This window comes from Marinomonas sp. GJ51-14, from assembly GCF_055808695.1.
Genome location: NZ_CM147879.1, coordinates 1,705,343 through 1,763,013, shown reverse-complemented (window position 1 = coordinate 1,763,013; position 57,671 = coordinate 1,705,343). Strand labels below are relative to the sequence as shown.

The 57,671-nt window shown below is 41.5% G+C and carries 48 protein-coding genes, 1 tRNA gene and 2 pseudogenes (1 of these 51 cut by a window edge); 21 read left to right on the top strand and 30 right to left on the bottom strand.

All coding sequences use genetic code 11. The features are described from left to right. Positions 1-384 precede the first annotated feature (384 nt). The 7 genes and pseudogenes from rpsU to AC0L3Y_RS08440 all read left to right on the top strand — a co-directional run bounded on the left by rpsU (position 385) and on the right by AC0L3Y_RS08440 (position 6,881). Entirely contained in the window at positions 385-600 is a 216-nt protein-coding gene (gene rpsU, locus AC0L3Y_RS08470; RefSeq protein ID WP_009835737.1) for a 30S ribosomal protein S21, read from the top strand. Between the two features lie 143 nt (positions 601-743). Continuing rightward, positions 744-1,190 (top strand): GatB/YqeY domain-containing protein, encoded by a 447-nt coding sequence (locus AC0L3Y_RS08465; RefSeq protein ID WP_473470448.1) that lies wholly within the window; start codon positions 744-746, stop codon positions 1,188-1,190. Positions 1,191-1,194: 4 nt separating this feature from the next. Then, the gene (locus tag AC0L3Y_RS08460; protein ID WP_473470446.1) at positions 1,195-1,350 is read left to right on the top strand and encodes a hypothetical protein; all 156 of its coding nucleotides are present in this window, start codon (positions 1,195-1,197) and stop codon (positions 1,348-1,350) included. Further along, positions 1,338-2,789 (top strand): annotated as a pseudogene (gene dnaG, locus AC0L3Y_RS08455) (DNA primase); the annotation flags it as partial. The gene AC0L3Y_RS08460 and the pseudogene dnaG, both read left to right, overlap by 13 nt. Continuing rightward, complete coding sequence (locus AC0L3Y_RS08450) at positions 2,747-3,190, top strand: hypothetical protein (RefSeq protein ID WP_473470603.1); 444 nt, start codon at positions 2,747-2,749, stop codon at positions 3,188-3,190. The pseudogene dnaG and the gene AC0L3Y_RS08450, both read left to right, overlap by 43 nt. A gap of 83 nt (positions 3,191-3,273) precedes the next feature. After that, a complete protein-coding gene (gene rpoD, locus AC0L3Y_RS08445; RefSeq protein WP_473470444.1) occupies positions 3,274-5,109 on the top strand; it encodes an RNA polymerase sigma factor RpoD in 1,836 nt (611 codons plus the stop codon). A gap of 356 nt (positions 5,110-5,465) precedes the next feature. After that, positions 5,466-6,881 (top strand): PhoH family protein, encoded by a 1,416-nt coding sequence (locus tag AC0L3Y_RS08440; protein ID WP_473470443.1) that lies wholly within the window; start codon positions 5,466-5,468, stop codon positions 6,879-6,881. Between the two features lie 88 nt (positions 6,882-6,969). Here the strand turns inward: AC0L3Y_RS08440 and AC0L3Y_RS08435 are convergent, their stop codons facing one another. The 4 genes from AC0L3Y_RS08435 to AC0L3Y_RS08420 form a co-directional block, all read right to left on the bottom strand. Continuing rightward, a complete protein-coding gene (locus tag AC0L3Y_RS08435; protein WP_473470442.1) occupies positions 6,970-7,596 on the bottom strand; it encodes a bifunctional 4-hydroxy-2-oxoglutarate aldolase/2-dehydro-3-deoxy-phosphogluconate aldolase in 627 nt (208 codons plus the stop codon). Between the two features lie 24 nt (positions 7,597-7,620). Next, positions 7,621-9,096 (bottom strand): glucose-6-phosphate dehydrogenase, encoded by a 1,476-nt coding sequence (zwf, locus tag AC0L3Y_RS08430; protein WP_473470441.1) that lies wholly within the window; start codon positions 9,094-9,096, stop codon positions 7,621-7,623. 19 nt (positions 9,097-9,115) lie between these two features. Beyond that, positions 9,116-10,090, bottom strand: coding sequence for a glucokinase (gene glk / locus AC0L3Y_RS08425; RefSeq protein ID WP_473470440.1), 975 nt, complete (start codon positions 10,088-10,090; stop codon positions 9,116-9,118). Positions 10,091-10,194: 104 nt separating this feature from the next. Then, positions 10,195-11,259 carry a diguanylate cyclase gene (locus tag AC0L3Y_RS08420; protein WP_473470439.1) on the bottom strand — a complete coding sequence of 355 codons (1,065 nt, stop codon included), beginning with the start codon at positions 11,257-11,259 and terminating at the stop codon, positions 10,195-10,197. A 331-nt stretch (positions 11,260-11,590) separates the two neighbouring features. Between AC0L3Y_RS08420 and AC0L3Y_RS08415 the strand changes: the two genes are divergently transcribed. After that, positions 11,591-11,914 (top strand): hypothetical protein, encoded by a 324-nt coding sequence (locus AC0L3Y_RS08415; RefSeq protein ID WP_473470437.1) that lies wholly within the window; start codon positions 11,591-11,593, stop codon positions 11,912-11,914. Between the two features lie 4 nt (positions 11,915-11,918). On the opposite strand, the gene AC0L3Y_RS08410 is transcribed toward AC0L3Y_RS08415, so the two are convergent. Beyond that, positions 11,919-12,941, bottom strand: a complete 1,023-nt coding sequence (locus tag AC0L3Y_RS08410) for a DUF3080 family protein (protein WP_473470435.1) — start codon at positions 12,939-12,941, stop codon at positions 11,919-11,921. Here AC0L3Y_RS08410 and AC0L3Y_RS08405 point away from each other — a divergent pair. Next, on the top strand, positions 12,940-13,350 hold the full coding sequence (locus AC0L3Y_RS08405) for an acyl-CoA thioesterase (protein WP_473470434.1): 411 nt from the start codon (positions 12,940-12,942) through the stop codon (positions 13,348-13,350). The genes AC0L3Y_RS08410 and AC0L3Y_RS08405 overlap by 2 nt on opposite strands. Before the next feature lie 63 nt (positions 13,351-13,413). On the opposite strand, the gene AC0L3Y_RS08400 is transcribed toward AC0L3Y_RS08405, so the two are convergent. The 15 genes and pseudogenes from AC0L3Y_RS08400 to rlmE all read right to left on the bottom strand — a co-directional run bounded on the left by AC0L3Y_RS08400 (position 13,414) and on the right by rlmE (position 29,181). Further along, entirely contained in the window at positions 13,414-14,004 is a 591-nt protein-coding gene (locus AC0L3Y_RS08400) for an LPP20 family lipoprotein (protein ID WP_473470433.1), read from the bottom strand. 146 nt (positions 14,005-14,150) lie between these two features. After that, a pseudogene (gene pnp / locus AC0L3Y_RS08395) lies at positions 14,151-16,258 on the bottom strand (polyribonucleotide nucleotidyltransferase). 180 nt (positions 16,259-16,438) lie between these two features. Continuing rightward, the gene (rpsO, locus tag AC0L3Y_RS08390; protein ID WP_012068748.1) at positions 16,439-16,708 is read right to left on the bottom strand and encodes a 30S ribosomal protein S15; all 270 of its coding nucleotides are present in this window, start codon (positions 16,706-16,708) and stop codon (positions 16,439-16,441) included. Positions 16,709-16,793: 85 nt separating this feature from the next. Further along, positions 16,794-17,723 (bottom strand): tRNA pseudouridine(55) synthase TruB, encoded by a 930-nt coding sequence (gene truB / locus AC0L3Y_RS08385; RefSeq protein WP_473470432.1) that lies wholly within the window; start codon positions 17,721-17,723, stop codon positions 16,794-16,796. A 9-nt stretch (positions 17,724-17,732) separates the two neighbouring features. Further along, positions 17,733-18,122: a 30S ribosome-binding factor RbfA gene (rbfA, locus tag AC0L3Y_RS08380; RefSeq protein ID WP_473470431.1), complete on the bottom strand. Its 390-nt coding sequence runs from the start codon at positions 18,120-18,122 to the stop codon at positions 17,733-17,735. A 12-nt stretch (positions 18,123-18,134) separates the two neighbouring features. Continuing rightward, on the bottom strand, positions 18,135-20,699 hold the full coding sequence (gene infB, locus AC0L3Y_RS08375) for a translation initiation factor IF-2 (RefSeq protein ID WP_473470430.1): 2,565 nt from the start codon (positions 20,697-20,699) through the stop codon (positions 18,135-18,137). 26 nt (positions 20,700-20,725) lie between these two features. Further along, positions 20,726-22,216, bottom strand: a complete 1,491-nt coding sequence (gene nusA, locus AC0L3Y_RS08370; RefSeq protein ID WP_473470429.1) for a transcription termination factor NusA — start codon at positions 22,214-22,216, stop codon at positions 20,726-20,728. Between the two features lie 28 nt (positions 22,217-22,244). After that, the gene (gene rimP, locus AC0L3Y_RS08365) at positions 22,245-22,706 is read right to left on the bottom strand and encodes a ribosome maturation factor RimP (protein WP_473470428.1); all 462 of its coding nucleotides are present in this window, start codon (positions 22,704-22,706) and stop codon (positions 22,245-22,247) included. 324 nt (positions 22,707-23,030) lie between these two features. Beyond that, positions 23,031-23,116, bottom strand: a tRNA-Leu gene (locus AC0L3Y_RS08360). A 28-nt stretch (positions 23,117-23,144) separates the two neighbouring features. Continuing rightward, positions 23,145-23,495: a preprotein translocase subunit SecG gene (gene secG, locus AC0L3Y_RS08355; protein ID WP_473470427.1), complete on the bottom strand. Its 351-nt coding sequence runs from the start codon at positions 23,493-23,495 to the stop codon at positions 23,145-23,147. Between the two features lie 3 nt (positions 23,496-23,498). Next, positions 23,499-24,248, bottom strand: coding sequence for a triose-phosphate isomerase (gene tpiA / locus AC0L3Y_RS08350; protein WP_473470426.1), 750 nt, complete (start codon positions 24,246-24,248; stop codon positions 23,499-23,501). Between the two features lie 90 nt (positions 24,249-24,338). Continuing rightward, positions 24,339-25,682 (bottom strand): phosphoglucosamine mutase, encoded by a 1,344-nt coding sequence (gene glmM / locus AC0L3Y_RS08345; protein ID WP_473470425.1) that lies wholly within the window; start codon positions 25,680-25,682, stop codon positions 24,339-24,341. Further along, positions 25,682-26,515, bottom strand: coding sequence for a dihydropteroate synthase (folP, locus tag AC0L3Y_RS08340; protein WP_473470423.1), 834 nt, complete (start codon positions 26,513-26,515; stop codon positions 25,682-25,684). Before folP ends, glmM begins: the two co-directional genes overlap by 1 nt. 32 nt (positions 26,516-26,547) lie before the next feature. Beyond that, entirely contained in the window at positions 26,548-28,500 is a 1,953-nt protein-coding gene (gene ftsH, locus AC0L3Y_RS08335; protein WP_473470422.1) for an ATP-dependent zinc metalloprotease FtsH, read from the bottom strand. Between the two features lie 60 nt (positions 28,501-28,560). Continuing rightward, on the bottom strand, positions 28,561-29,181 hold the full coding sequence (gene rlmE / locus AC0L3Y_RS08330) for a 23S rRNA (uridine(2552)-2'-O)-methyltransferase RlmE (protein ID WP_473470421.1): 621 nt from the start codon (positions 29,179-29,181) through the stop codon (positions 28,561-28,563). A 99-nt stretch (positions 29,182-29,280) separates the two neighbouring features. On the opposite strand from rlmE, the gene AC0L3Y_RS08325 reads away from it, so the two are divergent. Together AC0L3Y_RS08325 and AC0L3Y_RS08320 are read left to right on the top strand one after the other, a co-directional pair. Beyond that, positions 29,281-29,583 carry a YhbY family RNA-binding protein gene (locus AC0L3Y_RS08325; RefSeq protein WP_473470420.1) on the top strand — a complete coding sequence of 101 codons (303 nt, stop codon included), beginning with the start codon at positions 29,281-29,283 and terminating at the stop codon, positions 29,581-29,583. Positions 29,584-29,684: 101 nt separating this feature from the next. Next, entirely contained in the window at positions 29,685-30,524 is an 840-nt protein-coding gene (locus AC0L3Y_RS08320; RefSeq protein ID WP_473470419.1) for a hypothetical protein, read from the top strand. A 95-nt stretch (positions 30,525-30,619) separates the two neighbouring features. Here the strand turns inward: AC0L3Y_RS08320 and erpA are convergent, their stop codons facing one another. The 5 genes from erpA to arsH form a co-directional block, all read right to left on the bottom strand. Beyond that, complete coding sequence (gene erpA, locus AC0L3Y_RS08315; RefSeq protein WP_473470418.1) at positions 30,620-30,967, bottom strand: iron-sulfur cluster insertion protein ErpA; 348 nt, start codon at positions 30,965-30,967, stop codon at positions 30,620-30,622. An 81-nt stretch (positions 30,968-31,048) separates the two neighbouring features. After that, on the bottom strand, positions 31,049-32,632 hold the full coding sequence (locus tag AC0L3Y_RS08310) for a peptide chain release factor 3 (protein WP_473470417.1): 1,584 nt from the start codon (positions 32,630-32,632) through the stop codon (positions 31,049-31,051). Positions 32,633-32,797: 165 nt separating this feature from the next. Then, on the bottom strand, positions 32,798-33,217 hold the full coding sequence (gene arsC, locus AC0L3Y_RS08305; protein ID WP_473470416.1) for an arsenate reductase (glutaredoxin): 420 nt from the start codon (positions 33,215-33,217) through the stop codon (positions 32,798-32,800). Positions 33,218-33,248: 31 nt separating this feature from the next. Continuing rightward, positions 33,249-34,265, bottom strand: coding sequence for an ACR3 family arsenite efflux transporter (gene arsB, locus AC0L3Y_RS08300; protein WP_473470415.1), 1,017 nt, complete (start codon positions 34,263-34,265; stop codon positions 33,249-33,251). Between the two features lie 29 nt (positions 34,266-34,294). Next, complete coding sequence (gene arsH, locus AC0L3Y_RS08295; RefSeq protein WP_473470414.1) at positions 34,295-35,014, bottom strand: arsenical resistance protein ArsH; 720 nt, start codon at positions 35,012-35,014, stop codon at positions 34,295-34,297. Positions 35,015-35,457: 443 nt separating this feature from the next. On the opposite strand from arsH, the gene AC0L3Y_RS08290 reads away from it, so the two are divergent. The 6 genes from AC0L3Y_RS08290 to phnE (AC0L3Y_RS08265) all read left to right on the top strand — a co-directional run bounded on the left by AC0L3Y_RS08290 (position 35,458) and on the right by phnE (AC0L3Y_RS08265) (position 42,464). After that, positions 35,458-37,350 (top strand): ATP-binding protein, encoded by a 1,893-nt coding sequence (locus tag AC0L3Y_RS08290; protein WP_473470413.1) that lies wholly within the window; start codon positions 35,458-35,460, stop codon positions 37,348-37,350. After that, positions 37,351-38,718, top strand: a complete 1,368-nt coding sequence (locus AC0L3Y_RS08285) for a sigma-54-dependent transcriptional regulator (RefSeq protein WP_473470412.1) — start codon at positions 37,351-37,353, stop codon at positions 38,716-38,718. 222 nt (positions 38,719-38,940) lie between these two features. Next, positions 38,941-39,981: a phosphate/phosphite/phosphonate ABC transporter substrate-binding protein gene (gene phnD / locus AC0L3Y_RS08280; protein ID WP_473470411.1), complete on the top strand. Its 1,041-nt coding sequence runs from the start codon at positions 38,941-38,943 to the stop codon at positions 39,979-39,981. A 96-nt stretch (positions 39,982-40,077) separates the two neighbouring features. Continuing rightward, entirely contained in the window at positions 40,078-40,863 is a 786-nt protein-coding gene (phnC, locus tag AC0L3Y_RS08275; RefSeq protein ID WP_473470410.1) for a phosphonate ABC transporter ATP-binding protein, read from the top strand. Beyond that, a complete protein-coding gene (gene phnE / locus AC0L3Y_RS08270; RefSeq protein ID WP_473470409.1) occupies positions 40,851-41,645 on the top strand; it encodes a phosphonate ABC transporter, permease protein PhnE in 795 nt (264 codons plus the stop codon). Before phnC ends, phnE (AC0L3Y_RS08270) begins: the two co-directional genes overlap by 13 nt. A 21-nt stretch (positions 41,646-41,666) precedes the next feature. Next, the gene (gene phnE / locus AC0L3Y_RS08265) at positions 41,667-42,464 is read left to right on the top strand and encodes a phosphonate ABC transporter, permease protein PhnE (RefSeq protein WP_473470408.1); all 798 of its coding nucleotides are present in this window, start codon (positions 41,667-41,669) and stop codon (positions 42,462-42,464) included. A 117-nt stretch (positions 42,465-42,581) separates the two neighbouring features. On the opposite strand, the gene AC0L3Y_RS08260 is transcribed toward phnE (AC0L3Y_RS08265), so the two are convergent. The 5 genes from AC0L3Y_RS08260 to AC0L3Y_RS08240 all read right to left on the bottom strand — a co-directional run bounded on the left by AC0L3Y_RS08260 (position 42,582) and on the right by AC0L3Y_RS08240 (position 51,028). Next, positions 42,582-45,692 (bottom strand): efflux RND transporter permease subunit, encoded by a 3,111-nt coding sequence (locus tag AC0L3Y_RS08260; RefSeq protein WP_473470407.1) that lies wholly within the window; start codon positions 45,690-45,692, stop codon positions 42,582-42,584. Positions 45,693-45,703: 11 nt separating this feature from the next. Further along, entirely contained in the window at positions 45,704-46,894 is a 1,191-nt protein-coding gene (locus AC0L3Y_RS08255) for an efflux RND transporter periplasmic adaptor subunit (RefSeq protein ID WP_473470406.1), read from the bottom strand. Positions 46,895-47,186: 292 nt separating this feature from the next. Then, the gene (locus AC0L3Y_RS08250) at positions 47,187-48,032 is read right to left on the bottom strand and encodes a DMT family transporter (RefSeq protein WP_473470405.1); all 846 of its coding nucleotides are present in this window, start codon (positions 48,030-48,032) and stop codon (positions 47,187-47,189) included. Positions 48,033-48,336: 304 nt separating this feature from the next. Further along, a complete protein-coding gene (locus tag AC0L3Y_RS08245) occupies positions 48,337-49,650 on the bottom strand; it encodes a Na+/H+ antiporter NhaC family protein (RefSeq protein WP_473470403.1) in 1,314 nt (437 codons plus the stop codon). Positions 49,651-49,843: 193 nt separating this feature from the next. Further along, positions 49,844-51,028, bottom strand: coding sequence for an FAD-dependent monooxygenase (locus tag AC0L3Y_RS08240; RefSeq protein ID WP_473470401.1), 1,185 nt, complete (start codon positions 51,026-51,028; stop codon positions 49,844-49,846). 344 nt (positions 51,029-51,372) lie between these two features. On the opposite strand from AC0L3Y_RS08240, the gene AC0L3Y_RS08235 reads away from it, so the two are divergent. The 4 genes in view from AC0L3Y_RS08235 to AC0L3Y_RS08220 are tightly spaced (at most 27 nt apart) and all read left to right on the top strand, a layout consistent with a single transcriptional unit that may run on beyond the window. Further along, positions 51,373-52,827 (top strand): circularly permuted type 2 ATP-grasp protein, encoded by a 1,455-nt coding sequence (locus AC0L3Y_RS08235; RefSeq protein ID WP_473470400.1) that lies wholly within the window; start codon positions 51,373-51,375, stop codon positions 52,825-52,827. 2 nt (positions 52,828-52,829) lie between these two features. Further along, on the top strand, positions 52,830-53,774 hold the full coding sequence (locus AC0L3Y_RS08230) for an alpha-E domain-containing protein (RefSeq protein ID WP_473470399.1): 945 nt from the start codon (positions 52,830-52,832) through the stop codon (positions 53,772-53,774). After that, positions 53,771-57,145, top strand: a complete 3,375-nt coding sequence (locus AC0L3Y_RS08225; protein WP_473470398.1) for a transglutaminase family protein — start codon at positions 53,771-53,773, stop codon at positions 57,143-57,145. Before AC0L3Y_RS08230 ends, AC0L3Y_RS08225 begins: the two co-directional genes overlap by 4 nt. 27 nt (positions 57,146-57,172) lie before the next feature. Beyond that, on the top strand, positions 57,173-57,671 hold the start of the coding sequence (locus AC0L3Y_RS08220) for a circularly permuted type 2 ATP-grasp protein (protein WP_473470397.1). 2,081 nt of this gene lie beyond the right edge of the window; 499 of the gene's 2,580 nt are visible here — the first part of the coding sequence; the start codon lies at positions 57,173-57,175; its stop codon lies beyond the right edge, outside the window.

The following is a 57,671-nucleotide window of genomic DNA, read 5'->3' as shown; positions in this document are numbered from 1 at the left end:
TAGCCGCATTGTACCTTATCTGCCATCATGGTTGCAGAGTCGAAAGTAACTTAAAAACGAGTAATCGTGAATGAAGTTAGACAAGGCAGGCCAGAAGCATTATAATGCGCGCGTTTTCAATGTTTAAATTAAAAGGCAGGTGATTTTTCTCGTTTGGCACATAGCTTCCAAAGTAAGCAAATATGGTAGACCAAACACAACTCTTGAAAAAATATATACAGTTACAGACGCGACCACAGTCTGTCCAGAGTAAGAAAAATCGATCTTTTATAGATCTCACTCTGTTCAACAAAAGCGCGCTTTGAAAGCCCATTAAATACGGGTATGATTCACGCCGTTTTTGTGAATACTTAAACTTAAAAAAACATATTTGAAGGTAAAAACATGCCAGCAGTAAAAGTAAAAGATAACGAACCATTTGACATCGCTCTACGTCGCTTCAAACGCTCTTGTGAAAAAGCAGGCGTTTTGGCTGAAGTTCGTCGTCGTGAATGCTACGAAAAACCAACTACTCTTCGCAAACGTGCTGCAGCAGCTGCTGTTAAACGTCACGCTAAGAAAGTTTCTCGTGAGCAGAAAAAATTCCAACGTTTGTACTAGGTCGATCTGCCGTTTGGCAATTTGCTAAAAAACAAATGTTTGCCTAGACGCATCTTGCATTTAGGCTTATAAAAACGGCTAGTTAATTAACTAGCCGTTTTTTTTGTTTATATACTTGCCTACTAGAAAGTAAAGAGGATCCCATGTCAGAATTAAAAAAACACATTTCAGATACGCTAAAAACAGCAATGCGCGCGAAAGAAAAGCAACGTGTGACAGTAATTCGCACGATTCTATCTGAATGCAAAAAAATTGAAGTCGACGAACGCATTGAGCTAGACGATGCTCGCGTATTGGCTGTTCTAGATAAAATGAACAAACAACGTAAAGACTCTAACCAGCAATTTCTTGATGGCGGTCGTGAAGATCTAGCCAAAATCGAACAAGAAGAAATGGTCATTATTAGTGAATTCCTACCGACACCATTGACTGATGACGAAGTTGGTGAGATCGTCAAAGCGGCAATTGCAGAAACAGGTGCTAGCTCAATGCAACAAATGGGTGCAGTAATGGCCATTGTAAAACCTCAGGTACAAGGCCGTGCCGACATGGCGCAAATCAGTAAACAAGTAAAAGCACAACTAGGCTAATTCGATGGCGGGACGCATTCCTGATCAGTTTATTGACGAGCTTTTAGCTCGAACAGACTTAACCGACGTGGTTGCGTCTCGTATTAGCTTAAAAAAACTGGGCAAAATTACAGTGCCCTCTGCCCTTTTCATAATGAAAAAAGCCCTTCCTTTAGTTTAAACCCCAACAAACAATTTTATTATTGCTTTGGCTGTGGTGCTGGCGGCAATGCTATTTCATTCGTTATGGAACACGACCATCTTGATTTTGTTGATGCTATCGAAACGCTCGCCAAAGACGCTGGAATGGAAGTTCCGAGAGAGCAAGGTGCACCAGATCGTTACGAACAAAACGCTGAATTATTAAAGCGTCTATCAGAAAGCTCACAATTTTACCAAGAGCAACTCACACAACACCCAGATAAGAAAAAAGCCACAGATTATCTTTCAAAAGACCGAGGCCTATCAGGTCAAATAGCCAAAGTATTTGGCCTTGGTTATGCCCCATCTGGTTGGGACAACCTATTAAAACGTATTGGCACAAGAGCCGAAAGCCAAGAACAGCTACTTCTAGGTGGCATGCTGATCGAGAAAAAAGACCAACCTGGTCATTATTACGACCGCTTCCGTGATCGTATTATCTTCCCTATTAGAGACTCTCGTGGCCGAGTTATTGCGTTTGGTGGACGCGCTTTTGGGGATGAAAAACCTAAATACTTAAACTCCCCTGAAACGCCTGTTTTTCAAAAAAGCCAAGAACTTTACGGATTATTCGAAGCCAAACAAAATACACCAATACTTGACCAAATCATCGTTGTCGAAGGCTATATGGATGTCATTGTACTGGCACAACACGGCATCACCAATGCCGTCGCCACTCTTGGCACATCAGTTAACAGCCAACACATACGTAAACTATTTAAACTAGTCAGTAAAGTAGTCCTTTGCTTTGATGGCGACAAAGCGGGACGATCTGCAGCGATCCGTGGACTAGAAGCCGCCCTTCCTGTAATGCAAGATGAGAAACAAATCCGTTTTTTATTTTTACCGGAAGGTGAGGATCCTGACTCACTAGTAAGAAAAGAAGGCAAAGAAGCCTTTAATCATAGATTAGAAGACGCTTCTTCACTTTCTCACGTACTTTTCGACCATGCGAGAAACCAAGTTACGCTTGGTGATGAGGAAGGTGAAGCACAGTTCACACGCAACGCAATGAGTTTGATCCAACAAATACCAAAAGAACTCACATTTCGCTCAGTACTTATTCGACAATTAAGTGAACAATCTGGTATTGATAGCGAAACGCTAGGTAATACGTCGGTTCCAAAGCAAAGACCAACGATTAGCGACCAAAGCGATATCTCAACACAAAACGAACACGTCCCGCATATTGGACAAGATGAAGAACATTACGCTCCGGCTTACGATGAATACGACAACTACTCAAACAATGAATACACTGGTGCACCAAACCATTATGAAGGCAATAAAAAATCAACCTTCAAAAAAGGCAGTAAATTTAACAAATTCAAAGATAAAGAGGTTTATTTCCCCCCGCCCCAACCAGCCTTAGCCGAATTAAACAGGCCTCTCTTTGTATCTTACTGCACCCACATATAGCGAAAGAAATTGATCTGCCTGACCCCTTAATCAATCAAGCAAACGACGAACTACAAATATTTTGTAAAATATGGCGATATTTTTCAAAATATCCTAAAAAAAACACAGGCCACTTACTTGGTGAAATGACAGAAAAACCTACAATTTCAGCAATTTATGCTTTATTGAACCACCAAGATGCAACAACTAAGCTAAAAATAACCAATGCACAGCAAGAAGTGCTAGATATGATTTCAGCCATGGAAAAAAATCTTGGCTTAAATAGCAGCATCGAACGGTTGAAAAGCAAGGGGAACGAATCCATAAAGGATAATGGAAGCAAGCAAGAGCTACGTAATTTAATGGATTTAATTAGACAAAAAAATCATAATCACCGCTTAATTTTCACTCAAAATAGATAGGTTTAAGTAGATAAAAGTGATTGATTTTGTTATAATCCGCGGCTTGCTAAACTCTCAAATGAATTCTAACGATAGGTTGTCGAATGCCAGACACTCAACAGTCACGTCTCAAAGAGCTGATCGCCAAGGGTAAAGAACAAGGTTACCTAACTTTTGCTGAAGTTAATGACCACCTCCCTGATGACCTTTCAGACCCGGAGCAAGTTGAAGAAATTATTGCCATGATCAATGACATGGGCATTACTGTTTCTGAAGTTGCTCCTGATAAAGATAGCCTTCTAATGGAAGAAGGTGATTCTACGGATGAAGCCGCTGCCGAAGAAGCTGCCGCTGCATTAGCAGCTGTGGAAGGCGATATCACTAGAACAACTGATCCAGTCCGTATGTATATGCGTGAAATGGGTACGGTTGAGCTATTGACTCGTGCAGGCGAAATCGCCATTGCAAAACGAATTGAAGAAGGCACCCGTGAAGTCATGGCTGCTGTTTCTTACTTCCCTGGAGCTGTTGACGTATTGCTTGATGCTTACGCAAAAGTACTGGAAGAAGAAGGTCGTTTAAGTGATATATTCAGTGGTTTCATTGATGGCGATGGTGAAGAACCCGTTTTTGAAGAAGCCGTTGTTGAAGAGCCAGTTGTGGAAGAAACGCCAGATACTGATGACGACGATGATTCAGATGATGATGAAGAAGAAGAAACGGATAATGGTCCAGATCCTGAAGAGACTGCATTGCGTTTTAATGATATCGCTCGCATTTACAACGAATTAAAAGTGTTGCTAGAAAATAGTGACAGACAAGATCCTGCGGTCCAAAGTAAACAAGAAGAGCTAAGCATCAGCTTTGCTCCAATCAAGCTTGTTCCAAAAATATTTGATGATCTTGTTTATCGTGTTCGTTCACGTATGGAAAAAGTACGAGAGCAAGAACGCCTAATCATGCAGGTCTGTGTTCGCAAATCAGGAATGCCAAGAACTGAGTTCTTAAAACGCTTCCCAAGTAACGAAACCAACCCTGAATGGTTGAAAGAACAAATTGCTTCTGGTGCAAGCTATGCCGCAGCTCTTGAAGAAAATGAATCTGAGTTTATGCGCAGTCAGCGTAAACTCCGTGCAGTAACAAAAGATACTGGTTTAACAATTGCCGAATTGAAAGAGATCAACCGCCGCATTTCAATTGGTGAAACTCGATCTCGTCGCGCCAAGAAAGAAATGGTTGAAGCAAACTTACGATTAGTTATCTCTATCGCTAAGAAGTACACCAACCGTGGCTTACAATTCTTGGACCTTATCCAAGAAGGTAATATCGGCTTAATGAAAGCAGTTGATAAGTTCGAATATCGTCGTGGTTATAAATTCTCGACCTATGCAACTTGGTGGATTCGTCAGGCAATTACTCGCTCGATTGCCGATCAGGCTCGTACCATCCGTATTCCTGTACATATGATTGAAACGATTAACAAACTAAATCGTATCTCTCGTCAAATGCTTCAGGAAATGGGTCGCGAAGCTACACCTGAAGAATTGGCAGCTCGCATGGACATGCCTGAAGATAAGATTCGTAAAGTCTTAAAAATTGCGAAAGAACCTATCTCTATGGAAACACCTATCGGTGATGACGAAGATTCCCATTTAGGTGATTTCATTGAAGACGATGGCGCTGAATCTCCAATTGATATCGCAACGATTGAAGGTTTACGTGAATCCACAACAACTGTTCTTGCTGGTTTGACCGCTCGCGAAGCGAAAGTCTTGCGTATGCGTTTTGGGATCGATATGAATACTGACCATACACTTGAAGAAGTTGGCAAACAGTTTGATGTAACGCGTGAGCGTATTCGTCAGATCGAAGCCAAAGCATTGCGCAAACTTCGTCATCCAAGTCGATCAGAACATCTTCGAAGCTTCCTTGACGAATAAGCAGTTAGCTTATCATCAAAAATAGCTTAAAAAAGCCGCTGCATAAACAGCGGCTTTTTTATAACCAAATAAAACCCCAGCTAAAACAAGCATAAGCCACATAACTGTCATACACTTAAATTAGAGTATGGATAACTATAGTGAGGTTTAACTTGCCAAAAAACCATATTAAACAAAAAAATCACACCTCACATCCCAGCTCTATCGGGGACAATATTGTCCTAATCAATTACTTCAAACACCCGGCGTCCGCACTCTACAAATATTTATTAAAAAACATTTTCTATATACCCAGTACCATTTATTCATTTCCCTCTCAAAAGAAAACTTCATGCTCACAACAGGAGTAATGCTCTATGGAAAAAATCTACGTACTTGATACCAACGTACTACTGCACGACCCTTTAGCTATCTACGCCTTCGCTGAACATAAAGTCGTCATCCCTATGACAGTTCTCGAGGAGCTGGACATCATTAAAGACAGGCGAGACAAAGATGTAAGCCGCGAAGCCCGCCTTGCCATTAATACCATAGATAAAATAGTCGGTAATGCTACACCCAGAGAATTACAAGCTGGTGTTTCAATTCAAACAGCCAATAGTGACAATGACCAAGAGAAGGAAGATGCGAATACACACCGCATCGGCTCATTAGCTATCTTTCCAGACCAACAAATAACATTAACGGATAACATACCTTTTCTAAATGGCAACCATGATCACGCCAACGACAACCGCATTATAAATGTTGGCTTAAGCCTTCAAGCCACACACCCTAGATCTTCTGTATGCTTAGTCACAAAAGACATCAATATGCGTATCAAGGCAAAAGGCTCAGGACTAGAAAGAGTAGAAGATTACAGAAAAGATCGAGTGCTGGATGACCTTGATTTAATGAGTAAAGGTTATATTCACTTTATTGGAAGTTTCTGGTCCACACTCGACAATATAAAAACAGAGACCCATGGACGCCACACAGTTCACGTCATTAGTAAAAAAAGCCTTCCTAATATTTATTTAAATATGTTTGTCATTGATGATGAAGACTTCATAGGCTTTGTTGTGAATATCGATCAAGAACATGTGTATTTACTCGACATAAATAAGCAACACTTGATGAGCCAGAATTTTTGGGGCATTCATCCTCGCAACCTAGAGCAAGCTATGGCGTTTTATTTATTACGCCATGAGAATTCAGACCTTATGGTTATGACAGGCCCTGCTGGCTCGGGTAAAACCTTGCTTGCCCTTGCTTATGGCCTTCAAGTCACCATGGAAGAAAAGCGCTTCAATAAAATCATTGTCGCTCGATCTACACCACCTATGGCCGAAGATATTGGTTTCCTACCCGGTACAGAAGAAGAAAAAATGGCACCATGGCTAGCTGCTTTTGACGATAACTTAGAAATACTCCATGGTGCAGATGAACACTCTTTTAGTAGCATTGATTATGTGAAGCAAAAAGCCAACATTCAATTTAAATCTTTGAATTTTATGCGTGGTCGCTCTTTTAATAACGCCTTAATCATAGTAGATGAAGCTCAGGGGCTAACCCAGTTCCAACTAAAATCTATCGTGACCCGAGTTGGCAGCAATTCAAAAATTATCGTTCTGGGTAACTTGGCGCAAATTGATAATAAATACATTACTCCACTCACCTCTGGATTGACCTATCTGGTAGAAAAATCCAAATCCTTTAAATACGCCGGTGTGATGCATGTAAATGGCATAGAGCGCAGTAGGCTTGCTGAGTTTGCAGAGGAAAACTTATAACTATCAGAAAGAACCGATAAGAATTCGAAAACCACAAAAAAGGGAAGAGCACTTGCTCTTCCCTTTTACAATTCACTTAACCTAAAACTTACCGAGAAACAGATTTTGCCAATGCAGTAATTTCATCCCACTTGCCATCACGCACTAGATCCGTTGGAACAATCCAAGAACCACCAACACAAAGAACGTTTGGCAAAGCCAAATATTCACGGAAGTTATTTGCACCAATACCACCCGTTGGACAAAATTTAATTTGCGACAATGGACCTGCGAATGCTTTCAGAGCTTTCACACCACCATTCACTTCTGCTGGAAAGAATTTAAAACGATCATAGCCGTATTCCATTCCTAGCAAAATATCAGAAATAGTCGCCACTGCAGGCAAATAAGGAACATCATATTCTTTACCAACAGCCAATAAATCGGCCGTCATCCCTGGACTAATAATAAACTGCGAGCCAGCTTCAATCGCCTGAATGTATTGAGCACGTGAGCATACAGTTCCTGCACCAACAATAGCATCTGGTACTTCTTTACGAAGTGCTGTAATCGCTTCTAAAGCAACTGGTGTACGTAATGTAACTTCTAGAACAGGCACGCCGCCAGCAACAAGAGCCTTACCTAGAGCAACAGCTTGCTCTACATTATCAACAACAATAACTGGAACAACAGGCGTCGCTGTCATTACCTGCTCTGCAGTATAAGAAGTAGTCATCGTATTTTCCTTTTGTTTTTAAACTTAATAATCGTGCCAGTTACGACCATCTTTAATTGGTAACGCCATAGAAGCCGCGGGCCCCCAGGAACCAGATGCATACTCTTTAGGTCGCTCACTCGTTTGGCTCCAAGCAGACATAATACCATCCACCCATTTCCAAGCAGCTTCTACTTCGTCATAACGCATAAACAGAGTCGCATCATTACGCATTACATCTAATAACAAACGTTCATAAGCTTCTGGGCTACGCTTATCGTTAAAAGCTTCGGTTAGACTAAGGTTTAAGTCAACAGGCTGAAGGTTCATACCCTCACTTGCTCCAGGCACCTTATTCATCACAGTCAAAGAAATTTTCTCTTCTGGCTGTAGTCGAATAATCAATTGGTTACGCTGTAACTGGCGATTACTTTCATCACTAAAAATACTGTGCGGAACCGCTTTGTATTGAATAACAATTTCAGAATAACGCTGCCCTAAACGCTTACCTGTTCTTAAGTAAAATGGTACGCCAGCCCAGCGCCAATTGTCGATATCCGCACGCAAAGCAACAAAGGTTTCTGTTCGTGAATTTGGATTACTACCCTCTTCATCAAAATAGCCCTGTACGTCTTTTCCTTTGATCATGCCTTTCGCATACTGACCACGAACCGTTTTAGTATAAGCATTGGCACCAGCAATCGGTCGTAATGCTTTCAATACTTTAATTTTTTCGTCACGTACAGAGTCAGCATCCATACGCCCAGGCGGCTCCATAGCAACCAAACATAAAAGCTGAATCAAATGGTTTTGCACCATATCACGCATAGCACCAGCTTTATCGTAATACCCCCAACGACCTTCAACACCCACGGTCTCAGAAACAGTAATTTGCACATTATCAATATGCGCGCTGTCCCATAAAGGTTCAAAAAGGGTATTGCCAAAACGAATAGCCAACAAGTTTTGTACAGTTTCTTTACCTAAGTAATGATCAATACGAAACGCTTGTTGTTCGGTAAAATTTTTCATTACCTCATCATTAATAGCACGAGATGAAACAAGATCTCGGCCAAGAGGTTTTTCTAATACAACCCGCATACGCTCTGCATTCAAACCATGCGTCGCAAGAGAAGTACAAATAGAACCGAATAGATCAGGCGATGTAGCAAGGTAAAACACAACATCACGATCATCTCCACCGACTTTATGATCATTCAATCGTGAAAAGTCGGATTCTTGCTGCGCATCAACAGAAATATAACTTAAACGCTCTTTAAAGCGCGGCCAGGTTTTTTCATCACCGACACTTGAAGGTACAAACTCATCAAGAGCAATTCGAACTTTTGCTTGATACTCTTCAGTACTTACCTCTCGTCTCGAAGCACCAATAATACGAGTTGTTGGAGCAAGCAAACCATCCATATCTAAATGGTATAAAGCAGGCAGCAACTTGCGCATGGCAAGGTCACCACCGCCTCCAAAAATAACTACATCACAGGCTTTTAAACTTGCCTTCATTCTCTACTCTCCAACTAAACTAGGCTTTCGACACAAGATAAGAAGCGTAACAAGCGCAACCCATCAGCCCTGGGTATTCAGACATAATGACAAAGGTTGGGATAGGAGAAACAAATGCCTTCATACGGCCCTTGTCTTGCATCGCATCACGGAAACCACTGAGGTTAATATCTTTTACATATCGAGGAACAATACCCCCGGCAATATAAACACCACCACGAGACTCCACGGACAACACAAGGTCTCCAATCACTCGACCTAAAAATACAAAAAACTGCTCTAACGTCGCGATTGCAATAGGATCATCACCTGACTTTAACGCTTCACCAATTTCTGGTGCGGTTAAACGCTTTTCAATTCCTTCACGTAATGCCAGAGCTTCATAGATATTCTCTAACCCCATTCCAGACAGAACCCTCTCTGCTGAAACGCGCTTATGACGTGCACGAAGAAACTTTAAAATATCGTCTTCAATTTCATTGCAAGCAGACAGGTCAACATGACCACCTTCTCCGGGCAAAATAATATTTGGCCCATTATCTTGTGGAACAACACAAGAAATACCCAACCCTGTACCAGCTCCAACAACCCAACAAGCACCTTTAGGATCAACTTCTAAAGGATCACCAACAACCACTTTATCTTCTGGTGAAAGTACTTCCAAGCAATGCCCAACTGCATCAAAATCATTTAAGAAGGCGACGGCCTTGTTTTCACCGAAATAAGATTGCACTTCTTCTCGAGTAAAATGCCAAGGGTTATTAGAAAAATGTATCACAGGTTGATTAACAGGACCTGCTATAGCAAGGACAACAGCATCAATTTTATCCATACTGATACTACAATTTTCAATGTAATCAGCAGCTGCGTCAAAAAAATTCTCGTAATTTTTACAAGGCAACACTCTAACTTCTAGAGGCTCATACTGGTGAATAGGAACCAATGCAAAGCGAGCGTTAGTTCCACCAAGGTCGGCGATTAAAGCATGGGACATAAACGAACCCTAATGAATATTTTTTTGAAATTTTACAACAAAATAGACGTGAAAAATACTATAACCAAGAAAAACAAACGGAATATTGTAATAAAATTACAATATCATCTAAGTCTATTTAAGAATTTAAAGACTTTAGTTGGTACTAATCTCTTACGGTTATTTTTATAATCATAAAGTCGTTCATCGGCCAATTTCAACAAACTCTTATAATTACTCGGTGCATCAGACATAACACTAGCACCACCGTAGCTAATAGTAATAGGTACGAGATTAGATTTATACCTTAATGGGTTAGATTGAAGGTATTCTTGAATAGATTCTGCAACCAAGATAGCTTGCTCATAGCTCTTTCCTGGCATAACAAAAACAAATTCATCTCCAGCAAAGCGAAAAGCCAAACCTTGTTTATGTACATATTTCAGCAAACGTTTGGCAATATATTCTAACACTTCATCACCACAATTATGCCCTAAGGTATCATTAATTGATTTAAAAGCATCACAGTCAATAAATACTACCGTCAGGTCTCTTTCTTGACGCCTAGAACGAGAGAACTCCCTATCCAGCATCAACTCTAATTGCCGGCGATTTAACAACCCAGTCAAAGGGTCCCGTGTTGCCAGATACTCAAGCTTCTCTCTCGCAGTAACATTACTCAAACAAATGGAAATCTTGATAGCCAATTGATCTAATAAAAACGTATCTTTGGTCGTAGCATCATAACGTGAACTGTCCGCGTCTGCTTGGCAAAACAGCCCGACTAACTCACCATCAATTGTTAATGGAGAAATAGCAACCGAAGAAATAATATCGCGATAGACTGCAGGAATGATTTCACGGCAATGACTCAAATTAGTATTAACTAAAACCGTTTTATTACTCGACTTGATAATATCTATCATAGAACGACGTCGTGTGAACAATACCCGATCCCGTAAATCAGGCATTTTTTCCAGGCTTTCTGTTAAATGGGATAAAGGGGCTTCATTGATTAAATTCACCCAAACATAAGGCACATTAAACTGCTTTTGCACTTCTTTAGTTAATGTAGAGACAAACTGATCACAACGGCCAATCGACAGAATACAACGCTCAATTTCGAAAAATTTGCGTGCTATCGCTTCGTTTTGCCTAACATTGTTTATCAGTTCATTGATATCATGCATGCATTATATGCCCTACCGCACAGATGTTAAGCGGCTATACTTTCCCAATATAGATACAAACCATCAAACAGGATGGATCTGCAATACATTATAGTACGTTGCTTGAACAGTTTGAGCTATATGCTAGACGCTAATTGACTCGCACATATACAAAAAATTACATTTTGAAATCAATAACTAAGCGAAATAATGACAGGCTAGACAAACTCAATACAACACCAACCTCCTTTCCAATTCAAATAACAATAAGTTTAATTAATTCACTGTTTTCTTTAAGAAAAAACCGTCTGTGCCGATAGCGTTATTGTAAATCAACCAACTAGGCCAACAGATGAATATAAGAGAAATTGTTGAAACACAGGTCACCCAAAGTAGTAAAGCGGGCAACCCAGTGTCAGGCAATGCTCATTTTGCACTAATGATGAGCCTATTTAGCCAACCAGGGCCCTCATTGATCGCGGCGCCAGACACATTAAATGCCCACAAACCTCACGCGCTAACAAGATCAATGCAATTTTCCAACAATATTGGAGATAACCCTGTAGCTAATATCGCCCTATTAAAAGCATTGAGTTTAGAGCCATTAGCGGAAGGCCCAGCTTATCAATATGATGTTGTAGAAAGTCTAGAGAAGCAAATCAACACTAGAATTTAACCCTCTACCTAAGCGGTATGGAGCAAGAGTTAAACAATTTACTCCACTGTTTGGCATGTATTTGAGAAGCATCTTGATAATGCCTCCATTCGCTACCTTCATCATCCAATGAAAACTGATTTAAAAACCGAGCCATATCGAAAGTGAAGGATGAACTCAGTTCTGCTAATCGATTAAGCAAAGGCAGTATCTGATAAGCACTGCGATTTAGTCGCCCCATATAAGGTTGAATTTTTTTAATATAATGAATATCAAACTGCTGCTTTAAATACGCCATTGGCGCGCCACAAACCTCTTCATTTAAAGCTCCAACCTGCTCTGACACAAGAGACAGATAATTTGTTATCCGAGTAAGGGTATAAAGTAGTCGTCCTGCATATTCACTATTCATTAATATTCTTAGATCATTCTCAAAAACATCACTATCTACATTAGGCAAATCCATAAGATGTTCTCCAATTCCAACCAATCGACCTAATGAACTAAGCAACTCTTGTTGATTTTCAGTGGTATCATTAAGCGCGATAAAACCATTTGATAAGCTAAAGAATTCTTTACTCTCCTCACCATTGAAAATGGCATTTCCAAAAGCGATAGGCAGCTCTATACGCTTTTTTTCCGCAACAAAATGCAGCTCATTTGCTAAATCGTCATCGTCAATATCGCAAGATTCAATTGCTCGAATAACATCCAGCTCATAGAGAAATCGTTGACTGTCCGGCATAACCTTACCTAGGATGCTATTTCTTCTTCCCACTACAACTCCAACATCACATTGCTGCAAAGATAAAAAATCAAGTAAACCAATATCAAAACTTGATAACGCCTGTTGACGATCACGTAGGGCAGGCAAACTAATTGGCATTACAATTGCTGGAGAATTAATCGAAAGGAACTGCGAACGGTTTAAATTCATAACGTATTGAGATAAAACTGCTTCCGCCTTAAAACGCGTGTCACAACCACCTACTCCAACGAGTATAATGCCGCTTAACAGAATCATAGAAAGAAAAGGTTTTACTAACATGAACAAATTACTCATTCAAAAGCGTGAAGAAATTTCAGAGACTCGCGTAGCTAAAATGGTTTTTCCTGGAACCACAAATCACTACGACACATTATTTGGCGGTATTGCACTGCAATGGATGGATGAAGTCGCTTATATCGCTGCAACACGCTTTTCAAGAAAGTCTATGGTGACGATCTCAACAGAACAAGTCGATTTCAAACAGCCGATTCCTTCTGGTATTTTAGTGGAATTGATTGCACGTGTTGTTCATGTAGGACGAACATCATTAAAAGTAGAAGTCTCTATTTTCCTTGAACAATTAGACAGTGATAAACGAACAAAAGCTGTCACTGGGCACTTCAATTTTGTTGCCGTTGACGAAAACAAAAAACCAACACCTATTTTCGATGAAGAAAGCTCTCTTTAAAAAGCATTAGTTCATAAAAATCTTCGGTGATGAGCAACCTAAATGTCACTCATCACCAATAGATTAATTCGAATAACGTTTAGCGATTTCTTCCGCTAGTTCGTCAAAGCTTTTTTCAGACTCTAACTTTTGGAACAAAGCTGCTTCATTTCTCATAGAAGTACGTAAAATGCTTTCCGCAACACCTTCTGCTTGAGCTGGGTCTAAACCAACCAATACCACCAGACCACCAGACGGTGTCGGCATTTGACGAACCACTTTAGAGCCTATTAGTTTTTGTTCTGTTACTTGCTTGGTTACTACACTGTTAACTCGATCTACGGTTTCTGCATCACCAGCGCCTGTCGTTTCCACATATTGCTTAACCATATTCTGCAGATCAACACTCAGCACCTGAGCTAATTCAACTCGAGCAGCCGTTGCCGCCATTTGCTTCATATAGTTTGGACCTGCAGCTGACTTTTCACTGTAACCAACAGCGGACAACGCAACACCATCAATAGGCGCACCGCAAACCCAATCAGGGGCGGCTTGATTTGAGCCATCCGCAAAAACACAATCAGGAATCGCGGCAACAGGTGTATTTACAACATCTTTGCTACATGCAACCAACACAACACTTGATACCAATAAACTGACAAGTTTCAATTTCATTTTATTTTCCTTAAATAACAGCGACTCAGTAGTACAACATCTAAAGATGTTTTCACAATATAGCTCTATATTAGTTTATTTATTCCTATAAACACAAAAAAAGGGCGCTATAAATAGCACCCTTTTTAACCTACTCACACTAAAAATTACTCAGTGTAAGATGCTTTTTCTTCTTCAGTAACATCTTTCATAGAAAGCTTGATACGACCACGAGCATCGACATCCAGAACTTTAACGATGACTTCTTGACCTTCAGAAAGGAAGTCAGTCACAGCACGGATACGCTCTTCAGCAATCTGAGAAATGTGAACCAAACCATCTTTACCAGGCAAGATATTAACGAAAGCACCGAACTCAGCAAGACGAACTACTTTACCTTTGTAAAGCTTATCAATTTCTGCTTCGGCTGTGATTTCATGAATTTTCAACAAAGCAGCATCAGAGGACGCTTTATCAGCCGCATAAATACGAACTGTACCGTCGTCGTCAAGATCAATAGAAGCGCCTGTTTGTTCAGTGATAGAACGAATTGTTGCACCACCTTTACCAATAACGTCACGGATTTTCTCAGGATCAATTTTGATCGTCGCCATAGAAGGCGCATTTGGAGAAACTTCAGGACGTGCGTAACCGATAACTTCCGCCATTTCACGCAAGATATGCTTACGCGCATCCATTGCTTGGCTTAAAGCGATATCCATGATTTCTTCATTGATACCTTCGATTTTAATGTCCATTTGAAGCGCTGTAATACCTTCTTCAGTACCAGCCACTTTAAAGTCCATATCACCTAGGTGATCTTCGTCACCCAAGATATCAGTCAATACTGCAAAACCGTCGTCTTCTTTGATAAGACCCATTGCGATACCAGCAACAGGCGCTTTAAGAGGAACACCAGCATCCATCATAGACAAAGACGCGCCACAAACAGACGCCATAGAACTTGAACCATTTGATTCAGTGATCTCAGATACGATACGGATTGTGTATGGGAATTCATCTTCAGAAGGTAATACAGCTTGAACACCACGACGAGCTAAACGACCGTGACCAATTTCACGACGACCAACCCCCCCATGCGACCACACTCACCTACAGAATAAGGAGGGAAGTTGTAATGCAACATGAAGCTGTCTTTACTTTCGCCAGCAAGGCCATCAGACATTTGCGCATCACGGCTAGTACCTAGAGTACAAGTTGCAATTGCTTGAGTTTCACCACGAGTGAACAAAGCAGAACCATGAGTTTTGCTAAGCAAGCCCACTTCTACATTGATTGGACGGACAGTTTTATTGTCACGACCATCAATACGTGGCTGACCGTCGATAACACGACGACGTACAGTACGTTTTTCAAGTTTAGCAAAAGCACCAGTAACATCGGCTTCAGAAAAATCACCATCTTCAGTAACTAAAGCAGCAACAGCAGCATCACGTACTTCACCTAATTTAGCGTAGCGAGCCATTTTTTCACTGATACCATAAGCTTCTTCGATTTGCGCCGCATAACCAGCCGCTAGAGCTTCTGTCAAAGTAGCATTTGCTTCTTCGGCAACCCATTCCCAACGAGGTTTAGCACATTCAGCGGCAAATTCAGTGATCGCAGAGATGGCAACTTGCATTTCTTTATGAGCATAAAGAACTGCACCCAACATTTCGTCTTCAGTAAGCTCTTGAGCTTCAGACTCAACCATTAGTACAGCATCTTTAGTTCCCGCTACAACCATGTCCAATAAAGAACTATCTAGGTCAGAGTAGCTAGGGTTAAGAATGTAACCAGACTCATCATTAAAACCGACTCGTGCAGCACCGATTGGACCATTGAATGGAATACCAGAAATAGTCAATGCAGCAGATGTTGCCAACATAGCCGCAATATCAGCGTCTAAGTTAGTGTTTGTCGACATAACAGTACAAACAACTTGAACTTCGTTCATGTAACCTTTAGGAAACAATGGACGAATAGGACGGTCAATTAGACGTGAAGTCAGGGTTTCTTTTTCAGAAGGACGACCTTCACGCTTCAAGAAACCACCAGGAATTTTACCAACAGCGTAAGCACGCTCTTGATAATGAACAGAAAGTGGGAAAAAGTCTTGGCCAGCACGTGCTGTTTTAGCGCCAACAACAGTAGCAAGCACTTGTGCATCACCAATAGTACATAATACAGCACCTGTCGCTTGACGAGCGATACGGCCTGTTTCTAGGGTAACTGTGTCGTTACCAAACTGGAAAGTTTTAGTTGTAATACTCACACGTATTCCTTTTCATTAAAAAAATTGCTTTCTCCCAAAGACCATCTTTTTAAGCCAGTACTCATATGAACTCTTTTTATCTCTTCTATCAATAATGAGAAAAGCACATATGAAGTACAGGCTGTCCCTTGGGAGACCAATAAAAAAAGGGCCATAATAATTTATGGCCCTTTCTCAGTCTTAGCGACGCAGACCTAGTTTTTTGATCAAACTAGTGTAACGAGCTGCATCTTTACGCTTAAGATAATCCAACAACTTACGACGCTGGTTTACCATGCGAATTAGACCGCGGCGAGAATGGTGGTCATGGATATGAGCTTTAAAGTGACCTTGAAGACCTTCTATGTTCTTAGTCAACAATGCTACTTGAACTTCAGGAGAACCAGTGTCACCTTCCGCTACTTGAAACTCTTTAACCAACGCTGCTTTTGATTCTGCAGACAATGCCATAATCTATATCTCCAAATTAATATGCTATTAAGAATAAAGGATAGCCGAGCATATTTTCAGTCATCCTAAGTGAGTTAGTCTAACATTAAATATTAGTTAACTCACTTGTATTTACGAGTCGATGAGGTCTAATGATTGTGCCTTTCAACACTCCCAACCCCAAGAAACGTTGCGAGGCTTGATCGTAGAGCCTAACTAGGCTGCCATCAATAAATGAGGTCAGATTAGTCACACTTCGACCAAACAACATTTCTCTTGTTTCTTCAGGAAGCAATTCTACTCTATTCAAATGTTCAACGGCAGTATCCATTGTCATTAAATAAGTATCTAGCTCCGCTTCACCTAGTTCAGCAATGCGTTCGAACTCTTCCAGTGTCAACATACCTTCAGGAGAGTAACCTGCAGTAGAAACTCGATGCAAGGAATGCAAATGGGCCCCACAACCAAGTGCTTCACCAATATCTTCACCTATGGTTCTGATATAAGTGCCTTTGGTACATTGGATATCTAACGTCAACGTATCATCTGTTCTAGAAACGAGCGTTAAATTAGAAATAGTGACACAACGGCGCTTTCTTTCAATGACTATTCCTTGACGAGCATATTCATACAAAGGCTTACCTTCATGTTTTAGTGCAGAATACATTGGTGGTATCTGCTCTATTTCACCCCGGAAGCGATCTAACACTGACTCGAGCTCTTCATCGGTCAGTGTAGGAATTGCTTCATCGGTTAATACATCACCTTCACGGTCACCCGTGGTGGTTCTTTTTCCTAATTGTATACAGGTTATATATCTTTTATCTGCATCCAAAAGGAATTGCGAAAACTTGGTTGCCTCACCCAAACACAATGGCAACATACCGGTTGCCAAAGGATCAAGCGCTCCAGTGTGTCCTGCTTTTGCCGCCCTATAAAGGCGTCGCACACGCTGTAACGCTTGGTTCGAGCTTAAACCTATAGGCTTATTCAGTAGAACGATACCATCCACCGAACGCCATTTTGTCTTAGACATACGAACCTATTACTCGCTTTCGTTACCGTTTTTCGTCTCATCAACACGAATTGCTTCGTCAATAAGAGTCGACATTCGTGAACCATTGACCACACTTTGATCATAATGAAAACGCAAATGAGGCATCACTCGAAGCTTCACTTCTTGTGATAAACGGCGACGTAAAAAACCTTTAGCACTATCTAGTGCCGCTTGGTTTTCAGCCAACACTTCAGGCTGATCGTCTTTACCGAGTACGGTGTAATAAATATCCGCATACCCTAAATCTTTTGCTACACGTACTTCGTTGACCGTAACTAATCCTAAACGAGGATCTTTTACTTCAAACTGGATCAAGGACGCCAGCTCCTTTTGGAGCTGGTCACCAATCCGACTAGTACGACTAAATTCGCCTGCCATGATTTTGCCCTATTAAAGCGTACGCGCAACTTCGACGGTTTCAAAAACCTCGATTTTATCGCCAACTTTGACATCGTTGTAATTCTTCACACCGATACCACATTCCATACCGCGACCAACTTCATTAACCGCATCTTTAAAGCGGCGAAGTGACTCAAGTTCACCTTCGTAAATAACAACGTCATCACGTAGTACACGGATCTGTTTATTACGATATACCGTACCTTCAATAACCATACAACCAGCAATCAAACCAAACTTCGGTGAACGGAATACGTCACGAACTTCAGCCGTACCTTGAATGTCTTCACGAAGATCTGGAGATAACATACCAGAAAGCGCTTGCTTAACATCGTCAATAATATTGTAGATAACGCTGTAATAACGAAGATCAATGCTTTCACGTTCGATGAATTGTTTAGCCGATGTATCCGCACGTACGTTGAAACCAAAGATAACCGCATCAGAAGCCAAAGCTAATGTTGCATCCGTTTCAGTGATACCACCTACGCCGCTAGAAACAACGTTTACTTGTACTTCATCTGTATTCAAATCGACTAATGACTTGATCAAAGCTTCAAGAGAACCACGAACGTCGGCTTTCAAAACCACATTCAAAGTACGAACTTCGTCTTTGCCCATTTCAGAGAACAAATTCTCCAATTTAGCTGTATGCTGACGAGCAAAACGTACCTCTCGGTACTTACCTTGACGGAAGTTAGCAACTTCACGCGCTTTACGTTCATCTGCAACCACGATGAATTCTTCACCAGCATCAGGCGTACCATCAAGACCAAGAATCTCAACAGGAATAGAAGGACCAGCAGAGTTAATTGGTTTACCGTTTTCGTCTAATAAAGCTCGTACACGCCCCATTTGAAGACCGGCCAATACAATATCACCTTTCTTCAATGTACCGTTTTGCACAAGTAATGTTGAAACAGAACCACGTCCACGATCGAGACGGGCTTCAACAACCACACCCTTCGCTGGTGCACTTGGTACTGCAGTCAACTCAAGAACTTCAGACTGTAACAAGACAGCTTCTAATAGCTCCTCAATACCTTCACCAGATTTCGCTGAAACACCAACAAATTGAACGTCACCGCCCCATTCTTCAGGTACAACTTCCTGCGCAACCAATTCATTTTTAACACGATCAAGATCTGCGCCTTCTTTATCGATTTTAGTGATAGCAACAACCATTGGAACGCCAGCGGCACGTGAATGCTGAATCGCTTCAATCGTTTGAGGCATAACACCATCATCGGCAGCACAAACAAGAATAACAATATCTGTTGCTTTAGCACCACGAGCACGCATAGAAGTAAACGCGGCGTGTCCAGGTGTATCCAAGAAGCTAACCATGCCATGTGGTGTTTCAACATGATATGCACCAATATGCTGTGTAATACCACCAGATTCACCCGCGGCAACGCGAGTAGTACGAATGTAATCAAGTAATGAAGTTTTACCGTGATCAACGTGACCCATTACAGTAACTACAGGTGCGCGTTTAATTGCTTCACCTTCGTAATCAATCGCTTCGATCATGTCATTTTCAACAGCATTTTCGTCGATTAAGGTCACTGTATGACCCATTTCCTCAACAACAAGCGTTGCTGTATCACGATCAATTGTTTGATTAATGGTTGCCATTGCACCCATTTTAAACATGATTTTAATAACTTCAGCGCCTTTCACCGTCATTTTCTCAGCAAGTTCAGCAACAGTGATACTTTCTGGCAAAGCGACTTCATGAACAATTTTAGCCGTTGGTTTTTGGAAACCATGCTCTTGTTTAGAAGGTTTCTTATTCTTACGACCTAATTTACCGCGACGAGCAAACTCATCATCGCCATTTACATTAACGCGAGACGAGCGTTTGTTCTCAGGACTACGACCACGAGGCTTATCTTTATCCTTGTTGTCATTATCATGACGAGTTGGACCTTTTTTACCTTTTGGTGCAGCAGCTGGTTTTTTGTTTTCCATCGCTGGCTGAGGTTTCTTCGCTGCCTTTGGCTGCTTAGGTGATTCCACGGGTTCTGCCGCTCCTATATCGGAAACTTTCTGCTCCGTTTCATTTACCGCGCCAGCATCTACCGCAGCGCTTGCAGCTACCGCTTCTTGACGCGCTTTTTCTTCAGCTTCCGCTTTCGCTTTCGCTGCTTTTTCCTGTTCTAGTTTACGCTCAGCTTCTAAACGAGCCTCTTCTGCTGCCTGCTCTTCTGCAAGACGCTTAGCTTGCAATTCTTCTTGTTTTTGAGCTTCTTCGTCAGCGTCATCACGCTTTACATAGGTGCGCTTTTTCTTCACAGCAACATTAACTGCTTTACCGCCATCGCCGCGAGACAAGGTACTTGTTGTCTTACGCTGTAGAGTAATTCGTTGGCTATTATCACCTTCTTCACCATGTTGACGTTTCAAAAAATTCAACAAGGTTTGCTTTTCAACTTCAGAGACTTCTTGACTTGCACTCGTTTGAGGTAAGCCAGCGTCTTTCATCTGAGTTAGTAGCTTATCGACTGGTGTATTCACCAACTCGGATAGTATCTTTACGGTTTGAACTGTCATTAAGTTCCCCCTTATGTACTCAGATTTTATTCAGATTCAGCAAACCAAGGTGCGCGAGCAGTCAAAATAAGACTTGCAGCACGCTCTTCAGTCATACCTTCAACTTCGAGCAATTCATCGACTGATTGTTCAGCCAAATCTTCCATAGTAATCACGCCGATAGACGCCAGCACTAAAGCAAGATGATTATCCATTCCTTCCATTTCCAATAAATCGGCGGCAGGTTTAGCACCATCTAATTGCTCTTCAGCTTGAAGCGCTTGATTCAACAAAGCTTCTTTTGCTCGTGAACGCAGCTCATTTACTAAATCTTCATCAAATCCGTCGATGTCTAACATTTCTTCCATTGGGACATAAGCCACTTCTTCTAAAGAAGTGAATCCCTCATCAACCATTTGAATGGCCAAATCATCATCTATATCTAACCCAGTAACAAAAACATCAATCAGTTTTTGCGATTCTTCTTGTTGCTTCGCCTCAGCATCTTCGCTAGTCATAACGTTTAACGACCAACCGGTTAATGTAGAAGCAAGACGAACATTTTGTCCGTTACGGCCGATTGCCTGAGCCAAATTATCACTCTTAACAGCAACATCCATAGAGTGAGCGTCTTCGTCTATGACGATAGAGTCCACTTCAGCTGGAGACATAGCATTGATAACTAATTGTGCTGGATTATCATCCCAAAGCACGATATCAACACGCTCACCATTCATCTCATTAGAAACAGCCTGAACTCGTGCACCTCGCATACCAACGCACGCACCGATAGGGTCAATACGACGGTCGTTTGTTTTGACTGCAATTTTCGCACGTAAACCTGGATCACGTGCAGCGCTGCGAATCTCGATAACTTCTTCCGAAATTTCAGGCACTTCAAGACGGAATAACTCAATCATAAACTCTGGCACATTACGTGAAAGAATTAATTGTGCACCGCGGCTGTCTTCACGAATTTCAAGCAATAAAGCACGAATTCGATCATTCATGCGGAAGCTTTCACGAGAAATCAACTGATCTTTAGGAAGGGAAGCTTCTGCATTCTCACCAAGATCAACAATCAAACTATCACGTGTCACTTTCTTCACTTGTCCATGAACAAGTTTGCCGACTTTTTCGGCGTAAAGCGCTACCATTTTAGCACGTTCAGCTTCACGTACTTTTTGCACGATTACTTGTTTTGCCGTTTGTGCAGCGATACGGCCAAAGACTTCAGACTCAACTTCTTCTTCGTAAATCTCACCGATACCAACACCAAGATCCTGCTCTTCAGAATCATCTATTGTTAATTCTGAAGCAGGAGAAGAGTAATCTTCATCCGCGACAATATTCCACTGACGGTAGGTTATGTAGTCGCCTGTACGCTGGTCGATAGAAACGCGAATTAATGCGTCTTCTTCAAAACGGCGTTTGGCAGCACTCGCTAAAGCAATTTCAACAGCTTCGAAAATAACTTGTTTCGGAACATCTTTTTCGTTAGAAACTGCTTCCACTACCAAAAGAATTTCTTTGCTCATCCTTTTAGCCTCTCTTCAAGGTTAATTTTTAAAATTGTGGAACAACATTTGCCTTATCAATCAGATCGATTGGCAATAAGTATTCTTCTTGATCGACGCGAATAATAATATCTTCGCTTTCAATCCCCATTAGTTGCCCTTTAAATTTACGACGCCCATCGAAAGGCACTCGTAAACGTAAAGTGACAATAGAACCGATATATGCCTGATATTGAACTAAACTGAATAAAGGTCGATCTAAACCCGGCGATGAGACTTCTAGATTGTATTCCCCTGTGATTGGGTCTTCTACATCTAAAATTGAACTAATTTGACGACTGACTCGGGCGCAATCTTCTACATCAATCCCTTTTTCAGCATCTGTTTCAATAAACACGCGAAGCACAGAATCTTTACCTAAAGATAAATACTCCATCCCCCAAAACTCAAACCCTAAGCCTTCAACGACTGGGCGAATGAGCTCTTCTAAAATCGTATATTTTGCTGACAATCGTTTTCTCCGAAAATCATTTTTGTAAAACGCAGAAACAAAAAACGGGCTCAAGGCCCATTTCAATTTATAAACAGTAACAGTGTAGATAACAAAAAACCCCATATAGGGGTTCTCAGTACTCAACTCAATTCACATTGAGAGAGCATCCTTCAATCAAGAAGGTTGTCAATCCTGACACTTAATACTAAGAACAAACTGGTGCGGATACCTAAAAAGGAAAACCATGAGAAAAGCCTCTAAAAAGAAACTCAAAACTCGACAAACCAGATTGCTCTGCATCAATTGCGACATCATACACAAAATACAACATCAATTCAAGATTGGTGCGGATGGGGGGACTCGAACCCCCACGAGCATAGCTCACCACCCCCTCAAGGTGGCGCGTCTACCAATTCCGCCACATCCGCAAAAACCTAACCATCAAAACAACAAGATTTATTCCGTTACAGGAAGATCCGATGTTGTCTTTTGAACACCCAACTCTGGCAACTCTACAGAACCATCAACTTGAGGAGCTGAAGGAACAAAGTCCTGCACACCTGAAATACCTTTCGCTTGCTCACTAGCAAAGAAAGCTAAACCAAAACTAGTCAGAAAGAATACCAGCGCAAAAACTGCGGTCATTCTTCCAAAAAAACTACTACCGCCCTGGCTACCAAATACAGTCTGGGATGCGCCGCCACCAAAAGAAGCACCAGCATCAGCACCTTTACCTTGCTGCAATAAAACCAACGCAATAATTAATACTGCCGCTAGTACATGCACAACCAAAATAAGTGTTTCCATTAATTAACCTGCCGCCTTTACTATTGCTATAAATTCTTCTGCATCAAGGGATGCACCACCAACAAGAGCACCATCTACATCAGGCATTTGAAACAAAGCCGAGCTGGTTGATGCTTTAACACTTCCACCATACAAAATCTGAACCTTTTGAGAAACAGCTCCTGATGATTTAGCCAAAAAGGCTCTGATCGATTCATGCACTTCTTGGGCTTGTTCAGCACTTGCTGATAAACCGGTACCTATTGCCCAAACTGGCTCATAAGCAACAACTATTTTTTCAAATGATTCGATACCAACTGTATTGATAACCGCTTGAAGCTGTCGTTCACACACAACAAGAGTTTGATCTGATTGACGCTCTTCCAATGTTTCACCAATACATAACATTGGCGTCAATCCAAATTCTAAAGCTGTTTTAACTTTTGAAGCAACAATAGCATCCGTTTCGCCATAAATAGAGCGTCGTTCAGAATGCCCAAGCAATACATACTTGACTCCAAAATCACCCAACATAGAGGCTGACACTTCCCCTGTATAGGCACCTTTCACTTCATGACTCATGTCCTGAGCAGCTAAAACAAGGTTACTATCAGCAGTCAAATCACAAACTTGTGATAAATAAGGAAAAGAAGGAGCTATTACTACTTCAGAGTTAGAACCCTTCATCTTAAGCAAACCATTAACCAGTGAAGAAATAGACTCTTTAGAGCCATTCATTTTCCAGTTCCCAGCAACTATTTTTTGACGAATCATATTCTAACCCCTAAATTCGAGGCGCCCATTCTATGGAAAGCCAAGTTTTGTTTCAAGTACTTATTACATTCAACCATTAAAACACGCTTATTACGCCATTTTAGCCGCAACAACCGCTTTAACCTCATCGACTAAATAATCAACCAACTCATCAACCGTATCATCATCTCGCCCTTCAACCATAACACGAATCAAAGGCTCGGTTCCTGAGGCGCGAAGTAGCACCCTCCCTAAACCATTTAAACGCTCATTTGCTACCGCAATGGCTTTTTGCAACGCAGGCTCTTCATTAGGAACAAAACGCTTAGCCACACGAATATTTTTTAGTTTTTGAGGAAACTTAACCAAACCAACAAGCAACTCATCTAAACTCTTTTCCTCTTCAATCATAGCTCTAAGCACCTGAAGTGCAGCGATAATACCATCACCTGTTGTAGTAATAGATTTACATACAATATGACCTGATGGCTCACCACCCAATACCCAACCATGATGTTCTAATTTTTCATTAACATAGCGGTCACCAACAGCCGCACGACTAAAACCAATACCAGTTTCAGAAAATGCCAATTCAAGACCAAAGTTACTCATCAAGGTGCCAACAACACCACCGCTAAAGCGGCCAGTACGCATCAGATGATTAGCGATAATATAAAGAATATCATCACCATCACGAACCACACCGTGACGATCAATAAGTATTAATCGGTCCCCATCACCATCTAAAGCAATTCCGAGGTCAGCCTCTTCAGCCAAAACATTTTTACGTAAAAGTTCAGGCTTTGTTGCGCCACTAAATTCATTGATATTCAACCCATCAGGATTGGCGCCAATTGTAATAACTTCCGCACCCAATTCAGAGAAGACGCGAGGCGCCACGTGATATGTTGCACCATCAGCGCAATCCACAACGATCTTCAAACCACTTAACTGAAGACCAATAGGAAACGTACCTTTACAATATTCAATATACCGACCTGCAGCATCGTCAATTCGCTTAGCTCGACCAATAAGATTAGATTCAACAACCACCATGGGTTGTTCAAGAAAATACTCGATACGCTCTTCAATTTCGTCTGAGATTTTTCCACCCGCAGCTGAAAAGAATTTAATACCATTATCTGTATATGGGTTATGAGAAGCACTGATCACGATACCAGCACTCGCACGGAAAGTTCGCGTCAAATAAGCAATGGCCGGTGTAGGCATCGGACCAACCAAACGCACATCCGCACCTGCAGCAACAATACCCGCTTCAAGTGCTGACTCAAACATATAGCCAGAAATTCGCGTGTCTTTACCAATTAAAATCTTTTTGTCGTTTTCTTTAAAAACTTGCCCAGCGGCCCACCCGAGCTTAAGCATGAACTCAGGTGTAATAGGTGCTGTACCAACTCTTCCACGAATACCATCTGTACCAAAGTATTTACGCATTAAACTTCTCTCTCAATACGAGACATTAATGCCAACATTTCAACATGTGGCCTAACATCATGAACCCTAAAAATACGAGCACCTTTAGAATAAGCAGAAGCATTTGCTCCCATCGTGCCATATAAGCGCTCGTCAACAGGCAGATTCAATACATCACCTATCATCGTCTTTCTTGACAGCCCCATAAGAACCTCAAAACCTAGTTTCCTAAAATGTTCCGTATGCTTCAATAGTGACAGATTATGAGCCAAGGTTTTGCCAAATCCAATACCAGGATCCAAAATAAGGCGATGACGCCCAATTCCTTCTAATTCACACCGCTCAACTCTAGACATCAAATAGTCAGTAACATCATCCGTAACAGAAACATACTCTGGAGAATCCTGCATCGTTTGCGGACCACCTTTCATATGCATCAAGCAAATAGGTAAATCTGTTTCTGCTGCGGCCTGTAATGCCCCCTCTCTCTCGAGCGCCCTTACATCATTAATCAAACCAGCGCCTAATATTGCGGCATTACGAATAACGTCAGCCGTACTGGTATCAACAGAGACGATGATATCAAAGTGTTTTTTTATCGTTTCAATGACAGGCAGGACTCGATCAAGCTCTTGTTGAGCCGAAACAGGGACAGCACCAGGGCGAGTAGACTCTCCACCGACATCAATAATACTAGCTCCTTCATGAATCATTTTCTCCGTTTGACGTAAAGCGGCATCCAATGAATTGAAAGCCCCGCCATCAGAAAATGAATCTGGAGTGATATTTAGTATCCCCATAATATGAGGAAGGGACAAGTCTAACGACTTGTCCCCAAAAGGCATTAACGACATGAAAAAACCATATCAAAATTTAATGAGACAAATCATTCGCTCGCTGGCTTAGGAGCTTGATCAGAAGCGTCATCCTTATCATCTAAAGCGGCATCCGCATCAGCTGATGGCTCTACACCATCACCTTTTGAAGAATTCGAATCAGAATCAGTCCAACTTTCAGGCGCAGAAGGCTTCTTGCCATCCATTATCTCTTTAATCTGTTTCGCATCAATCGTTTCATACTGCATCAAAGCCTCAGCCATCACTTCCAGTTTAGAGCGATTCTCATGCAATATTTCCGTTGCTTTAGCGTAACAACGACTAATAATATCTTGAACTTCAGCGTCAATTATCTTTCCTGTTTCTGGAGAGAAGTAATTAGCTTTTCCACCTGTAGGTCCGGCAATATAACCACCACTATCATTATCTTCTTCGTAGGCAAATGGCCCTAACTTCTCAGACAAACCCCATTTCGTAACCATGTTACGGGCAATACTGGTAGCTCGTTCAATATCATTAGATGCTCCCGTCGATACACCGTCGAAACCATGCACAATCTCTTCCGCAATACGTCCGCCATAAAGGCTACAAACCTGACTTTCCAGCCCTGTTTTACTCACACTGTATTTATCTTCTTCAGGCAAATACATAGTGACGCCCAATGCACGACCACGAGGAATGATAGATACTTTATAAACGGGATCATGCTCAGGCATCAAATAACCAACAATGGTATGACCCGCTTCATGGTAAGCCGTATTGAGCTTTTCTTTATCATTCATCACCATGGTTTTGCGTTCAGCACCCATGAGAATTTTATCTTTTGCTAACTCAAGTTGTTCCATATTCACTAAACGACGGTTAGATCGCGCAGCAAACAAAGCCGCTTCGTTTACCAGGTTAGCTAAGTCAGCCCCTGAGAAACCCGGCGTACCACGAGCAATGTTTTTTGGCTCAACATCATCATCACAAGGCACTTTGCGCAAATGCACTTTAAGAATCTGTTCACGACCACGAATATCTGGCAAACCCACTTGAACCTGACGGTCAAAACGACCTGGACGAAGCAAAGCTGGATCTAATACATCTGGACGGTTTGTTGCTGCAATAACGATAATACCTTCGTTACCTTCAAAGCCATCCATCTCAACCAACAATTGGTTAAGCGTTTGCTCACGCTCATCGTTACCGCCACCCATACCGGAACCACGATTTCGACCAACGGCATCAATCTCATCTATAAAGATGATGCAAGGTGCATGTTTCTTAGCTTGTTCAAACATATCACGAACACGAGACGCGCCAACACCAACAAACATTTCCACAAAGTCAGAACCAGATATTGTGAAGAAAGGCACTTTTGCTTCGCCTGCAATCGCCTTAGCAAGTAAGGTTTTACCTGTTCCTGGAGGCCCGCTCATCAGAATACCACGAGGGATTTTACCACCTAGACGCTGAAACTTGCTTGGCTCACGTAAGAAGTCTACCAACTCTTCTGTGTCTTCTTTTGCTTCGTCACAACCCGCAACATCCGCAAAAGTCGTTTTGATTTGATCTTCTGGTAACAAGCGCGCTTTAGACTTACCAAAAGACATTGGTCCGCCTTTGCCGCCACCGCCGCCTTGCATCTGACGCATGAAGAACATGAAGATGGCAAGAATAAGAAGTATAGGAAAACTAGCCACAAGCAATTGAGTCCAAATGCTTTTTTGTTCTGGCATACGGCCTTCAACAACAACATTATTACTCAACAAGTCATCCATTATTTTTGGATCAGCCGCTGCTGGGCGCACGGTATCGAAAGTATCACCACTCGTGCGACTACCACTGATGGTATATCCATCAACAATAACTTTGGCTATACGACCATCTTGCACTTCTTTTACAAATTCAGAATAAGTAATCCGATTTGTATCAGGCGTAGTATTAAAATTATTAAAAACTGTTAGTAGTACAGCAGCAATGACTAACCACAACAGTATATTTTTCAGCATATCGTTCAAGAGCACACCTCTAAACGGTTATATTTAATGTATCTGGTAATAGTACCAGAACATTGGCGATTAACCTTTATATTGTCTTCCTAATAAGTAAACTTCGCGACTTCTTGCTCGCGAGGCATCTGGCTTACGTGTTACCACAGACCCAAACTGGGCTCGCATGGTTTTGAGGTATTCATCAAACCCCTCTCCCTGAAACACTTTTACCAAAAAGTTTCCGCCCGGACGCAACACTTGAGCCGCCATGTCCAAAGCAAGTTCTACAAGATACATAGCTTGCGGCTGATCAGAAGAACTATTACCACTCATATTGGGGGCCATATCTGAAATTACAAGATCTGCTTTCTGATCTCCAATTTCAGTTAGTATCGCCTCATATACTTCTTGTTCAGTAAAATCACCCTGAACAAAGCTCACTCCAGGTAAAGGCGCCATCTCCAAGATATCAGACGCAACAATAGTTCCCTTATCACCTACCAATTTAGCAGCGATCTGAGACCAACCTCCAGGCGCAGCACCTAAATCAACAACACGCATAGCGGGACGAAACAATCTATCCTTATCATTAATTTCTATCAACTTATAACTCGCTCTGGAGCGATAACCGTCTTGTTGAGATTTTTTGACATATTTATCGTCAAAATGTTCCTTCATCCAACTATTACTACTTTTTGATCTTGCCACGTTTTCATCATACCTAAATCAGTCAATATTCCGCTATAATATCGCTTAACCTCTAAAGCCTCCAATAAAGAGGGTCAACTAATATGAGAAAATTTTACTATGAGCATTACAAACGCCCAAAAAAAGCAATATCGCCTTATCGGACATAGCCTTAATCCAGTCGTTATGATTGCGGGCAACGGCTTAACAGAAACAGTATTAACGGAAATAGATCGCGCTCTTGAAGACCATGAACTCATTAAAGTGCGTATTAGCATTGCCGATCGTGAAGTACGTACAGCGCTAATTGCTGAAATAAGCAAAATAATGAAATGCGAGACTGTTCAAACTATTGGCAAAGTAGCACTTTTCTACCGTGCAGCCTTAGAGGCAAACCCAAAACTATCAAACTTACTACGCTAAGCGAGTACTTGAGATAGTCTTTTTTGTTCAAAAAACAGACTATCTCTAAACTCCTCATGTTTTCGGCCGATATTATTGGCAGCTAACAAAGGAGCCGAACAATGCTATTCATCGAGGCAATCAACAGAACAGGCATTCAATCGAATGCAAAAAAACTGATCAGCAGGGAAAAAAAGCGCCCTACTATTAGTAATAAAGACTCTGTTGATTTAAGTTCGGCAGGACATCAAGTAAAAGAGATTCACCTTGATAGCCAAGAAAAAGCTCCACTAACCGCCTCAGCAAGTGTGTTTGCCAATATCATTGAGCATGTATTAAGTCATATCATGGGCTCAAAGCTGTACCTCCACTCCCCAGAAGAGCTCTCTTTAGATATAAAAGAATGGAAACTCTTTCTACAAGTACCGCCAATAAATACTGAAGGCTCAAAAAAAACAGCAGGCTATATTGAACCTGAAATACACAGTCAACCACCAGCAAAACAACTTATTTTTCATATACCGGTAAAACCGTCTTACGGTATTCCAATTGAAATGACGCTTTTGCTGTCACCCCATAATGGATCACCAGAAACACCGAGCTTATTTCACACTTTCCCCAAGGAAAGTTGGCTACCTATATTAAACACCCCCTATTCACCTGATTTTCTTGCTCAGCAATTAACTCATTATCATATTTTGCTGGATCTAGATGGTGAGTCGGATCAATTATCGCCTCTTTACCCACATATAAACCAAAGCAAAATCATGACAAATCAAGATTCACTTAGTACATCAGGCTTAAGAATTTGGCGAGCAAAGAATAATGTATTAACGCCTGTTGTATTGGGAGACAGAGAAATAGGCTTACTGTTTGTTGCCCATTATAAGCCGTTAGACAGCAGTATTATGAGTAATGAGGAAAGGTCTCTTCAAGCTAACAACCTTTATACAAAAGCTTGAATAAATTATTTTTTTGCATAACCAAAAACGAAAAAGCCCTTCCATCATATGCAAAGGGCTTTAAAAAAATTATTCAAAACAAGTAAAGGCAAAAGCTAAATACTAAAACTCGCGCCACAACCACAAGTTGATGTCGCATTTGGGTTCTGCACCGTAAATCGAGATCCCTCTAGGTTTTCTTTATAATCCACCTCAGAACCAACAAGATACTGAAAGCTTAATGGATCAACAACTAAAGTAACACCATCACGCTTAACCTCTGTATCGTCTTCTTGATACTCTTCATCAAAAGCAAAACCATACTGAAACCCAGAACAACCACCACCTGTCACATACACACGCAGCATGAGTCGCTCGTTTTCCTCTTCATCAATCAAAGATTTCAACTTCGCAGCCGCCGCCTCTGTAAACTCAATAGGATCTACTGATTCAACAACACTCATTTCAACACCACTAAAATCGTTTAAATAAATTTTCTAATGATTCAATTATCCGCTTAACCAAGTGTTTTAGTCAAGTATTGATCAGTGCTCACGAGTTGAACGGAAACGGACATCTGGCCATTTCTCTTCCGCCATCATTAAATTCACTCGCGTTGGAGCCAAATAGGTTAAATGACCACCACCATCAACCGCAAGATTATCACGACATTTGTTCTGGAATTCTTCAAATTTTTTCGGATCGTCACATTCAACCCAGCGAGCAGTATTCACATTGACAGGTTCGTATATACACTCCACCTTATATTCATCTTTTAAACGATAGGCAACGACTTCATACTGCAACTGTCCTACAGCACCAACAATTAGTTCATTATTACGTTGAGGCATAAATAACTGAGTAGAGCCTTCTTCTGAAAGTTGTTGCAAACCTTTTTGCAAAGCTTTCATCTTCATCGGATCTTTTAAGCGAACTCGACGAAAGAGTTCAGGTGCAAAATGCGGAATACCAGTAAATTTAAGGTCTTCCCCTTCAGTAAAAGCATCACCGATTTGAATCGTGCCATGGTTATGTAAACCAATGATGTCACCAGAAAATGCCTCTTCGACACCCTCTCGATCACCGGCAGTGAAAGAAACCGCATCAGTCACCTTAATGTCTTTACCTAAACGACAGTGACGCATTTTCATACCGCGACTGTAGGTACCAGAACAAACTCGCATAAAAGCAATACGGTCACGGTGTTTCGGATCCATATTAGCTTGAATTTTAAATACAAAGCCTGAGAACTTTTCTTCTAACGCTGATACTTGACGGGTATTTGTCTCACGACCAATAGGTGATGGCGCCCATTCAACAAAACCATCCAACATTTCACGCACACCGAAGTTAGACAAGGCAGTACCGAAGAAAACGGGAGTAAGCTCACCAGCCAGGTAAGCATCAAGTTCAAATTCATGGCTTGCACCTCGAACTAACTCTATCTCTTCCATATAAGCTTCCCATTCATCACCTAGCAATTCTTTCGCCTCGTCTGATTCCAAACCTTCAATGCGAATATCATCCATCAAGGTATGACCTCGACCACGAACAAATACATGTATCGTATCGGTATAAAGGTTATAAACACCTTTAAAAAAATGACTCATACCAATTGGCCAAGTTACTGGCGCTGCGGCAATTTTTAAAACACTTTCTACTTCGTCTAACAATTCAATTGGATCTCGAATATCGCGGTCCATTTTATTGATGAAAGTTAAAATCGGCGTATCACGTAGACGACAAACATCCATTAATTTAATGGTTCTATCCTCGACACCCTTGGCGCCATCTATCACCATTAGTACAGAGTCAACTGCGGTTAACGTGCGATAGGTATCTTCTGAAAAATCTTCATGGCCGGGTGTATCAAGCAAGTTAACCATACGACCGTTATAAGGAAATTGCATGACAGATGAAGTAATGGAAATACCACGTTGTTTCTCCATTGCCATCCAGTCGGAGGTCGCGTGTTTGTCACCCTTTCGTCCTTTTACAGAGCCTGCTGTTTGGATAAGCTGACCAAGCAGCAACAATTTTTCTGTAATGGTAGTTTTACCAGCATCAGGGTGGGAGATGATAGCGAAAGTACGTCGCTGCTCAACTTGATTAATAAACTCTTGGGACATGATTTAGGGTTCTTCTATGTGTGCCATGACGCCTCCAAAAGGAAACGTGACGTTAAGATTGTATAAGTGGCGCTATTTTCGCTGATTTTATACAGATGCACAATCAATAGACATAAAACACCTGACACAACAACACAGAAGTCCCTAATTATCAAAATGTTTCCATCAACTTATACGTTGACCATTTTCATCTAAGATTCTTTCGCCATCTTCTTTTTCAAAACCCGGCTCGGGCCATTTTTCAAGTAAATCCAATACAATCTCACTTGGACGGCAAAGTTTCACTCCGTTATGAGTACACACAATAGGACGATTAACCAACACAGGGTATTTTACCATTGCTTCTAATAACGTCTCATCGGAAACCGATTCATCTAATAAACCTAACTCTTCCGCTGGCGATTTTGTGGTTCTTAAAGCCGCTCTTGGGGTCAGATCCGCAGCAGCAAACAAAGCCAATAACTGAGGTTTACTCCAACCTTCTTTAATATATTCAATTACCCTTGGTTCATACCCAGCAGCGCGAATAATTGCCAATACATTACGTGATGTTCCACACTCAGGATTATGATGAATAACAACCATTGCAAATTCCTCATTTTATTAAGTCTACTAATTATGGAAAATAACGCCTCGTACGATTCGCAAACCACACCAAAGACAACATCACAGGCACTTCAACCAACACACCAACAACAGTTGCCAACGCTGCGCCAGAATGCAACCCAAACAAAGAAATCGCCACAGCAACAGCCAATTCAAAGAAGTTCGATGAACCGATCATGGACGCTGGTGCCGCCACATCATGAGGAAGTTTCATTTTTTTTGCCAACCAATAGGCCAAGGCAAAAATACCGTAGGTTTGAATTAACAAAGGAATGGCAATCAGCACTATGGTTTCTGGTTGCGCCAAAATAGTATTCGATTGAAAACCGAACAAAAGAACAACCGTTGACAGCAAACCAACAATAGACCAAGGCTTCATTGTAGATAGAAAAGACTTTAACTTACTATGATCATCGCCTTTATCCAAACGTTTACGGGTCACAATACCTGCAATGAGCGGAACCAAAACATATAAAACAACCGAAAATAGCAAGGTATCCCAAGGCACCGTAATATCACTGGCTCCCAATAAGAAACCGGCAATGGGCGCAAAGGCGAAAACCATAATAATGTCGTTTATCGACACTTGAACCAAGGTGTAATTAGCATCACCCTTTGTTAATTGACTCCAAACAAACACCATCGCAGTACAAGGCGCCACACCTAATAAAATCATACCGGCAATGTATTCCGACGCACTTTGGGGATCCACCCAACCGACAAATAACACTTTGAAAAACAACCACCCCAAAAACGCCATAGTAAATGGCTTAATCAACCAGTTGATTATCAAGGTTAATGCCAAACCTTTTGGTTTTTTACCCACATTTTTAATGGAGGAGAAATCAATTTGCACCATCATTGGATAAATCATCAACCAAATCAGTGCACCTACGACTAAATTCACATGAGCATATTCAAAGGTCGCAACCAGAGAAAATACTTCTGGTACCAAAAAACCTAGCAACATGCCAACAAGAATCGCCAAACCAACCCAAACCGATAAATAACGCTCGAACAAGCCCATTTCAACACCTTTGTCTTAAAACAAAACAATTAAATTGATTTTTGATTTACCCGTTTTGATAGCTCTTCCGCACTTTCTACACGCTCAGAATAACGATCTACTAAGACATCTTTGTTATCTCTTAATAACAGGGTAAATTTCATTAACTCCTCAACAACATCAACAATACGACGATAATAAGACGACTCTTTCATTCGACCCTCTTCGTCGAATTCAAGAAATGCCTTAGCTACAGACGATTGATTAGGGATTGTCACCATACGCATCCAACGCCCTAAAATACGCATTTGATTAACCGCATTGAATGATTGAGAGCCGCCACTTACCTGCATCACCGCTAACGTTTTTCCTTGTGTAGGACGTACAGCACCAATACTTAAAGGCACCCAATCTATCTGGCTTTTTAGAATACTGGTCATCGCACCATGCCGTTCTGGTGAACACCAAACCTGCCCTTCAGACCAAACCATTAACTCACGTAACTCTCGAACTTTCGGATGAGAACCATCATTACCATCCGGTTGAGGTAAACCTGTCGGATTGAAAATGCGAACATCTGCACCATATTTTTCCAGTAATCGAGCGCACTCTTCGATGACTAAACGACTATAAGAGCGCTCTCGCAAAGAACCATAAAGCAACAAAATACGTACAGGGTGAGTCGATCCACCAATACGGAACTGGTCAACGCTTGGTCTAGAAAATTGCTCCTCATTTACATTAGGTAAACCAATATTCAATTCAGCCATATACTTCCCCTAATCAAACCCTCAAATACACAATATGAATTTGTATGTTTGATACAAATATTACACATATGAAGTTATTGTATATGTTTTTTCATATATATTAATACCCACATATAATTACAATTATGTTTTCATTGCCATAACTCGACACGTTACTGAGTAACCTAGCAACCTAAAAAGACAACTCCAGTGAAAAGATGCCTACAATAAAGACCATTGATCTCACGGTAATTGGGCATAAACGAAAAAGTGTTATTAAAATTATCAAATTCAATTAACAGAGTTTTGGGTAAAACTGTTAAAAGATTATGATGGGACACTTTTGTCCTCTATTCTGAACAAAATACCATGATTATTAAGCTGAAAAGTTGGCATCAATTTTTCATTAGTACATTCAATTATTAATAAAACATCCAATTATAAAAATAACAGGACAAGCACCAATGAACATTCCTTCATTTTACTGGCTTCGCCATATAGGCATTGGCGGTAGGCTTTTTTTGGCCTTTGTACTCATTTCTTCGATTACCATAGTTGCCAGTGGATTAGCGACAAATACCTATCTGCAACTCAGCGATCGTCTTTTGTTACTAAAACATCAAGACATTCCTGGTTTAGACGCTGCAGCTCGATTAAATGATAAAAGCCGACTTATTGTAGCAACAGCTCCGCTTCTAGTTACCAGCGACTCCAAAATATCGCGCGAAAAAGCAATGACCGAGCTGCAGGTTGCTATCAGTGACATGGATGCGCTTATGAAAAATCTTCCTGATTACAATCGCTATTTTCTCGAGCTTATTGCTCAAATCCAAAATAGCCTCACCCTACTAAATCAAAGCGTAGAGCGTAGAGAAACTATTCGTCATGAATTAACAAAGCAATCTGTGCTTATTTTTCCCTTATTTCAAAACCTGACATATCAGATAAATAAGCTAGATCGTTCACCAGAATTAGATCAAATTGTTAATCGACTCTATTATTTTTCAGGATTAATTGAAAAAGTAAGTAATGACTCCTCTTTTAACGAATTGGATTACACCTTTTTACGACTCGAGACATTAGGACAAGAAATTAAGCAACATCTAGAACAACTTCCTGAGCCGTCTTCATCATTAAATCAGCCCTTGTTAAATTTCCTCGAAATAAGCTCTCGCCAAGGCAATTTATTCCAGCTCAAAAATGAAGAGTTGGATTTACTGTACCAACAGAGCTTCCTCTTAGAGAACAGTCAACAACACATTCAACAATTGGCCGCTCAGATAAACCAATACACAAACTACACCAACACCAGTATCCGAGGTTCGTTAGAAGGTGCGATTAAATCTATTAACAACAGCATTCGAGATATTTTACTATTATCATTAATTAGCTTAGCTGTGGCCTGCGCTATATCTTGGTTTTATGTACGCCGTAATGTGTTACAACGCATTATTGAACTACAGCAAAATATGCAAGCTATTGCCAATTCCCAACTTGATGTTCAAATACGAATTGTCGGTCATGATGAAGTTTCCAGTATGGCAAGGGACCTTCAGTACTTCCAAAAAACAGCCATTGAAGTAGAACGAACCAATCAAATACTTGCGGCAGAAATAGAAGAAAGAGTCGCCGCTGAAGCGCAACTAAAAGCAACCCAAAATGAATTGGTACAAGCAGGAAAGCTCGCTGCATTAGGTCAACTTGGTGTTGGTATTACCCATGAAATTAATCAGCCCCTTACAGCCGTTGCTAGCCATTTACATACCGCTGGTCGTCTCATGGAAAAAGGCCAAATAAATAAAGCGCAAAATAGCTTAGATAAAGTCACTCAATTACTTAATAAAATAACTCGCATAACCAAACACCTTAAAGCTTTTGCTCGTGCAGCAGGAACAGAGCTGTCTCCAGTTTTATTGGATAGCGTAATAAAAGATGCCATTGAACTCATGTTCAATCAGATCCATGACCAAAACTGCACATTTCGTTACCAAGCTAGCAATGCCTCGCTTTATGTTCTCGCTGAACCTATTCGTTTAGAGCAAGTTATGGTGAACCTAATAAGTAACGCTGTTGACGCCTTATCAAGCGCTTCCATAAAACAGCTTTCAATAGAGGTTTATGAATCTGATGATAACGTCATGATTAACGTTAATGACACAGGTACAGGAATAGAGAAAGATCAAATAGATCAAATATTTGACCCTTTCTTCACACAAAAAGAAGTAGGCCAAGGGTTAGGTTTAGGGCTGTCTATTAGCTACAACATTATCCAAGACTTTGGTGGACAAATAAGAGTCTCATCGACTCCTAATGAAGGCAGCAGCTTTACCTTAGAATTAAAAAAGGCAGAAAGATAAATGAACAGTACAATAAAAATAATCATTATCGACGATGATCCAACCATTATCGAAGCGCTAACAGAAATGCTAGAACTTGAAGGGTTTGCAGTTGAAAGCCATCTCAGAGCAGAAAAAGCTCTCGCTTCACTTGATAAAGGAAGTGCAGCCGTTATCCTCAGTGATGTGAGAATGCCAAAAATGGATGGATTAAGCCTGCTTGCTCACATCCAAGAATTAGATAACGAGCTGCCTGTTTTACTCATGAGCGGCCATGGCGATATCCCAATGGCAATAGAGGCAATGAAAGAAGGTGCTTATGATTTTCTGGAAAAACCATTACAGCCAGCGCAACTCATTAATCAACTACAAAGAGCTGCAGACAAAAGACAGCTCGTTTTAGAAAACCGTAATTTAAAGCAAAACATCGCCCAGCAGACAGGATTAGAAGCACTTATTATCGGTGAATCCGCTTCAATTAAAAGCATTCGCCAGCACATATCTTCACTAGCTCAAGCCAACATAGACACCATTATTTATGGCGAAACAGGATGCGGAAAAGATGTCGTTGCCCGAGCCTTGCATCAATTTAGCCATAGAAATAAAGGACGGTTTATCGCCATTAACTGCGGAGGTATCAGTGAAAGCCTTATCGAAAGTGAATTATTTGGCCATGAAGCTGGCTCTTTCACTGGCGCAAACAAACGTCACATAGGCAAGATTGAAGCCGCAAACGGCGGCACGCTATTTTTAGACGAAATCGAAACTATGCCGCTTCCAGTACAAATAAAATTACTGCGAGTTCTACAGGAACGAACCATTGAACGAGTTGGCAGTACAACTCCAATTCCAGTCGAGCTTACTGTCATTGCCGCCAGCAAAGACAATCTAGCGTTATTAGGGGAGCAAGGGAAATTCCGAAAAGATTTATTTTACCGCCTCAATGTCGCCAGCCTCACTATACCACCATTGCGGGATCGTCCTGAGGATATACTGCAACTTTTCCATCACTACGCTCATAAAGCAGCAAACCATTTTTCTAAGCCTTTACCAACAATTACCCCTTCGTTTATTGATTATTTAATTCAACACCAATGGCCAGGTAATGTACGAGAGCTTAAAAATGCGGCAGATAGGTTTGTTCTTGGAATCAGTGAAACATCTTTAGCTTCTATTAACCGAGAAGATGACACCAGTAGTAGTTATGAAGAGCGTATGGAGCAATTCGAACGCCACATTATCGAAGAAGGTCTAAGAGCTAAAAATGGTCAATTGAACGAAGCTGCTGAACTACTCGATATGTCACGCAAGACGCTATATAGAAAAATGAAGAAACATCAATTAGATAAACAACAATTCAAAACACATGAAGAAGATGGACAAGAATGACCCATTTAATAGATAGCCATGAGACCAAACCGTCCCAAGCAACACATAAAAGAACACTTAAAAAATAATAAGCATTTGTTTTTAAAGGAATTATTATCATTGGCACTTGCCTTGCTATATACAAGTCAACTTAGCACCAATGCCAAGTTGACTCATCTCCGATAACGGACCCTCCCGACCGGTGATAACAAAAATAATAAATGCATAATGAGGAAAACAATAATGTCTATCAAATTACTGACTGGTTTAGCGCTCTCTGGTTCATTACTATTAGGTGCCAGCACAACGTTAGCCGACGATTGTGCCTACCGAGGCGTTTTGGACGACAAGTTTTGCGACGATAACTATGATCTCGTAGCTGATCTTCCAAAAGACTCAAAACAATGGCGCGATCCTAGTACTCTTGTTTTCACCTACACTCCTGTAGAAGATCCTGCGGTTTATAAAGACGCATTCAGCGACTTTCAAAAATACCTAAGCGATGTTACTGGCAAAAAAGTGGTTTATTACACTGTTCACTCAAATGCTGCTGAAGTAGAAGCACTTCGTTCTGGACGTTTGCATATTGCTGGTTTCTCCACAGGGCCAACAGGTTACGCTGTTAACTTAGGTGGCTTAGTTCCTATCGCAGTAAAAGGTACGGAAGAGTCGTTCCAAGGCTATAATCTGATTACCATAGTTCGTAAAGACAGCGACATCACTAAAATGGCCGATTTGAAAGGCAAGGTGGTTGCTCATACTTCTGCGTCTTCTAACTCTGGTAATTTAGCACCACGTGCTTTATTCCCAGCACTGGGCCTTACGCCAGATAAAGACTACGAAGTAAAATATTCAGGTAAGCATGACCAATCTATTATGGGTGTGCTTTCTGGAGACTATGATGCTGCGCCAGTTGCCTCTGATGTATACAAACGTATGATTTCAGCAAAACGAATAGACGCAAGTGACTTTCGTACTATCTACACTAGCCCTCGCTTTCCAACGTCTTCTTTTGGTTACGCTCATGACTTAAACCCTGAGTTAGTTGAGAAGATCAAAGAAGCATTTTTCACTTTCCGCTTCCCAGCTGAAATGCAAAAAACCTTTGGTGGCGCTGACCGTTTCTTCCCAGTGACATACGCAAAAGATTGGCAAATCATTCGAGATATTGCGCATTCATCTGGAACGGCTTATACCAAAACAGGTCTTAAGCAGTTAGCAGAAGCTGATGCAGCTAAAGCCGCAGCGAAACGAGCAAAAGAAGCTGCTAAAAAGAACCAATAGTCCTCGCGTTAATACACTTAAATTCATTTAAAGAAATAATAACCAGCAACCTGAGAAATCAGGTTGTCTGGATCTCTTTGCCTGTAGGAAAACACCATGTCTGTAACTCAAAGCGTCGCTGAGCGTTCAAGCTTTCTTGAAATCAGAAATTTAAAAAAAGAATACACTGCTGGTAACCCCATTTTAAAAGGGATAGATATAAATATCACCGAGCCTGGAATCATCGCCATCATTGGCCCTTCTGGAACAGGGAAAAGTACCTTATTACGTTGCATTAATCGACTCATTGACCCGACTGATGGGCAAATTCTCTTTGATAATGCGGATCTATGCTTAGCCAAAGGCGCTCAACTTCGTAAGCTACGCCGTCAAGTGGGTATGGTTTTTCAGGAATACAACCTTGTTGAACGCTTAACCGTTATTGAGAACGTATTAACTGGCCGACTTGGCTATATGACAGCTTGGCAAGCGTGGCGCAGAAAATTCAGTCAAGAAGACATCAACACCGCATTTGAACTGTTAGACGCCGTTGGTTTAACCGAGCATGCCCCTAAGCGAGCGGACAGCTTATCCGGCGGCCAACGCCAACGTGTTGGCATCGCCAGAGCCGTCATGCAAAACCCAAAAATCTTACTAGCCGACGAACCGACCTCATCACTTGACCCAAAAACAGCAGTTGAAATCATGGAGCTTCTAGAACGATTCTCGGAAGAAAAAAACATCCCTGCATTAGTCAACATTCACGATGTTAAACTGGCAAGTCGTTTTGCTAAACGTATGATAGGTATGAGCAATGGTGTCGTGGTTTATGACGGCCCACCTGAAGGCATCACAGATGATCACCTAAAACAAATTTATGGAGGTGAATCATGGCTGGTATAGATACAAACAAAAACCGAGAAAATCCATTTAAGCATAACTGGTTTGTCAGTGCGATTTGGCTGCTTGTAGTCTGTTATGTTCTTTACACCTTCAACGCGATGGATCTCAGCTGGGGACGAATCAACGAAGGCTTTGGACATGCTGGTAATTTATTAGGTCGCATGATTCCACCTAATTTTAGCCGTTGGTCATTGCTATTAAGTGGTTTAGTGGAAAGTTTAGAAATTGCCGTAATATCAAGCATTTGTGGCATTTTTATATCCCTGTTTTTAGGGTTATTTGCTGCTCGTAATATGATGCCAAGTTGGATCAGTTCACCAGTACGTGCTGTTATCGCTCTTTGCCGTACTTTCCACCCTGTCATCATTGCAATCTTATTTGTTAAAAGCGTAGGATTTGGCGCGTTAGCAGGGATTCTCACCTTAATCGTTGCTTCTATTGGTTTTATCGCCAAGCTGTTTGCTGAAGCCATCGAGGAAATTTCACTCAAACAAGTCGAAGCCATTCGTGCGACGGGTGCAGGATTTACAAGCATTATCTTGTTTTCTGTGATGCCTCAAGTATTCGCTCGCTTTATTGGTTTCTCGACTTACCAGCTTGATTCAAACCTACGTAACTCAACCATGGTTGGCATCGTCGGCGCAGGAGGTTTAGGCGGGACATTATTTTCTGCTTTCCAACGCTTTGATTATGATTTTGTCGCGGCCATTTTAATCATCATTATTGCTCTTATTATGTTTGGCGAGTTTCTTTCCAACATTGTTCGCCGCATTTTTCGCTAGTCTGACCTAGGAGCCTATTTTATGAACACAATAGATCATCACTGGCAACGTTTTACCTTAAAGCAAAAACTGTCTCGTTATGTCGTTTACTTAGTTCTCGTTATGGCATTTGTTCAATCTGTACAATCTGTCGAAGTTATTCCTGAATTTCTACTGGATGCACCGGAACAAATGGCTGATATGTTTTCTCGTATGTGGCCAATGGATTTCGCTTATTATCCAGTCGCCATTCACGACGCCATGATTGAAACACTCAACATTGCCACGCTAGGTACGCTCATCACACTCATTTTTGCCGTTCCATTGGCACTAATGAACGCTAGAAACATCGTTGATTCTGCACTGTGCCAGTGGATATCTCGATTCTTCTTAGTTTCTTCTCGATCAGTAAATTCACTGGTTTGGGCGCTACTGTTTGTTTCTATTTTTGGCCCTGGCGTTATTGCAGGTGTATTAGCCATTGCGTTTCGATCCATTGGATTTGTGGGTAAATTGCTTGGCGAAGCCATTGAAGAAGTGAACATGGGTTCCATTGAAGCCTTAAAAGCCACTGGTGCATCTTGGCTATCCATTCTGCTGAAAGGTTACTGGCCGCAAGTCTTACCTGCTTTCTTTAGTATCGTGCTATTTCGCTGGGACATTAACGTTCGAGAATCTGCAGTATTAGGCTTGGTAGGCGCTGGCGGTATTGGTGTTGTACTTGACGACTCAATGAACTTGTTCCAATGGGATCGCGTGGCTGTCTCTCTACTGGCTATTTTTGTGATTGTTATTCTAGCTGAAATTGCTGTGGTAAACATTCGTAAACGCCTAATATAACATTTACTTTAGTACTATCTTTCTAGTTTAGAGTGCGATATATCAAGACAAAAAAAGGAGCCTGATCGATGAGATCAAGGCTCCTTTTTTATCATCATTACCTAATAGCTTATATTGCTATACATCCGCTTCTTTTCGCTTAGGAAATATGCGACGAACGATAACAAAGAACAAAGGTACAAAGAAAATAGCCAAGACAGTTGCCGTTAAGGTACCGCCTACAATACCTGAACCAATTGAGATTCGGCTATTCGCGCCTGCTCCAGACGATAAAGCCAATGGTAAAGTACCAACAATAAAGGCCATTGATGTCATGATAATCGGACGTAGACGAAGACGCGCCCCTTCCGTTGCAGCATCCCAAGCACTCGCCCCTTGTCGATAAGCTGACTCGGCAAACTCAACAATCAAAATAGCGTTCTTAGACGACAAACCAATGGTTGTCAGCAAGGCTACTTGGAAGTACACATCGTTTTCTAAACCTCGTAAATGCGCCGCTGCTGCCGCACCAATGACACCAAGCGGTATTACTAGAATCACAGAGAAAGGTACAGTCCAACTTTCATACAATGCTGCTAAGCATAAAAAGACAACTAAGATAGAAATAGCATACAAAGTTTGTGTTTGTCCGCCAGAAAGACGTTCCTGATAAGACAAGCCACTCCAAGCACCCGTTGTTCCTGGAGGTTGAGCATCAGACAATCGTTGAAACTCATCCATTGCTTCACCCGAGCTCACGCCAGCAGCACCAGCACCTTCCATTTGATAAGATGCCGAACCATTAAAACGAGACAGACTCTTCGCCCCATAAGTCCACTCTGAAGAAGCAAAAGCAGAAAACGGTGTCATGGTGTTGTCATTACCACGTACGTACCAGTGCTTCAAATCTTCTGGAGAAGAACGATATTGAGCATCACCTTGCATATAAACAGTTTTCACACGTCCACGGTCAATAAAGTCATTAACGTAACTTCCAGCCCAAGCACTGCTCAAGGTGGAGCTAATATCAGACAAAGACAAACCTAGTGCAGAGGCCTTTTCTTGGTCGATATCAATATGTAACTGCGGTGCTTCCGTTACACTGCCAAGACGAACCCCTGACAACAATGGGCTAGTACGCGCATCGTTCAATAAAGCGTCACGCATTGTTGTTAAGGTTTCACGGCTTGTATTACCTGATGCTAAAAGCTGAAAAGTAAAACCGTTTGTTTGACCAAGCCCTCGAATTGATGGCGGAATCAAAGAGAATATTCTCGCGTCGCGAATCTTAGAAAAAGCGCCATAAGAACGACCAACAATCGCACTTGCACTGTCTTTTGGATCCGTACGTTTCGACCAATCAGATAAAGCGGCAAACGCCAAACCAGCATTCTGACCACTACCTAAGAAGTTAAAACCAGAGATAGTAAACAAGGCTTCCACATTGTCTTTCTCGGTTATTAAGAAATGGTTTTCAACTTCACGCATAACTTCGTTGGTTCGAGCTAAAGAAGCCCCCTCAGGCAAAGACACCATAACGATAACTCGCCCCTGATCTTCCGTTGGCAGGAAGCCACTTGGTAAATTTGCCATCATGTAAACAAGACCAACAACTATCACACCATAACCGAATAACCAACGAACAGGTTGCTGTACAAGACGACCAACACGACCAGCATAGGCACCAGTAGCACGATCAAAACTACGATTAAACCAACCACCTAACCCTTTCTTAGACGCATCATGATTAGGTTTAAGTAAAGTGGCACACAAAGCAGGAGTTAAGGTTAACGCGACGATAACCGAAAGCACCATAGCGGCGATAATAGTGATAGAGAACTGACGATAAATCACACCTGCCGAACCACTAAAGAAGGCCATTGGTAAGAATACAGCAGATAGAACCACCGCAATACCAATCAAAGCACTCGTAATTTCTTTCATCGATTTCAACGTCGCTTCTTTTGGTGGCAGATTTTCTTCCGCCATCACTCGCTCAACGTTTTCCACCACAACGATAGCATCATCCACCAGCAAACCAATCGACAGTACAATACCAAACATGGTTAAAGTGTTAATCGAGAAACCAAAGACTTCTAAAACACCAAACACACCCAATAATACAACTGGAACAGCAATGGCTGGTATCAAGGTTGCACGCCAATTCTGTAAGAAAATAAACATCACAATGACAACCAAAGCGATGGCTTCAAATAGTGTTTTTACAACTTCCTCAATCGAAATTCTAATGAAGGCCGTATTATCTACAGGAAACGCTAACTTATAACCATCAGGTAAATTAGGCTCTAGTTCACTAAGAACAGCCTTCACACTTTCTGACGTTGATAGCGCATTAGCTCCTGGCGATAACATAACCGCTAAACCAGATGAAGGGTGGCCATTCAAACGAGCAATATTGTCATAAGACTGACTACCCAGCTCAACTTTTGCCACATCACTTAAACGTACTGTGGCGCCGCTGTCATCATAGGCCAAGATAATTTTTTCAAATTCTTCAACGGTTTGTAATTTAGACTGAGCTGTCACACTGACGTTTAATTCTTGTCCTTGTACAACGGGATACGCACCTAAACTACCTGCTGCAACTTGAGTATTTTGAGCTTTAATTGCTGAAGACACATCTGAAGGCATCAGTTTATAAGAAGACAACTTCAGTGGGTCTAACCAAATACGCATAGCGTATTCCGCACCGAACACTCGAATACTACCTACACCATCGACACGTGCGACTGTATTTTGCACACTAGATACTAAGAAGTCAGAAATATCGTATGCAGAATCGGTATCAGTTTCGTCATAAATAGCCGCAACCATCAAGAAATCCGAGTTCGATTTAGTAACAGTAACACCACTTTGTTGAACAGATTCAGGCAAACTAGAAGTAACCTGTTGTACTTTATTTTGCACTTGAACTTGAGCAAGATCAGCATCCGTACCTTGTTCAAAAGTTACAGTAATGCTTGAACTACCTGTTGATGTACTAGAAGAAGAGAAATACAACAAACCATCAAGACCAGTTAGTTGTTGCTCCAATACTTGAGTCACACTATTTTCAACAGTTTGTGCAGAAGCACCTGAGTATTTGGCTGAAATATTAATTGAAGGCGGTGCAACATCAGGATACTGAGACACAGGTAAAGTAGTGATGGAACCAAGACCAGCCAACATAATAGCAATGGAAATAACCCAAGCAAAAACAGGGCGATTAATAAAAAAGCGAGCTAACATATCAACGCCCCTTATTTAGACAACGACGTCGTTGCTGCATTTTGTGCCATCATGACACCTGTCTGACGATTAAACTCTAGCTCAACCGCTGTGACTTCACTGCCAGTTCTAATTTTTGTAGAACCTTCCACAACAATCTTTTCACCAGCATTAATACCAGAAGTAATTAACCATTCATTACCAATTGCTCTTGCTGTTACTAATATGCGTTTTTCAATAACGTTGTCTGCATTTACAACATAAGCAATTGGATTACCTTTTACATCACGAGACACGCCTTTTTGAGGCACTAAAATAGCTGAATTATAAGTAGCCTCATGTATTTCACCACGAACAAACATACCAGGTAGTAATAGATTGTCTGGGTTAGGGAACTCGGCACGTAAAGTGACACTCCCCGTTGACTCATCAACACTTACTTCACGCGCTTTCAAAATGCCTGGATACTTGTAGGTTGTACCGTCTTCAAGCGTCAGAGATACTTTATTACTGCCGATATCAACATCATCGCTCAATAATAATGAACGCTGGTTTAATTGATCTAAACTAGTCTGAGATAGATCCACATAGATAGGATCCAAAGAGCGCACAGTCGTCATTGCAGTTGTTTGACTTGCTGTAACCAAGGCACCAACCGTGACTTGTGAAATACCAATACGACCATCAATAGGTGATGTGATTTTAGTGTACTCTAAATTGATTTTCGCACTCTCCAACGCTGCCTCCGCTTTCTTCTGATTTGCCACAGCTTCAAGGTATGCGACATGCGCGTTATCAGTATCAGATTGTGAAACATTATTTTGTTTACGTAATTCTGCGAATCGTTTATCCGTTTGACGAGCGGCCGCCAAGATGGCATTTGCAGAATCTAAATCCGCTTGTGCTTGTTTGTAAGATGATACATAAGTTGAATCATTCAAGGAGTAAAGAACATCACCAGATTTAACACTCTGACCTTCTTCAAATAAACGCTGCTTTACCAAGCCACCAACCTGAGGTCGAATTTCAGCAACAAGACTCGCTGCGGTTCTTCCTGGTAATTCTGTTTTTAATTCAACTCTTTGGGGTTCAATAACCACAACACCCACTTCGACCTTAGGAGCTAATTTAGTAGCGGTAGAAGTAGGTTTAGCCTCTTCTTGACAACCTACTAGAAGCACTAACAACAGTGCACCCGAAGCATATTTAAATTTTGTGAGCATTTATTTGAGTTCCTTTTAAATTAAAAACAATCATTGGTCACTACTATAATGGATAGTAATACCTACAATGTAGGATGAAACGTGTAAATTAATGAAAATTCATACTTTTCGTCATTCAATGACTTTCAATTTTCTGCATTATTAATGCCATCAGACCATTTTGTATTAAAAAATACATTTTTTTGCATTATTTAATAAATACCCATTTGCTAAAACTATATATTTTAAGATCAGCGAATTAGCCTAACTTTAAATTACTATCAAAAAACTATGATTCATCCAGAAATTAAGGCTAATGCGACTTAAATAAACCTTTAATTTGCGTCCAACGACTTACCAACATAGCCACAAAAATCAAAAAACAACCAAACATTTGCCCCAAAGTCATTACCTCATTAAACCAAAGTACAGCAAATATCGCAGCCCACACTGGTTCCAAATTCATAATGACAGCACCGTGGCTCACAGGAGTTAAACTCAAACCATAAGTTTGTAGTAAGTAACGCAAACTAGTAGAAACTAAAGCACTGGCTAAAAACCAGCCAGCAACATTCATACTAATACTGTGTGGTAATGTTTCTGTTGGTAAAGAAACACTCAGTAATACAAAACCAGCCACAAGTAATTGAATACTGGTTAATGCTAAAGCATGCATGCGCATTAAAAATCGAGAAAGAAGATTAAGCTGGAACGCTATAGCAATTGCAGTCCCTAAAAAATATAAATGCGCTAACTCAAAACTCAAACCATTACCAAGTGCTAAAAATGCCAAACCGACAACGGCAACAGGCAAAGCTACCCATATACTCATAGGTGGTCGAATACCAAATATAAGACGACCAATAATAGGTACGAAAACAACACCAAGACAGGTAATAAAAGCCCCCACACCAAGATTAGTACCTTTATCAAGCCCCGTTATCCAGCTCATCATAGCAACGCCCATGACAACACCAATCAAGATAGCTTGTTTAAAATCCTCCCATTTGATACCACGGAAGTATTTTCGACCAATAAGAAACAGAACAAAGCCAGCAAGAATAAATCGTGTCGCCATAAAAAATAGCGGCGGCAAGCCAACCAAGGCTTCTTTTGAGAAAATCCAACCAAAACCTGCCAAAATAGTCACTAAAATCAAAATCAGCTCTGCTTTAAAACTCCCCCTTGCTTCACAAATATTCCTTATAAATACGACGTAATATTAAGTAGAAAAAAACACCTGAGTGTACCAAGAAGTTAAAATAGAAAAGCGGGAAATAAAAAGAAAATCCACAAAAAAGCCCACACTACCCTTTTCAAACTATAAGTATTTCAAAGACAGTCTCTAAACCGTCAGACTAAAATACAAATTATTTGAAACAGTAATATGGGCTTCATTACAAAGTGTCATTTAGACACTTTACTATATTAATTTCCATCTAACTTAAGATGAAAGCCTCGAACTACTTAACCGCTTTAGGCCAGGAAAACACAATAGAGATAATCCCAGCGAGCCCTAATAACCAGCTGTATTGGACATAACCCACTAGTGACAATGGCGAAACACTGGCCAAAGAAGATGCTAATAAAATCTGTGCACCATAAGGTAAAATGCCTTGAGTAACACAGGAAAAAATATCCAATAAACTCGCACTACGTTTTGGATCAACGTTATATTTCGTTGCAATATCTTTAGCGACAGAGCCATTAATTAGAATAGAAACCGTATTATTTGCTGTGCAAAAATTTGTGAGTGCAACTGAGGCACTGATACTCAACTCTCCAGCACGAGTAGAGCCCTCTTTAGCCCCCAAAGCTCGACTAATGCGTTCGATGGCACCAACCAACCAATTCAAACCACCTTGAGACTTCATCAAAGCACCAAGACCACCGATCAACAAAGACAAGATCAAGATTTCCTGCATACTGCTGTAGCCAGAATAAATATCAGCAGACCAAGACGCGACAGAATAATCAGCTTGTGCAACGAAACCAATAACCCCCGCCAGTACGATGCCGCTAAACAACACCAAGATAACGTTAACACCTGCAATAGCAAGTCCTAACACAGCAACATAAGGTAATACGCGAATCAAATCATACTCTTTTATATCTGTAATCTGAGCATTTGAACTTTGAAAGAACAGCCACACCAAGGTCACAATTGCCGCTGGCAAAGCGATTTTAAAGTTCATACGGAACTTGTCTCGCATCTCACAACCCTGCGTTCGTGTTGCTGCAATGGTAGTGTCCGAAATGATCGACAAGTTATCACCGAACATGGCACCACCAATCACCGTACCGACGGTCAGTAAAAGAGGAAGATCCGCTGCTTCTGCAACGCCAATGGCAATCGGAGCAATTGCCGCGATAGTGCCCATTGATGTTCCCATCGATGTTGCGACAAACGCCGTAATAACAAACAAACCCGGCAATAATAGAGATGCAGGAACAATACTCAAACCAAAGTTTACTGTTGCATCAACGCCACCAATACTTTTGGCAACACTGGCAAAAGCACCCGCCAATAGATAAATCAAAATCATGGTGATAATAGTGTTATCACCAACCCCCTTGATAAAGGTTTCAATACGCTGATTAAAATTGCCTTTGCCTAATAAAACGGCCAAAGCAATGGCAGGTAAAATCGCAACGGGAGCGGAAATTTGATAGAAGGCAAAATCCACACCTTCAGATTGATACCAAAGCCCACTGCCTACAAAAAGAACAAGAAAGAGTAACAGAGGCAAAAGTGCCAAAGGAGATTTAGAATTCATATAGTCTGAAGTTTCCAGATTGTATTTAAAGAAAAATGCAACGCTTATGACGTTGCATTCCAGTTAGGAGGCGGATGATAATAAAATGACTATGCGGATACTAATAATTAATTGTCATGAAGATCATCAATTTAGATATAATAAAAACATATTATGATAGCGACGTTAAGATCAAAAGGTAATAAACATCATTTTATGGTTTAGTGACATCGTGCCCATAAACAGAATCCAGTTTAGATTGAATAACATCAGGTATAAAGTGAGACGCGGCCTGCAAAGCTTTCAACTTCAATTTCCCCAATACACCGCCATGCATGTGATACAAGCTCGCATTAGCTTTGGACATTTTTTGAATTTTAGTGGCGCGTGGTTTACGAATTTTTTCGTACTCAACCAAAGCTTCTGACATTTTGTAGCCCGCTACGCATTTTGCCAATACATAAGCATCTTCAATCGCCATCGCCGCCCCCTGCGCCATAAAGGGCAACATAGGATGACAAGCATCACCAAGTAAAACCACACGACCTTGGTGCCATGTAGGAAGTTCATCGCGACCATTTAATGCCCATAAAAAAGTGCTACTCGCAGCAGCCAGTAATTCAGTAACTTCAGGGTGCCATCCAGAAAAGCTTTGTTTGAGCGCTTCTATATCCCCCTCTTCTCGCCATGATTCAGACGTCCAATCATTACGCTCTTCGACCGCGACAAAATTGACATACTCGCCACCACGTAAATAGTAGCTAACGAAATGACGATTCGGCCCAACCCAAACACAGGCGTCCGGTTTTATATCAACGCTTAAGTCACTCACAGGAATAACGCCACGCCATGCGACTTGCCCCATAAAAGTCGCTTTTTGACGACCTAACATTTGCTCACGGATTTTAGAGCGAATGCCATCCGCTCCGATCAACAAGTCCGCTATCAGTTCTTGTCCATCGTCTAAAAATAAACTGACTTGGTTTTCTTCTGTATTTTCCTTATAACCTGTCACCGTGGCGCCAAGCATTAATTCGATACCGGCCTCTATACAAGCCTGAACCAAAACACCGTGTAAGTCCGCTCGATGCAAATGCCAATAAGGTGCTCCATAACGATTGATGGTTTTCTCAGCCAAAGGGATTTCAAGGTAATATTCACCAGTTTTAAAGTCTCGCATCGTGGCTCGTTGAGGAACAAAAGCACACGGCTGCAATGCCGATTCCAAACCGAGTTCACGGAGCACTTTAAAAGCATTAGGACTAATCTGTAAGCCAGCCCCAACCTCACCTAAGCGCTTGGTTTGCTCACAAACCATCACATCAAAACCCTGCTTTGCCATCGCTAGTGCAGAACACAATCCGCCGATACCCGCCCCAGCAATAATGACTCGACTCACCTGCTCCACTTTCTTTTCCTTTCTATTAACAATGCGTTGATAAAGTTTGAACACAATAGTAGCGAATTACACCTTTAGTAAAACAGATCTATATCATCCAGATAAAAATCAAATATTCACTATATTGATCAATAGCATGGCTCGATACTTGCTTTATCTACAAATAGTAGCGCATTGTTACTGTGACCTACCAATTAAGACAAGACAACACAAAGGCCAAGACTGGTCTAGTATTAAAAAGGAAACAATTCTCCCTAATATGGGGCGAGCGCACAAAAACCGCCCATAAAAATGTACATAATTACAGCGCCTAGCTCCGGTTTGGTAAAGAGAACGAGGTATACATGGATACATTAACAAGCCAATACCAATCATCTGATTTCTTTGATGAATTAATTGATGACAAAGGAGCCCCTAGAGCTCCTGCAAAACAACTTCTAGGATATTTAGACAGTCTTTCAGAAGAGGAATTAGAAAAACGTCGTACAACCGCTGAAGTGACCATACAAGAAATGGGCATCAGTTTTACGGTTTATACCGAAGAAGGCAACATAGACAGAGCCTGGCCCTTCGACATAGTGCCACGAACCATACAAGCTTCCGATTGGAAAATCGCTGAAGCTGGCTTAAAACAACGACTTACCGCGCTAAACCTTTTCATTAATGATCTTTACCACGATCAAAACGTCATCAAAGACGGCATTATTCCCGAACACATTATAAAAGACTCGAAGAACTTCAGACCAGAGTGCGTTGGTGTCTCTCCTGCTTATGGCGTTTGGGCACATATTTGCGGTACTGATTTGGTGCGTGATGAATACGGCGACTTTTACGTATTAGAGGATAACTTGCGCGTCCCTTCTGGTGTGTCTTATATGCTAGAGAACCGTGCGATCACAAAACGCGTTTTACCTGAATTATTTGAAAACGAATCCATACTGCCAATCAATAATTATACCTCCCAATTATTTGATACCTTGGCCTCACTATCTCCTAGAGACATAGAAAACCCTGAAATAGTGGTATTAACCCCAGGAATTTATAATTCGGCCTATTTCGAACATGCTTTTCTAGCCCAACAAATGGGTACTGAGTTGGTCGAGGGTAGCGACTTATATGTCGATACCGACGACTGCGTTTACATGAAAACCATCGATGGCCCTGAACGTGTCGACGTTATTTATCGTCGCATTGATGATTTATTTATTGACCCAGAAGTATTCGACAGCGAATCAGTTCTTGGTGTTGCGGGGTTGATGCGCGCATGGCGCAATGGCAACGTGGCCCTAGCCAATGCTCCTGGTGCTGGCGTTGCCGACGACAAAGTTGTCTACGCTTATGTTCCTGAGATTATCCGTTACTATCTGAACGAGGAGCCTATTCTTAAAAACGTAGAAACCTTCCTATGTGATGATCCAGAGCAACGTGCGTATGTATTGGAGAATCTGGATAAGTTAGTCGTCAAACCCGCTAATGAATCCGGCGGCTACGGCATGCTAGTTGGCCCACATTCAACGAAAAAAGAACAAGCGTTATTCGCTGAATTAATCACCAAACATCCTCGTAACTACATTGCTCAACCGACGTTAAAACTATCGACGGCACCCACCTTGATTTCGAAAGGTGTTTTAGAGCCTCGTCATTTAGACCTTCGCCCTTTCATACTGCAAGCCAAAGAGACGTATGTCACCACAGGCGGTTTAACTCGCGTGGCAATGAAAAAAGGTTCCTTGGTCGTGAACTCGTCCCAAGGTGGTGGTAGTAAAGACACTTGGATCGTTGAAACGAAGGGGCAATAATCATGTTATCTAGAGTCGCAGAACGCTTATATTGGAGCGCACGGTATTTGGAACGCGTTGAAAACATTGCTCGTTTAGTCAGTGTATACGACGATTTATTATTTGACTTACCCAAAGATATTGAAGTGTCTTGGTATAATTTAATCGAAATCCTCAGTGGTGAAGAGTTCTTTGAGCAACGCTACAAGGTTAAAGACGAGCGTAATGTGGTGAAGTTTTTATTAGCGGATGACACCAATGCCAGCTCCATGCTGTCCTCACTCAAAATGGTTCGAGAAAACATTCGAACAACTCGTGATGTGGTGCCTAAAGAAACCTGGGAACTGATTAACGAGCTAGATCTATACGCTCAAAAAAATATCAAACAAGGCATTAACCGCTCAGAACGACATCTTTTCTTGAATACCATCATTGAAGGCTGCCAAAAAATCATAGGTCTTTTCGCTGGTGCAATGAGTCGGGATTCAGGTTGGAATTTTTTGATCATGGGTCGCTATCTTGAACGTGCTGACATGGGCACACGAATTCTAGATGCAGCAGTTTCCTTGATGCTGCAATCTGAACCTGAAGCCAGAATTCAGCTTGGGCAAGTAACCTGGTCAAAAGTACTCAAATCTCAAAGTGCCTATTTGGATTATCGCCGTACCGTCAGAACCTCAATCAATGGTGCAAAAGCCACAACATTCTTAATGAATGATCCTTGTTTCCCACGAAGCTTAGATTATTGTTTTGCTCAAATCAGTGAAGCGGCAAAAAAACTGCCACGTTCCAAAAGTATTGTGACCCAAACAAATAAGATTTTTGAGTTTAAATACCCTCTTTCAAGTTCAGAAGATTTAAACGAAGACTTTCACAACCACCTTAACGAATTACAAATTGCCATTATTGAAATCAACCAGAAGATCACTGAAAACTGGTTTCAATTTAGGCAGGGAGACGCTGCATGACTATTAGAGTCGCGATACAGCACAAAACCACCTATGAGTTTGATCGCTTTGTTAACGTCGCTCCGCATGTTTTAAGACTACAACCTGCGGCGCATTCTCGTACCAAGATCCATGATTACTCCTTAACTGTCTTGCCTGAAAAGCATTTCATTAATGTACAACAAGATCCATTTGGGAATTTCCAAACTCGTTTAGTCTTCCCGGAAAAAACCAATAAACTTGAGTTTATGGTAGAAGTGATTGCCGATATGACGGTAATTAATCCATTCGATTTCTTTGTAGAAAGCTACGCGGAAACGTTTCCATTTGCTTATAAAAAGGAACTCAAAAAAGAACTAGAACCTTATTTACAAGTGACCGAGTCTTGCCCTTTATTGGATAAGTGGTTATCTACGGTTGACCGTAAAAGCACACCAACCAATGACTTTCTAGTGGCCATAAACAGTCGACTAGCGGGGGATATTGGTTACGGCATTCGTTTAGAACCCGGCGTGCAAACTTGCGAAGAAACACTGACACTGAAGAAAGGTTCTTGTCGTGATACCTCGTGGTTACTCGTGCAAATTCTTCGTAGTCTTGGTCTGGCGGCACGTTTTGCGTCTGGCTACTTGGTTCAACTTACCTCAGACGTAAAAGCGCTTGATGGCCCTTCAGGTCCAGAAGAAGATTTCACTGATTTGCACGCATGGTGTGAAGTGTTTTTACCTGGTGCAGGTTGGGTAGGACTAGATCCAACCTCTGGCTTATTCGCTGGCGAAGGTCATATTCCTTTGGCTTGTACGCCAGAACCCGCATCCGCAGCCCCTATTACCGGTCTGATTGATGAGTGTGAATGCGAATTTAGCTACAGCAACATAGTAACGCGTATCCACGAAGACCCGCGAGTCACTAAGCCTTATGCAGAAGGCGAATGGGAAACGATTAAAGCCTTAGGTTATGCGGTTGACGCAGAACTTGAACAAGGTGATGTTCGTTTAACCATGGGTGGTGAACCGACTTTTGTGTCCATTGATGATATGGATTCTGAGCAATGGAACACAGGCGCACTGGGTGCAGAAAAATTAAAACTCGCCAAAGACTTGCTGCTAAAAATGAAACAAGAATTTGGAGCCAACGGCCTGCTCCATTATGGACAAGGCAAATGGTATCCGGGCGAAGAAGTTCCGCGCTGGGCATTGGGTTGCTTCTGGCGTACGGATGGTGTCGCATTGTGGAATGATACAAAATATTTAGCCCGTGTTGATGCCAATTACAAACACACAATCAAAGACGCAGAAGCCTTCGGAGCCTTGTTGTGTGAGCGACTCAGCCTCGACAAACAGTATCTTCAAAGCAGCTATGAAGACACCTTGTATTATTTATGGATGGAACAATCTCTTCCTGCTGACGTTGACCCAACGAAAGCGGATTTAAAAGATGATTTAGAACGACGCCGTCTTGCAAAACTACTGAACCGTGGCCTTAGTACGACAACAGGTTACGTCTTGCCATTAGAGTTCAATGGTCATGATGCGACATGGAAAAGCTCAATTTGGCCCATGCGCAGTGACGTCATCACTCTAATACCGGGTGATAGTCCAATGGGTTATCGTTTGCCTTTAAATTCGTTACCCGAATTAGCAGAAGAAGACCGTATTCTTGAACGGGATCCTTTTGACCCACGCCAACCATTAGCAAACAAAATAGAAGAAGTGCATTCTTCGACATCGGACACTATCGCCAAGCAACATATTGCCAATGTAAAGAAACCAAAAGACGTGGCTATAGCATCTGAGAAAACGCTGAAAAACATCATTCGAACGTCTTTGTGCATTGAGCCAAGAGACGGACGTTTGCATGTTTTCATGCCACCAATGACCCATCTTGAGCATTTTGTCACCCTATTAGAACACATGGAGTACGTTGCTAAAACATTAGACCTTCCTATTGTGATCGAAGGATACGAGCCACCAAAAGATCCTCGTTTACAGAAATTCTTGATCACTCCAGATCCAGGTGTCATTGAAGTCAACATTCATCCGGCAGCCAGCTGGAAAGAGCTGGTTCACAATACGGAAACACTTTATCACCAAGCTTACTTGTCTCGTCTTGGTGCAGAAAAGTTCATGCTAGATGGCAGGCACACAGGAACAGGTGGCGGTAATCACGTCACTCTTGGTGGACGAACACCAGCCGATAGTCCCTTATTACGTCGCCCTGAATTACTACAAAGTTTAGTGACTTTTTGGCAACACCATCCGGGCTTATCTTACCTTTTCTCAGGTATGTTTATTGGTCCAACCAGCCAAGCACCTCGCCCAGATGAAGGCCGAGATGAAGCCTTATACGAAATGGAAATTGCCTTCCAAAACATGCCTGAAGGTTTAGTCGACGAACCTTGGCTAGCGGATCGACTGATGCGCAATTTATTGGTCGATATAACTGGCAACACACATAGATCAGAATTTTGTATCGATAAGCTCTATGCGGCTGGCAGCGCCAGTGGTCGACAAGGCTTACTAGAGTTTCGTGGTTTTGAAATGCCTCCACATCCGCACATGTCACTTGTGCAGATGTTATTACTTCGTTGCTTGGTTGCTCGTTTTTGGAAAGAGCCCTATAAAAAACCATTAGTCCATTGGGGAACGAGTTTGCATGACAAATTCATGATGCCACATTTTGTTTGGCAGGATGTCAAAGAAGTGGTTTTGGATTTACAACGTCACGGTTTCCCATTCAAACTCGAATGGCTTGCTCCTTTTGAAGAGTTTCGCTTCCCTCATTATGGTCGTAAGAAAATCGACGACATGGAAATCGAACTGCGCTGGGCAATCGAGCCTTGGCATGTTCTTGGGGAAGAAATAACAGGATCAGGCACAGCACGTTATGTTGATTCATCAGTAGAACGGTTGCAGGTCAAACTATCAGGATTAACGGAAGGTCGATACGTGTTGAGCTGTAATGGTCGTCGAGTGCCAATTCAATCAACAGGACGTAAAGGCGAGTTTGTCGGCGCGGTACGCTATAAAGCATGGGCGCCGCCATCAGCATTGCATCCTACCCTTGGTATAGACGCGCCATTGGTATTTGACCTAATTGATACATGGAATGGCTTGTCCATTGGTGGTTGTACTTATCATGTAACGCATCCAGGTGGTCGAACCTATGACAATGTACCGGTTAACAGTAATGAAGCTGAAGCTCGCCGCGTAAACCGTTTTTGGGATCATGGTTTTACTCAAGGCACCTTGTCTCCGGCTTCGATATTTAGTGAATTAGCTCCTTTCCATGAAAATGGTAAAGAATCTCGTCCAATGTCACCACCAGCGGAAGAACCAATGAATGAATATCCGCATACATTAGACCTAAGGAAGAAGTATAATGCTCTCTAATATTTAATTTTTAGGCACAAGCACATTATGCAATTTCAATCAGGTAACTTTGTAATGTCAGTTATGGATGAAAAACCGACGTTATCTTCCGCCTATGACACACCGATGAACGCTTATGATGAAGCCTTCACGGAAGATCGCCAGCCGCGAGAGCACTGGAAATCGCTACTACAAAGCATAGGCAACCTGAACAGCGAAGAAATGCTCGATCGACAACGTCGAGCCCAGCGTATTCTTCGCGAAGACGGTGCAACGTATAATTTAACCAGCGACCCACTGACTCCTAGTGTTTGGTCGTTGGATCTTATGCCAAATATCATTCCAACAAACGAATGGATCAATATTGAACAAGGTCTAGCACAACGTTCGACTTTATTTGATCTCATACTCAAAGACATTTATGGTCCACAAGAGCTACTCAAAAACGGCATTATCCCTTCAGAAATAATTTTTAGTCATCCCGGTTTTTTACGTCAATGTCACGGAATAACGGTTCCTGGTAAACACGACCTTTTGTTACATGCAG

What these genes read in the sequence shown, in the direction of transcription:
- rpsU (WP_009835737.1), top strand. Translation starts at nt 385, where the DNA reads ATGCCAGCAGTAAAAGTAAAAGATAACGAACCATTTGACATCGCTCTA.
- AC0L3Y_RS08465 (WP_473470448.1), top strand. Translation starts at nt 744, where the DNA reads ATGTCAGAATTAAAAAAACACATTTCAGATACGCTAAAAACAGCAATG.
- AC0L3Y_RS08460 (WP_473470446.1), top strand. Translation starts at nt 1,195, where the DNA reads ATGGCGGGACGCATTCCTGATCAGTTTATTGACGAGCTTTTAGCTCGA.
- rpoD (WP_473470444.1), top strand. Translation starts at nt 3,274, where the DNA reads ATGCCAGACACTCAACAGTCACGTCTCAAAGAGCTGATCGCCAAGGGT.
- AC0L3Y_RS08440 (WP_473470443.1), top strand. Translation starts at nt 5,466, where the DNA reads ATGGAAAAAATCTACGTACTTGATACCAACGTACTACTGCACGACCCT.
- AC0L3Y_RS08435 (WP_473470442.1), bottom strand. Translation starts at nt 7,596, where the DNA reads ATGACTACTTCTTATACTGCAGAGCAGGTAATGACAGCGACGCCTGTT.
- zwf (WP_473470441.1), bottom strand. Translation starts at nt 9,096, where the DNA reads ATGAAGGCAAGTTTAAAAGCCTGTGATGTAGTTATTTTTGGAGGCGGT.
- glk (WP_473470440.1), bottom strand. Translation starts at nt 10,090, where the DNA reads ATGTCCCATGCTTTAATCGCCGACCTTGGTGGAACTAACGCTCGCTTT.
- AC0L3Y_RS08420 (WP_473470439.1), bottom strand. Translation starts at nt 11,259, where the DNA reads ATGCATGATATCAATGAACTGATAAACAATGTTAGGCAAAACGAAGCG.
- AC0L3Y_RS08415 (WP_473470437.1), top strand. Translation starts at nt 11,591, where the DNA reads ATGAATATAAGAGAAATTGTTGAAACACAGGTCACCCAAAGTAGTAAA.
- AC0L3Y_RS08405 (WP_473470434.1), top strand. Translation starts at nt 12,940, where the DNA reads ATGAACAAATTACTCATTCAAAAGCGTGAAGAAATTTCAGAGACTCGC.
- AC0L3Y_RS08410 (WP_473470435.1), bottom strand. Translation starts at nt 12,941, where the DNA reads ATGTTAGTAAAACCTTTTCTTTCTATGATTCTGTTAAGCGGCATTATA.
- AC0L3Y_RS08400 (WP_473470433.1), bottom strand. Translation starts at nt 14,004, where the DNA reads ATGAAATTGAAACTTGTCAGTTTATTGGTATCAAGTGTTGTGTTGGTT.
- rpsO (WP_012068748.1), bottom strand. Translation starts at nt 16,708, where the DNA reads ATGGCATTGTCTGCAGAATCAAAAGCAGCGTTGGTTAAAGAGTTTCAA.
- truB (WP_473470432.1), bottom strand. Translation starts at nt 17,723, where the DNA reads ATGTCTAAGACAAAATGGCGTTCGGTGGATGGTATCGTTCTACTGAAT.
- rbfA (WP_473470431.1), bottom strand. Translation starts at nt 18,122, where the DNA reads ATGGCAGGCGAATTTAGTCGTACTAGTCGGATTGGTGACCAGCTCCAA.
- infB (WP_473470430.1), bottom strand. Translation starts at nt 20,699, where the DNA reads ATGACAGTTCAAACCGTAAAGATACTATCCGAGTTGGTGAATACACCA.
- nusA (WP_473470429.1), bottom strand. Translation starts at nt 22,216, where the DNA reads ATGAGCAAAGAAATTCTTTTGGTAGTGGAAGCAGTTTCTAACGAAAAA.
- secG (WP_473470427.1), bottom strand. Translation starts at nt 23,495, where the DNA reads ATGGAAACACTTATTTTGGTTGTGCATGTACTAGCGGCAGTATTAATT.
- tpiA (WP_473470426.1), bottom strand. Translation starts at nt 24,248, where the DNA reads ATGATTCGTCAAAAAATAGTTGCTGGGAACTGGAAAATGAATGGCTCT.
- glmM (WP_473470425.1), bottom strand. Translation starts at nt 25,682, where the DNA reads ATGCGTAAATACTTTGGTACAGATGGTATTCGTGGAAGAGTTGGTACA.
- folP (WP_473470423.1), bottom strand. Translation starts at nt 26,515, where the DNA reads ATGTCGTTAATGCCTTTTGGGGACAAGTCGTTAGACTTGTCCCTTCCT.
- AC0L3Y_RS08325 (WP_473470420.1), top strand. Translation starts at nt 29,281, where the DNA reads ATGAGCATTACAAACGCCCAAAAAAAGCAATATCGCCTTATCGGACAT.
- AC0L3Y_RS08320 (WP_473470419.1), top strand. Translation starts at nt 29,685, where the DNA reads ATGCTATTCATCGAGGCAATCAACAGAACAGGCATTCAATCGAATGCA.
- erpA (WP_473470418.1), bottom strand. Translation starts at nt 30,967, where the DNA reads ATGAGTGTTGTTGAATCAGTAGATCCTATTGAGTTTACAGAGGCGGCG.
- AC0L3Y_RS08310 (WP_473470417.1), bottom strand. Translation starts at nt 32,632, where the DNA reads ATGTCCCAAGAGTTTATTAATCAAGTTGAGCAGCGACGTACTTTCGCT.
- arsC (WP_473470416.1), bottom strand. Translation starts at nt 33,217, where the DNA reads ATGGTTGTTATTCATCATAATCCTGAGTGTGGAACATCACGTAATGTA.
- arsB (WP_473470415.1), bottom strand. Translation starts at nt 34,265, where the DNA reads ATGGGCTTGTTCGAGCGTTATTTATCGGTTTGGGTTGGTTTGGCGATT.
- arsH (WP_473470414.1), bottom strand. Translation starts at nt 35,014, where the DNA reads ATGGCTGAATTGAATATTGGTTTACCTAATGTAAATGAGGAGCAATTT.
- AC0L3Y_RS08290 (WP_473470413.1), top strand. Translation starts at nt 35,458, where the DNA reads ATGAACATTCCTTCATTTTACTGGCTTCGCCATATAGGCATTGGCGGT.
- AC0L3Y_RS08285 (WP_473470412.1), top strand. Translation starts at nt 37,351, where the DNA reads ATGAACAGTACAATAAAAATAATCATTATCGACGATGATCCAACCATT.
- phnD (WP_473470411.1), top strand. Translation starts at nt 38,941, where the DNA reads ATGTCTATCAAATTACTGACTGGTTTAGCGCTCTCTGGTTCATTACTA.
- phnC (WP_473470410.1), top strand. Translation starts at nt 40,078, where the DNA reads ATGTCTGTAACTCAAAGCGTCGCTGAGCGTTCAAGCTTTCTTGAAATC.
- phnE (WP_473470409.1), top strand. Translation starts at nt 40,851, where the DNA reads ATGGCTGGTATAGATACAAACAAAAACCGAGAAAATCCATTTAAGCAT.
- phnE (WP_473470408.1), top strand. Translation starts at nt 41,667, where the DNA reads ATGAACACAATAGATCATCACTGGCAACGTTTTACCTTAAAGCAAAAA.
- AC0L3Y_RS08260 (WP_473470407.1), bottom strand. Translation starts at nt 45,692, where the DNA reads ATGTTAGCTCGCTTTTTTATTAATCGCCCTGTTTTTGCTTGGGTTATT.
- AC0L3Y_RS08255 (WP_473470406.1), bottom strand. Translation starts at nt 46,894, where the DNA reads ATGCTCACAAAATTTAAATATGCTTCGGGTGCACTGTTGTTAGTGCTT.
- AC0L3Y_RS08245 (WP_473470403.1), bottom strand. Translation starts at nt 49,650, where the DNA reads ATGAATTCTAAATCTCCTTTGGCACTTTTGCCTCTGTTACTCTTTCTT.
- AC0L3Y_RS08235 (WP_473470400.1), top strand. Translation starts at nt 51,373, where the DNA reads ATGGATACATTAACAAGCCAATACCAATCATCTGATTTCTTTGATGAA.
- AC0L3Y_RS08230 (WP_473470399.1), top strand. Translation starts at nt 52,830, where the DNA reads ATGTTATCTAGAGTCGCAGAACGCTTATATTGGAGCGCACGGTATTTG.
- AC0L3Y_RS08225 (WP_473470398.1), top strand. Translation starts at nt 53,771, where the DNA reads ATGACTATTAGAGTCGCGATACAGCACAAAACCACCTATGAGTTTGAT.